Genomic DNA, 54,808 nt, shown 5'->3' with positions numbered 1-54,808 from the left:
GCCGGCCGCACCGTCAAGCGTTTCGGCGGTATCGAGCCCAATCCGGCCTACGAGACGCTGATGGAAGCCGTCGCGCTGATCCGTGCCGAAAAGCTGGACTTCCTGCTCGCCGTCGGTGGCGGCTCGGTGATCGACGGCACCAAGTTCGTCGCCGCCGCCGTCAATTACAGCGCCAGCAACGACCCCTGGCACATCCTCGAAACCTTCGGTGCCCACATCACCGAAGCGCTGCCGATGGGCGCCGTGCTGACGCTGCCAGCCACCGGTTCCGAGATGAACAACTTCTCGGTGGTCAGCCGCAAGTCCTTGCATGCCAAGCTGCCCTTCGCCAGCGCCCATTCCTTCCCGCGCTTCTCGGTCCTCGATCCGACCAAGACCTACACACTGCCGACCCGCCAGATCGCCAACGGTGCGGTGGACGCCTTCGTGCACGTGGTCGAGCAATACCTCACCTACCCGGCCAACGCGCCGGTGCAGGACCGCTACGCCGAAGGCCTGCTGCAGACCCTCGTCGAAGTCGGCCCGCAGGCGCTGGCCACACCGCAGGACTACGACGTGCGTGCCAACCTGATGTGGGCCGCCACGCAAGCCCTCAACGGCCTGATCGGCGCCGGCGTGCCGCAGGACTGGGCCACCCACATGATCGGCCACGAGATCACCGCGATGTTCGGCCTCGACCACGCCCAGACCCTCGCCGCCGTGCTGCCGGCCATGCTCGACCTGCGCCGCGAGGCCAAGCGTGACAAGCTGCTGCAATACGCCGCCCGCGTATGGAACATCCAGTCCGGCAGCGACAACGAACGCATCGACGCGGCCATCGCCCACACCCGCGCCTTCTTCGAATCCCTCGGAGTGAAAACCCACCTCGGCGACTACGGCATCGGCGCCGACGCCGTACCACGCCTCGTCGCCCAACTGGAAGCCCACGGCATGACCGCTCTTGGCGAACGCCAGGATGTGGATCTGGCCCTCAGCCGCCGCGTTCTCGAAGCCGCCCTCTGATTTCCCCTCAAGCAAGTCCCTCGACCACAAGGAACCCGACCATGACGACCCTCTTCGACCCCGTCCGCATCGGCGCCATCGAACTCGCCAACCGCATCGTGATGGCGCCGCTGACCCGCAACCGCGCCACCGGCGGCGTACCCAACGAGCTGATGGTGGAGTACTACCGCCAGCGCGCCAGCGCCGGCCTGATCATCACCGAGGCCAGCCCGATCAGCCCGATGGCCCACGGCTACCTCGACACCCCGGGCATCTACACGCCGGAACAAGTCGCCGGCTGGCGCAAGGTGACCGACGCGGTGCACGCCGCCGGCGGCCGCATCGTGGTCCAGCTGTGGCACGTGGGCCGCATCTCCCACACCTCCCTGCTGCCCGATGGCGCCTCGCCGGTGTCGTCCACCGCCCGCCGCGCCGAGACAGTGACCTTCACCCGCGAAGGCTTCGTACCCACGTCTACGCCGCGTGCGCTGCGTGACGACGAACTGCCCGGTATCGTCGCGGACTACCGCCACGCTGCCCGCTGCGCCATCGAAGCCGGTTTCGACGGCGTCGAGATCCACGCCGCCAACACCTACCTGCTCGACCAGTTCCTGCGCGACAGCGTGAACGACCGCAGCGGCCCTTACGGCGGCAGCATCCCCAACCGGGCGCGCCTGCTGCTCGAAGTGGTGGAAGCGATCACCGCGGAAATCGGCGCTGCCCGCACCGGCATCCGCCTCAGCCCGCTGATGACCTTCGGCGGCAGCTCGCCGGTGGACAGCAACCCGCAAGCCCTCTACGACTACGTGATCGGCCAACTGGCACCGCTGGGGCTGGCCTTCCTGCACATCATCGAGGGCGAGACCGGCGGCGCACGTGCGCCCGAAGGCGCCCCGGCCTTCGACTACGCAGCCCTGCGCCGCGCCTTTGGCGGCCCGTGGATGGTCAATAACGGCTTCAACCGCGGCAGTGCCTTCGAGGCAGTAAGCAACGGCGAAGCAGACCTGATCGCCTACGGCCGCGCCTTCATCAGCAACCCCGACCTGGTCCGCCGCCTGAAGGAAGACGCGCCGCTCAACGAACTGCGCGCCGACAAGCTGTACGGAGGCGGTGCCGAGGGCTACACCGACTATCCGGTGCTGGCCGGCTGATCCGCTCGATCCCGCTGCACGCTGGTCTGGTAACGGCCTGCGTGCAGCGGGCAAAACGCTCGAAGTCTTGAACGGAGCGCTTGCGGAATGCGCTCAGGATGTCGGTCCAGCCCGGATAGATCCCCGCAAAGTGGGTCCGTTGTCGCCGGAAGTCTCCGGCACGTACAATCGGCGCTCACTTTTTTCAGTTTTGGAAGTTACCGCATGAAGACCCTCATCACCCTCCTCGCCGCCACGTCGCTGCTGTCCGCCTGTGCCGTCTACACGCCCGCCGGCTCGGTGATCGTCGATCCCGGCTCACGTCCAGCCGGTAACGGCAATGGCAATGGCGGCTTCTGCCCGCCGGGCCAGGCCAAGAAGGGCAATTGCTGACAAGGTCGCAGCGCCGCGGCAACACGATGCCGCGGCACCTCAGCCCGCGGACACTCAATTCTTCAGGCTGTTCAACAGTTTGGCCTGATCCTTGAAGCCGCCCTGCACCTGGTTCAGGGAGTATTCCAGCCGTACCACGTTCTCGGCGAATTTGGCCCGTTCGGAGTCCATCTCAACGGTGTTGCCGTCCACGGCCCCCTGACCGGGCACCTGGTATTTGAGGGCCAGTGCCTGGGCCATGCGTTCGGTGCGTCCGGGCAGATGCCCACCCGTTGTGGACGTCATCTTGAGCTGTGCCGTCGGCGGCGTCAGCGCCGCCTGCAACGCGTCCTTCAGGTCCACGTCGCGGGCCTTGAAGTTGGGCGTATCGGCGTTGGCGATGTTGGAGGCGATCACCTGCTGGCGCTCCGACAAGACGTTGAGCACCCGCTCGTCGTAATCGTCGTCGGTGCTGCCCGGCGGCGGCAGGGCCATGTGGCGGGAATCCGTGCGCAGGCCATTGACCGTCGTCCGCTTGATGTTCTGGGACACCAACTCGGCGAAGGACGAACCCGCCTCGTCGCTGCCGGCCATCTCCCGCCCGGTGAGCGGAGTGGCATCGGGACGCAGCAATGCCAAGGGCGCATTCAGATCAGGGATGGAAGCCATGGCGCAACCTTAGCATCCCTTGTCCATCGCCAATAGCCGATGGTGGTGTGTTTTTTGCCCGCTTACCCGGGCGACTCGCCTGCGGCCCGCAGGCAATCGCTGAGCGCTCGCGCGCAAGGCGTAGTGCGCCGGCACCGACGCATCCGGCCTTGCCCGCAACGGCACGGCGCTCGGGCGCGAGCCCACGCGCCTCGGCGCCACGCCGGGTTTGCTTGAGCGCAAGCGCTTCCGGCATGAAGGCAAGCGACCGTCCCTTGTCCCCACGCCACCAGGCCTTGCCCGCAAGGGTTTAGAACACGTCTTAGAACACGTGATTGACACCGAGCATGTAGCCACTCGGGTCGTAACGCGGCTTGGCCACCGTGCCGACCAGGTTGCCACCGTCAGTGAGGCTGTAGGTGCCGTTGGTCTTGTTAAGGACCTTACCCCACGTGCCGTACAGCGTGGTCGAATCCTGCAGCTTGTAGGCATAGCCCAGGCCCAGCAGGTTGGCGTCGCGGTTCTTGATCGACTTGTCGTCGAGCTGGCTGTAGCTCACGAGCATCTTGCCGCGCCACACCGGGATACCCGCGCTGACGCTCCAGCCTTCGGCCTTGGACAGCGTGCCCGTCACGTTCTCGTAGTTGCCGCCACTGATCCGGCCAGCCACATAGTTGCCATACAGCGTCGCAAAGCCCAGGTTGTAGCTGCCGCCGACCTGCCAGCCGCGCCGCTTCGCCAAACCCGTTTCCTGCGGGCCGCTGGCCGGGGCCACGTAGCTGCCGTTGTCGAGGTTCCACGCGGTGAAGGTCGCGTTCACCGGGCCGCCCGCGTAGTACAGCGCCAGATCGCCGCCACGGCCGGCCTTGTCGGTGGTGACCGTCGTCGCCCCGGCCGCCGTCGGGGTGACCATGTTCACGTTGTTCTCGCTGCCGCTCGTCAGCGTTAGCTGGCCAGAGAAGCCAGCCATTTTCGGTGAGGCATACACCAGCGAGTTATTGAGCCGCGTCGGCATGCCACCGATCACCGGCAGGAACCCCGCCGAGGAGCCGAAGAAACCGGCGCCCATCGCCGCCGACATCACCGACGAGGTATAGGAGCCGGCGTACTGACGGCCAGCCGTCAGCGTACCGAAGCGGGTCGAGAGCCCCGCGTAGATCTGCCGCGAAAAGATCTGGCTGCCGTTGCTGGTCTGGCCACCGCTGGACACCGCGGTGTTGTTGATGCCCGGCGTAATCGCGCCGGTACCGACGGAACCCGTGTCGAAGAGGATGCCGGCCTCCATCAGATAGACGGCGTTCACTTCGTCGCCCAGTTCCTTCTCACCCTTGAAGCCGAGGCGGGAGGACGTCATGCCGCCCGAGCCGATCGTCGATTTCTGGCCGAAACCGCTGTTCACCGTCGAGGCGCTGACGTCGGCCACACCGTAGATCGTCAGCGTGCCGGACGGGCCGGTCGGTACCCCCATCTGCAGGCCAGCGCCGCGGGCCGGACCGCCGGTCTGGATCTCGGTCTTCTTCTGTTCCTCCTGGTTCTTCATCAGTTGCTGGATCAGCTGGCGCTGTTCGGCCAGTTCGCGCCTGAGCGCGTCGATCTCGCTCTCGGCGAAAGCCGGTGCGGCGGCGCCAGTGCCGAAGGCGGCCAGCAACAGCAGGCTCAGCGGGCGGCGGGCGATGGAACCCGGGGCGATGGATGATTTCTTCATGGTGTACTCCTCCCTTACATGGATCGATGTCCGTGTTTCTTATGGCTTTGGCGCCCGTCCAGGCGGACGGGCAAGGTGTGTCGGATGGGTGGCGATGACGTTTTCAGGGCGCAGCAGTCCTCCTCTCCAGTGACGGAGAAAAATGGGGTTCAACGGGATTTAAGCGGGAGCGGGCTGGGCTGGCGACGGGCGCGGCGGCAGCCCCGTCGCCAGCCCAGGCCCTCAGCGTTCGTCGAAACTCACCAGCAGGTGCCCGCTGGTGACGCGGGACTGGCAGGTCAGCACGAAGCCGGCCGCCATCTCGGACGGGTCGAGCGTGAAGTTCTTGTCCATCGCCACCTGCCCTTCCACCACCTTGGCCCGGCAGGTGCAGCACACGCCGGCCTTGCAGGAAAAGGGCAGGTCGAGGCCGGCGTGCAGCGCCACGTCGAGCACATGCTCGTCGGGGCCGATCATCAGCTCATGGCGCTTGCCGTCGAGCACGACGGACAGCGGAATGGTCCTCTCGACGGCGCAGGCCTGGGCGGTCTTGCTACGCGTGCCCACCGGATGGGCGCCGGGTGGCAGGCCGACGGTGAAGCGCTCGGTGCGCACCCGGTCGGCGGGCACGCCGGCCTCGACCAGCGCCGCCTCGGTGGCACCGATCATCTCGTCCGGCCCGCAGATGAAGACTTCATCCATCGACGCCACCGGCAGCAGCGCGGCGATGATGGCGCGCACCTTGTCGCCATCGATGCGCCCTTGCAGCAGGTCCACCTCCTGGGCCTGGCGGGACAGCACGTGGATCAGCGTGAGGCGGTCCCGGTAGCGGTCCTTGAGGTCCTGCAGGGCCTCGTTGAACATCACCGAGGACATGCGCCGGTTGCCATATACCAGCGTGAACTTGCTGTCCGGCTGCTCCTCCAGCGTGGACGCGGCGATGGACAGGATGGGCGTGATGCCTGAACCGGCGGCGAAGCCCACCCGGTGGATGGCGCGCTTCTTCTTCACCGTGAAGCGGCCGTCCGGCGGCATCACCTGCAGGGTGTCGCCAACCTTCAGCGCCTGGGCCGCCCAGTTGGAGAACAGGCCGCCCTCCACCGGCCGGATGCCCACCTCCAGCTCGCCGCGGCGGGCGAGCCGGCTGCGCGGGCTGCTGATGGAGTAATTGCGGCGCACGTCCTGCCCGTCGATGGTGGCGCGCAGGGTCAGGAACTGGCCGGGCTCGAAGGCGAAATCGGCCTTCGTGTCGTCGGGGATCGCAAAGGTGATCGCCACCGCGCCGGCCGCCTCGGGGCTGACGCGCTTGACGGCGAGTTCGTGGAAACGGAGTGCTGTCATGATTTATGGGCCTTAGTAAGGCTTGAAGTAATCGAAGGGCTCCTGGCAATCGAGGCACTTGTAGAGCGCCTTGCAGGCCGTGGAGCCGAACTGGGACGACACGACGGTGTGGGTCGAGCCGCAGAGCGGACAGGCCACCTCGTCCGGCGGCGGGCGCCGGCGCACGAACTGCACGACGCTCTCAGCCGGCCGCGTGCCGCCCGGCGGGGCGATGCCGTAGGCGCGCAGCTTTTCCTTCGCCGCGTCGCTCATCCAGTCGGTGGTCCAGGCCGGGGCCAGGCGGGTGACGACGCGGGCCGGGATGCCGGCCTGCGCCAGGCAGGCCTTCACGTCGTCCTCGATCTGCCCCATGGCCGGGCAGCCGGTGTAGGTGGGCGTGATGACCACCTCGACGCCGTCTACCGTTTCCGCCACCTCCCGCAGGATGCCCAGCTCGCGCAGGGACACCACCGGGATCTCCGGGTCGGTCAGCGGGGCCAGCGTCGCCCAGGTCCGCTCCACCAGCGTGCTCATCGCCCTGCCCTCACCAGGTGGCGCCCGGATGGGCGCGGGCCAGGCCCTGCATCTCGCCGAGCAGGTAGCCCAGGTGCTCCGAGTGGCGGCCGAGCTTGCCTTCCGGCACGTAGCCGCGCACCGCGGGGCGGCTCAGCGTGGCTTCCGCCAGGGTCTCGTCCACCAGCGCGTCCCAGGTCGCCCGCAGCCCGGCCACATCCACGCCGGTGCCGCTGGCGACGGCTTCCGTTTCAGCCGGGCTCGGCAGCCAGAACTCCTCCGTGTAGCGGAACAGGTGGTCCACCGCGGCCTGGGCGCGGGCGTGGGATTTGTCGGTGCCGTCGCCGAGGCGCACCACCCAGTCGGCCGCGTGGTGCAGGTGGTAGCGCGCTTCCTTCAGCGACTTGGCGGCGATGGCGGCCAGATCGGTGTCGGCGGAGCGCGTCAGGGCGTCCCACACCAGCACCATCAGCGCGCCGTAGAAGAAGTTGCGCACGATGGTGACGGCGTAGTCCCGGTCCGACGCCGCGTAGCCGACCAGCGGCCCGTGGTGCGGCAGTTCCAGCAGCGTGTAGTTGCGGAAAGCGGTCTCGTCGCGGAAGTAGGCCAGGCTGTCCTCGCTGGCGCCACCGCCCATTCGCGCGGCGGCCAGCTGGTACAGCAGGCGGGCCTGGCCGATGTGGTCCAGGCTCACGTTGGCCAGCGCGATGTCCTCTTCGAGGATCGGCCCGTGACCGCACCATTCGGCGTTGCGCTGGCCGAGCACCACGGCGTTGTCCGCCAGGTGCAGCAGATAAGCTACCCCCACGCTTCCCGCTGCGTTGGGTGCGCTGCCCCCCAAGGGGGCGCTCGCTTGGGTCGCGTTCATCACATGTGCCCCACTTCGTCCGGGATCGCGTAGAAGGTCGGATGACGGTAGATCTTGTCGGCGGCCGGGTCGAACAGCTCGCCCTTGTCGTCCGGGTTGCTGGCGGTGATCGCCGCGGACGGCACCACCCAGATGCTCACGCCCTCCTGGCGGCGGGTGTAGACGTCGCGGGCCATGTGCAGCGCCTGGGCTGCGTCGGCCGCGTGCAGGCTGCCGCAGTGCTTGTGCTCAAGGCCCTGCTTGCTGCGGACGAAGACTTCCCACAGGGGCCATTCCTTGAGTTCCGGGGTGTTCATGCTGCCTCCTTGTTCGTGCGTTGTTGTTGTTTGCGGGCGTGAGCCAGGGCCGCGTCGCGCACCCACTGGCCGTCCTGGTGGGCCTTCACGCGGGTTGCCAGGCGCTCCCGGTTGCACGGGCCGTCGCCTTCCACGGTGGCCCAGAATTCGGCCCAGTCGATCTGGCCGTAGTCATGGTGCTGGCGGGCCTCGTTCCACTTGAGATCGGGGTCCGGCAGGGTGACGCCGAGCACCTCGGCCTGAGGCACGGTGGCATCCACGAACTTCTGGCGCAGCTCGTCGTTACCGATGCGCTTGATGCCCCAGCGCAGGCCCTGGGCGCTGTGGGGACTATCGGCGTCCGGCGGCCCGAACATGGCGAGGCACTTCCACCACCAGCGGTTCACTGCGTCCTGGACCATCGCCTTCTGCGCGTCGGAGCCCTTCATCATCACCAGCAGCGCTTCGTAGCCCTGGCGCTGGTGGAAGGACTCCTCCTTGCACACGCGCACCATGGCCCGTGCGTAAGGGCCGTAGGAGCAGCGGCACAGGGGGATCTGGTTCATGATCGCGGCGCCATCCACCAGCCAGCCGATCACGCCCACGTCGGCCCAGCTGAGGGTCGGGTAGTTGAAGATCGAGCTGTACTTGGCCTTGCCGCTGTGCAGTGCGTCCAGCATCTGGTCGCGGCTGGTGCCCAGCGTCTCGGCGGCCGAGTAGAGGTACAGCCCATGGCCGCCCTCGTCCTGTACCTTGGCGATCAGGATGGCCTTGCGCTTCAAGCTCGGCGCGCGGGAAATCCAGTTGCCTTCCGGCAGCATGCCGACGATCTCGCTATGGGCGTGCTGGCTGATCTGGCGCACCAGGGTCTTGCGGTAGGCCTCGGGCATCCAGTCCTGGGGTTCGATGCGGCCGTCGGCCTCGATGCGCGCCTCGAAGGCGGCATCCTGTGCGTCGGGGATCCGCGAGACGCCCGCCGGCTTGGCGGCAGCGTCGGGTATGTCCATTGCCTGGGTATACATCTGTTCTCTCCTTTACACGGGCCGGTCGGCGCGAGGCTCGCCAGCCCTGGTCTTCAGGGCTTGCCGGGTCCGGCCATCCAGGCCGGGGGACGTTTCTGCAGGAAGGCCGCAAAGCCTTCCCGCGCCTCCTCGCTCATGCGCTGGCGGGCGATGCGCTGCGCGGTCTCCTCGGCCGTCGCGGCGTCGAGGGGGCGGCCGGCCACCGCCGCGATCAGGGCCTTGGCAGCCCCTTGCGCCTGCGGTCCGCCGGCCAGCAGCGCATCCACCAGGCGGCCGACCGCGTCATCGAGCCGCTCGGCTGGGGCCACCTCGTGCACCAGGCCGATGGCCTTGGCGTCGGCGGCCGGAATCCGCTCGGCGGTCTGGAAGTAGCGCAACGCCTGGCGCGGCCCGATGGCCCGCAGCACGTAGGGGCTGATGACCGCCGGGATGATTCCGAACTTCACCTCAGATGTGGAGAACACCGCGTCGTCCGCCGCCACCGCCATGTCGCAGGCCGCCGCCAGGCCGGTGCCGCCCCCCAGTGCAGCCCCTTGCACGCGGGCGATGGTCGGCTTGGACAGCCCGGCCAGCGTCTGTAGCATGGCGGCGAAGCGGCGCGCGTCGCTCAGGTTGTCGCCCTCGCTGCGGGCCGCGGCGCGCTGCATCCAGTTGAGGTCCGCCCCGGCCGAGAAGTGACGCCCGCGGCCGGCCAGCACCACCACACGGACGCCGGCATCGGCCTCCACTTCGGCACACGCCGTGGCGAGTTCGTCGATCAACTGCTCGTCGAAGGCGTTGAACACCTCCGGCCGATTCATCCACAGCGTCGCCACCGGACCCTGGCGCTCGATCTGGAGATGGGTATAGGTGCCATTCATTTGACTACCCTCCTGTCGCTGCGCTCAGTTACTCAGCGTCCAGTCGCCGTTGCGCACTTCGAGCATGCGGAACGAGGACAGGTCGAGGCCCATGTGGTCGCTGGCGGACATGCTGACCTTGCCGCTGGTGCCCACGTAGCCGCGGGTCGCCTCGAGGGCGTCGCGGACCTTGGCCTTGTCGGTGGCGCCAGCGCGCTTGATGGCCTCGACGGCGAGCATCAGGCCGTCGTAGGCATAGCCGCCGAAGGTGGACACGTCCTGTTTGTAACGCTCCCGGAAGGCCTTGTCGTAGGCCACGACCACCGGCTTCTGCGGATCGGCGGCGGGCAGTTTGTCCGGCACCAGCTGGGCCGGCGACGGCAGGCGGACGCCCTCTGCGGCCGGGCCGGCGAGCTTCAGGAACTCATCCGAGGCGACGCCGTGGGACTGGTACAGCGGCAACGCGATGCCGAGCTGGCGGTAGTTGCGGGTCACGATGGCCGGCCCCTGCCCCAGGCCGAACACGAAGATCGCCTGCACGCCGGGCGCCGACTTCAGCTTGGTGAGCTGCGGGCTCATGTCCGTGTCCTTCGGCCCGTAGGTCTCGCTGGCCACCAGGCTGATGCCGTAGCGGCCGGCCACCAGCTCGGCTTCCTTCTTGCCCGACTGGCCGAAGCCGCTGGTCTCGGACAACAGCGCAACCCGCGTGAGGCCACGCTTCTTCATGTCCTCGAAGACTTTCTCGGCGGCCATGCGGTCGGTGTGCGGGGTCTTGAAGACGAACTTCTTCACCGGCTCGACGATGACCACCGCGCCGGCCAGGGAGATGAAGGGCGTACCGGACTTCTCGGCCAGCGGCACCATCGCCATCGTCGCGCCCGTGGTGGTGCCACCGATCAGCAGGTCCACCTTGTCGTCGTCCAGCAGGCGCTTGGCGAAGCCGTTGGCCTTGTTGGCGTCGCTGCCGTCGTCGTAATGGACCAGCTGCAGCGGCCGCCCGAGCACGCCACCCTTCTTGTTGATGTCCTCCACGTACAGCTGCAGCGTCTTCAGTTCCGGGTCGCCGAGGAAGGCGGCCGGGCCGGTGACCGACAACACCGAGCCGATGCGGATCGGCTCAGCGGCCTGGGCGGCCAGGCTCGCCAGCGCCACGGCCGCGCCGGCGGCGAATTTCCTGAGAATCTTATTCATTGGGTGTCTCCTCCTTGTCCTGCTTATGGTTGTCAGATGCGTTCGATGACCATCGCGATGCCCTGCCCGACGCCGATGCACATGGTGCAAAGGGCGTAGTGGCCACCGCGGCGCTGCAGTTCGTAGAGGGCGGTGGTGACCAGCCGGGCGCCGCTCATGCCCAGCGGGTGGCCCATCGCGATGGCGCCGCCGTTGGGATTCACCCGCGCCTCGTCGTCCGCCAGCCCGAGTTCGCGCAGCACCGCCAGGGACTGGGCGGCGAAGGCCTCGTTGAGTTCGATGACGTCCATCTGGTCGAGGCTCAGGCCGGTCCAGGCCAGCACCTTGCGCACCGCCGGCACCGGCCCGATGCCCATGATTCGCGGCGCCACGCCGGCGGTGGCCATGCCGACCACCCGTGCCCGCGGCGTCAGCCCATGGCGGGCCGCTGCCGCGCCGGAAGCCAGCAGCAGCGCGCAGGCGCCGTCATTGACGCCGGACGCGTTGCCGGCGGTGACGCTCAGCTCGGGTCCATTGACGCCCTTCAGGCGGGCCAGCGATTCCAGCGTGGTGTCGGGGCGCGGATGCTCGTCGGCGGCGAACAGCAGCGGCTCGCCTTTCTTGCGCGGGATCTCCACCGGCACCAGCTCGTCGGCGAGGCGCCCCGCCTCGTGGGCGGCGGCCCAGCGCAGTTGGGAGCGCAGCGCGAAGGCGTCCTGGTCGGCGCGGGCGATACCGAAGTCGGCCGCCACGTTGTCGGCGGTCTGGGGCATCGAGTGGGTGCCGTGCAGCTGGTCCATCAGCGGATTGACGAAGCGCCAGCCGATGGTGGTGTCGTAGATCGCGGCCTGGCGGGAAAAGGCCGCGTCGGCCTTGCCCATCACGAAGGGCGCGCGGGACATGCTCTCCACGCCACCGGCGATCATCAGGCTGGTTTCGCCGGCCTTGATGGAGCGCGCCGCCAGGCCGACCGCGTCGAGGCCGGAGCCGCACAGGCGGTTGACCGTCGTACCCGGCACGTCGATGGGCAACCCGGCCAGCAGGCCGGACATGCGCGCCACGTTGCGGTTGTCCTCGCCGGCCTGGTTGGCGCAGCCGTAGACGATGTCGTCCACCGCCGCCCAGTCCACGCCCGGGTTGCGGCGCATCAGGGCCTTGAGCGGCACGGCGCCGAGGTCGTCGGGCCGCACCGCCGCCAGCGTGCCGCCGTAGCGGCCGATCGGCGTGCGGATCGCGTCGCAGATGAGTGCTTCAGACATTCTTCATTCCTTCAAAAACGTTCGATTGAGCGTGTGCAGAAATCGTCGCGAGCAGGCCCGAGGTCGCAATGAGGAGCGGAGCTGTACTGGAGTACAGCGAGCACCGGAGTTGCGAGATCGGGTCGCGCAGTAGATTTATGCGCATGCTCACAGCTGCTTCGGGCGCTGGTCGATGACGCGGCGGGCCTTGCCGGTCTGGGTGCGCGGGATGGTGTCGAAGTCCATCACCTGCACGCGGGTCGAGATGCCGATGATGGTCTTGATGTGCTGGGCCACGCTGCGGCTGATCTCCTCGATGGCGCCGCGGCCGACCTTGCCAGTGAGCTCGCGCTGCAGCTCGCAGCGCACCTCGACGTTGTCCAGGTGGCCGTCGCGGGTCAGCACGATCTGGTAATTGCCGGTCAGGCGCGGCTCGCGCAGGATCTGCTCCTCGATCTGGGTCGGGAAGACATTCACGCCGCGCACGATCAACATGTCGTCGGAGCGCCCGACGATCTTGTCCATGCGCCGGAAGGCGCGGGACGTCGGCTTGAGCAGACGGGTCAGGTCGCGGGTGCGGTAGCGGATGACCGGGAAACCCTCCTTGGTCAGCGAGGTAAACACCAGTTCGCCCTGCTCGCCGTCCGGCAGCACCTCGCCGGTTTCCGGATCGATGATCTCCGGGTAGAAGTGGTCTTCCCAGATCACCGGGCCGTCCTTGCTCTCGATGCACTCGCAGGCCACGCCGGGGCCCATCACTTCGGTCAGGCCGTAGATGTCCACCGCGTCGAGCCCCAGCTTGCGCTCGATCTCGGCGCGCATGCCCTGCCCCCACGGTTCGGCGCCGAAGATGCCGACCTTGAGGGAGATCTCCTCCGGCGGAATGCCCAGGCGCTCGAACTCCTCGGCGATCACCAACGAATAGGACGGGGTGACCATGATGATGTCCGGCCGGAAGTCGAGGATCTGCTGGACCTGCTTTTCGGTCTGGCCACCGGACATTGGCACCACGGTGCAGCCAAGGAGCTCGACGCCGTAGTGGGCACCGAGGCCGCCGGTGAACATGCCGTAGCCGTAAGCCACATGGACCATGTCGCCGGGCCGGCCCCCGGCCGCGCGGATGGAGCGGGCGACCAGATTGGCCCAGTTGTTCAGGTCGTTCCCGGTGTAGCCGACCACCACCGGCTTGCCGGTGGTGCCGCTGGAAGCGTGCAGGCGACGGATCTGCTTTACGGGCACCGCGAACAGCCCGAAGGGATAGTTGTCGCGCAGGTCCGACTTGGTCATGAAGGGGAAGCGGCCGAGGTCGGCCAGGGACTTCAGATCGTCCGGGTGGACGCCCTTGTCGAGGCACTTGCGGCGGTACGGCTCCACGTTGTCGTAGGTGTGGCGCACGGACCACTTGAGGCGCTCCAGCTGGAGCGCGGCGATCTCGTCGCGGCTGGCGGTCTCGATCGGGTCGAGGTCGCCGGGTTGGGGCAACTTGGCGGTCACGGGATGTCTCTCCTCATTCTCTGTTGTCGACCACTTCGCCGGAGATCCGGTAGCTCTTGCCCCGGAACAGGGCGAGCGTCCGGCCTTCGCCGTCCCGCACGGTGACGTCGTAGACGCCGGTGCGGCCGGAAGCGGACTGTTCGACGGCCTCGGCCTGCAGCGTGTCGCCTTCCCGCCCGGGGGCGAGAAAGTCGATATGGCACGCGGAGGCGACCGTGTTCTTGTTGTAACTGTTGCAGGCGTAAGCAAAAGCGCTGTCCGCCAGCGTGAAGATCAGGCCGCCGTGGCAGATGCGGTGACCGTTGAGCATGTCCTCGCGGACCGGCATGGAGATCCGCGCGTAGCCGGGACGGATCGCCTCGATGCGCATGCCGAGAGCCTGGGTGGCCCGGTCGCGGGACCACATGCTGTCGGCGACGGCCTCGGCCAGCGCCTGGGCGGCGTCGGGGTGGTGTTCAGTCATGGATCTTCCTTCCGGCCAGCACCCGCTGCTGGATCAGCGGCGAGACCCGGTAACGGTCTTCGCCGTAGAACTGGGCCAGATTGGCGAGTACCGCGCAGATCGCCGGCAAGCCGACCAGGTCGGCCCAGGCCAGCGGCCCACGGGGGTAATTGACGCCGAGGCGCATCGCCGCATCGGCGCCGGCCGCGTCGCAGACGCCCTGGTTCACCGCGTCCGCCGCTTCGTTGGCGAGCATCGCGACGGTGCGCATCACCGCCAGCCCCGGCACGTCGCCGAAGCGCGAGACGGCGAAGCCCGCCGCCTGCAGCAGGCCAATGGCCGCGCCGACAGCCGGTGTCCAGCAATTGACGGCGGCGCCCACGGCGATGCGCGGCGCGTTGCGGTAATCCAGCGCGAGGTCGATCAGCACCAGGTTGGCGATGCCCGTTTCCGCCGCCCGCCGCGTCGCGGTGCGGCCGTCGGTGACGAAGACCACCGCCTCGCCGACCGCCGCGATGCGCTCGTCACCGGCCGCGCCCCAGGTGTAGCCCACACCGCGCTCGTGGAGCCGGTCGGCCAGCGCCAGCGCCGCCGGGGATTCGCCGTACAGGGTGATCGCGCTCGGCAGGGTCTGGGCGACGGCCTCCTTCGGCTGCGGCCGTTCGGCGCCTTCCCGGTAGTCGTAGAAACCGCGGCCCGTCTTGCGCCCGAGGAAACCGGCGTCCACCAGCTCCTGCTGGATCAGCGACGGCGTGAAGCGCGGGTCGTTGTAGAAGGCCGACCACACGGAGCGGGTCACCGCGAAGTTCACGTCGTGGCCGATCATGTCCATCAGCTCGAAGGGACCCATGCGGAAGCCGCCGGCATCCCGCAGCAGCGCGTCGAGGGTGGCGCAATCCGCGCCGCCTTCGCCGAGGATGCGCAAGGCTTCGGCGTAGTACGGCCGGGCGACCCGATTGACGATGAAGCCGGGGGTCGAGCGGGCATGCACCGGCGTCTTGCCCCAGGCCGCGGCGGTGGCGAACAGGGTTTCGGCGACGGCGGCATCGGTGGCCAGGCCGGAGACGATTTCCACCAGCGCCATCAGCGGCGCCGGGTTGAAGAAATGCAGGCCGGCCAGGCGCTCCGGCCGCTGCAGCGCGGCGCCGATGGCGGTCACCGAGATGGATGAGGTGTTGGTGCCGAACAGGCAGTCCGCTGCGACGATGTCTTCCAGGCTGCGGAACAGGCCCTGCTTGGCGCCCAGGTCCTCGACGATGGCCTCGATCACCAGTGCGGCGTCGGCCAGTTCAGCCACGGCTTCCACGGCAATCAGGCGCTCGCCGGCGGTGCGGGCCGCGTCGGCATCCATGCGGCCCTTGTCGGCGAGCCGCGCGAACTGGGCGCGGATCGCCGCTACGGCCTGGGCCGCTGCGCCGGGCCGGTTGTCCGCCAGCTTGACGACATGCCCGGCGGCGGCGGCCACCTGGGCGATGCCGGCGCCCATCGCACCGGAACCGACCACGGCGACGACGGCAGAGGGGTTCAAGGCAGCACTCACGCTCATTCCCCCGTGAACTTCGGTGCGCGCTTTTCCATGAAGGCGGCGACGCCTTCGGCGTAGTCCGCGCTCCAGCCCAGTTCGCGCATGAAGCCGCCCTCGAAGGAGAGCTGCTGCTCCAGCGTGTGGCCGGGCGCCGCGTGCAGTGCCTGGCGAGTGCGCACCAGGGCCTTGGTGGGCATTGCGGCGAGCTGGCTGGCGAGGCCGTCCACGCGGGCGGCAAACTCGGCATCGTCGTAGGCGGCCCAGATCAGGCCCCAGTCGGCGGCCTTGTCGGCGGGCAGCTTTTCGGCCAGCAGCGCCAGGCCCATCGCCCGCGCCATGCCGACCCGCTGGGGCAGGAACCAGGTGCCGCCGGTGTCGGGCACCAGGCCGATCTTGCTGAAGGCCTGCAGGAAGGACGCCGAGCGGGCCGCCACCACCAGGTCGCAGGCCAGCGCCACGCTGGCGCCGGCACCGGCAGCGATGCCGTTCACCGCGGCGATGGTCGGCACGCGCAGGTTCTGCAGGCGCAGCACCAGCGGCTTGTAGTTCCGCTCGACGACATTGCCGATGTCGGGCATCGCGCCATCGGACGTCTTCGCCATGTCCGGGTCGGCCAGATCCTGGCCGGCGCAGAAGGCGCGCCCGGCACCGGTCAGGACCAGCACGCGCACGCCCTTGTCGGCCTGCAGCGTGTCGAGGGCATGCCGCAGTTCGGCGTGCATCTCGCCGGTGAAGCTGTTGAGCTTGTCCGGGCGGTTGAGGGTCAGGCGAGCAACGCCCTCCTCCACCGTATAGAGGATGTTCCGGTATTCCATGACGGGGCTCCTTCAGGCGTGGTAGCGGCGCTGCACCACGCGGAAGCGGTTGGCGACGAAGGCCGAGTCGGCGTAGGCCGCGTTGGCCGCCGGGTTGCCGCCGGTGCCGTGGTAGTCGGAGAAGGCCGCCGACTGATTGACGAACACGCCGCCGCTCAGGTTGATGGACAGGGCGACCTTGCTGCGCCACGTGGCTTTGGTCATCGCATCGAGCACGTCCTGACGCGTCGAATAGACACCGACCGTCAGCGCGCCGTGGGTGGCGACGACCCGCTCAGACAACGCGATGGCCGCTGCCGTATCGGCGGTCTTGACGATGAAGCTGATTGGGCCGAAGCGCTCTTCCATATAGAGCCGCTCGTCGGCCGCATCGCAGGCCAGCAGCACCGGGGTGCGCACGCGGGCCGCCGGGAAGTCCGGGTTCTCCAGCGTCTTCGAGGCCAGCACCACCTGCCCCAGCTCGCCGCTGTCGGCCAGCGCGATGCGTTCGAGGGTGTCGTTCGACTGGATCGCGCCGAGCACCGCATGGGCGACTTCCGGCTTGGACAGGAAACGCTCAACGGCGCGGGCCAGGTCGGCGCACACCTCGTCGTAGCTCTTGTGGCCTTCGTCGGTGTCGATGCCGCCGGCCGGGACGAAGATCGCCTGGGAGGTGGTGCACATCTGCCCGGAGTACAGGGACAGCGTGAAGGCCAGGTTGCCGAGCGTCGCCTTGTAAGCGTCCGTCGAGTCGATGACGATGTTGTTCACCCCGGCGAGCTCCGCATACACCTGGGCCTGGCGGCAGTTGTCGATGAGCCATTGGCCGAACACGTTGCTGCCAGTGAAATCCACCGACTTGATCGCCGGATGGGTGGCCAGCGCCTGGGTGGTGGCGCGCTTGTCGGTCACGCACAGGCTGACCAGATCGGGATCGAGACCGTTCTCGGCCAGCACGGCGCGGATCGTCCGCACGGTGATGGCGGCCGGCAGGATCGCGTTGCTGTGCGGCTTGACGATCACCGCGTTGCCGGTGGCCAGCGCGGCGAAGAGGCCCGGATAGGTGTTCCAGGTCGGGAAGGTGCCACAGCCGATCACCAGCGCCACGCCGCGCCCGACGATCTCGAAGTGTTTCTTCATCACCAGCGGCGGGTTCTTGCCCTGGGGCTTTTCCCAGCAGGCCTCGGCGGGGACGAAACTCTGTTCGCGCCAGGCGTAGGCAAGCGCCTCGAGGCCGCGGTCCTGCGCATGGGGCGCGCCGGCCTGGAAGGCCATCATCCAGCCCTGCCCGGTGGTCTGCATGACCGCGTGGGCGATCTCGAAGCTCTGCTTGTTGAGGCGGTCGAGGATTTCGAGGCAGATGCCGGTGCGGCCCTGGGCGCCGACCGCCTGCCATTCGGTCATGGCCGTCTGTGCGGCTTCGATCAGCGCATCCGGCGTGCACACCGGGTAACTCGTGCCCAGCTCGACGCCGTAGGGCGAGGTCTCACCACCATGCCAACCGATCTGGCCGGGCTGCCCCAGCTCGAAGTGCTGCCCCTTGTGGGCCTCGAAAGCGAGGCGGCCGTCTTCAGGCGCGGTTTCGCCGTACAGCTTGGGACTGGGCATTTCCGGGTAGGCCGACCAGTAGCCCCGGGTGGCGATGGCCGCCAGGGCGCCATCGAGCGTGCTGCGATGCTTCTCGAACAGGGGGTGCGTCATCTTGTGTCTCCGTCGGGTTTGTTCTCCTGATTTAAACGTTACAAATCTAACTGATTTAAGTCAATGCTTGGTATCGAATTTTCCTGCTAGAAAGATTCTGAGTTACGTTTAAAGAAACTAATTTCTTTTTTATTTTTTATTAAAAACATATAGTTAATAAATTTCTCGGGCAATCGAAGCTGGCGGCGTTCGCAACAAAGCGATTCAACCTACGCAGAGATAGAGATTTATTTGATAAGTTTTTTGTAGCCGTCAAGGTTTTTATGTATCACCATCAACCCCGCACATCAGGTGCTCCTGCCGACCAGGCGCAAACACCAATCAAACAGGAGCGGCACGATGCTCAGTCATAGTGAACTCGCGCTGGGCGCAGCGCTGGAGCGGGTCTACAGCGAAGGTTTCTTCGCGCAGCAACAGCCGGCGACGGTGGACTCTGCTCTCTGCTAGTCCCCTGAGCTCCACGGCCCTCTCCCGCCCGGCGGGCCGCGCTACCCAGACCGGGAGGGAGTCGCTACACTCCCCGCCTTCACCGCCGATCCGCAGCCCCGTCCCGTGCTCCCCCCGATCCAGCAACGCCTCGAAGACTTCCGCCAGCAGGGCCGCGTGCAGGCTGGCTCCCTGATCATCTCCGTGTTTGGCGATGCGGTGCTACCGCGGGGAGGCCGGATCTGGCTGGGCAGCCTGATCCGCCTGCTCGAACCCATCGAGCTCAACGAGCGGCTGATCCGCACCTCGGTGTTCCGGCTTGCCAAGGAAGAATGGTTGCGCACCGAACCTTCAGGCCGGCGCACCGACTACCTGCTGACACCGTCCGGGCAGCGACGCTTCGAAGAAGCCTCGCGCCACATCTACGCCTCCAACGCGCCCCTGTGGGACCGCCGCTGGCGCCTGATCCTGACGGTCGGCGAGCTGACACCGAAGGAGCGCGACCACCTGCGCCGCGCGCTGTTCTGGCAGGGCTTCGGTGCCCTCGGCGGCGACTGCTTCGTGCACCCCGGCGCGGATCTGCCCACCGCCTTCGACGCGCTGATCGCCGAGGGCCTGGGCGACGTGCTCGGCAAGCTCAAGCCGCTGGTGGCGGCCGACGCCCAACTGGGTGGCTCGGCCAACGATCACGAAATGGTGCACGGCGCCTGGAACCTGCAGGAACTGGCCGACATGTACGCCGGCTTCGTCGCCCGCTACCAGCCGGTGCTCGGCCAGTTGCGCGATGGCCAGGACGCGGTGGACGACGAAAGCGCCTTCCTGCTGCGCGTGCTGCTGATCCACGACTACCGGCGCCTGCTGCTGCGCGACCCGGAACTGCCCGACGTGCTGCTGCCCACCGGCTGGCCGGGGCAACAGGCGCGCATGCTGTGCCGGGAAATCTACCGCCGCCTGCTGGCACCGTCCGAGCGCCACCTGGACCGGCATTTCCAACTGGCCGACGGCCACACGCCGGAAGCCTCGCCCACCTTGCTCGAACGCTTCCGCGAGGCCGACCCGCTGGCTTGAGCCTCGCCGCCCGTCAGGCGTCCTTCTGCCGCAGGGCCACCAGCGGCACCACGTCCGGAATGTGGATTCGCGGGCGGTCCGGCTCTACGGCGATCAGCGGCGCGGTCTCCACCAGCGTCGCCAGGCAGCGGCGGGTCAGGTCCTGGTAGGTGGCGGTGCCTTCGCTCTTCCAGCGGATCTCTTCGTCCGTCAGCGCCCGCACGACCTTGGCCGGCATGCCGGCCACCAGCGTCCGCGGCGGAATCTCCATGCCGGCCTTGACGAAGGCCGAGGCCGCGACGATGGCTTCGTCGCCGATCACCGCGTTGTCCATGATCACCGCGTTCATGCCCACCAGCGCATTGCGCCCGACCCGGCAGCCGTGCAGCACCGCGCCGTGGCCAATGTGGCCGTCCTCCTCGACCACTGTGTCGGTGCCGGGAAAGCCGTGCATCACGCAGGTATCCTGCAGATTGGCGCCGCGCTCCAGGATCAGCCGGCCGAAGTCGCCGCGCAGGCTGGCGCACGGACCGACGTAGCAGCCGGGGCCGACGATCACGTCGCCGATCAGCACTGCGGAAGGATGCACATAGGCGCTCGGATCGACCACCGGCACGATGCCGTCGATGGCATACACTTTCAGGGAAGTCATCGCTGTTCTCCTTTTTGGGTTGTTGTGTTACATCTTCATCGATATTTTCGTATTTATGTAACCATTTTGACGAGCAGACCATGAGCGAAGACCTGGAAGGGAAACACGGCGTGCAGTCCCTGGAGGTGGGCATGAGCATCCTCAGGGCCATGACCACCGGCAAACGCTCGATGATGCTGAAGGACATTGCCGCAGCGGCCGGCATGCCGCCGTCCAAGGCCCACCGCTACCTGGTCAGCCTGATCCGCAGCGGCCTCGTCGAGCAGGACCCGCAGACTTCCCGCTACGACCTCGGCCCCTTCGCGCTGAGTCTCGGACTCGTCGCCCTCGACCGCATCGACCGTATCCGCCTGGGTCTCAACGCAATCACCGACCTGCGCGACGCGGTCAACGAGACCACCGCCCTCGCGGTATGGAGCGACAACGGGCCGGTGGTGGTGCGCTGGGAGCGGCCGCGCCGGCCGATCACCGTCAATGTGGTCACCGGTACCACGCTTGGCCTGCTCAGCTCCGCGGTCGGCCAGGTGTTTTGCGCGTGGCTGCCGGAGCGTCAAGTCGAACCGCTGATCCAGCGGGAGATTGAAACCGGCCGCAGCCAGGCCGGCATCGCCAGTATGGACGACGCGCGCCAGCTGCTCGCCGACGTCCGCGCCCGCGGCCTGTCCGTGATCTCCGGCAACTACATCCTGCGCGGTGTCGAAGCCGTCGCGGCGCCGGTCTTCAACTTCAAGAACGAGATCACGCTGGCCATCGTCCTCGTCGCCGTCGAAGGCTCGATGGACCTCAGCGAGCGCAGCCCCACCCTCGCCGCGCTGCGCGACGCCGCCCACGCCCTGTCCCAGCGCCTCGGCGCCACCCTCTGATCCTCTCTCCCTAAAGCAGACCTGCCGCTTCGTCCGGCAGCGCTTTCGCTCGCCTTCTCGAAAATTGGATACATAAATTTTCGTTGACGTTATTTTTTGTATCACTTCTAATAAACAGAACAAATTACAAAATACAGAACACCGTCAGCGCCCGCGCTGGCGCCATCCAAGGAGGAGACCCCGATGCACGTCCGACACTTCGCAGTTCGACCGGGAGGCCGCCGCTGATGCTTGCCCAGTTCCTGCAGTTCCTTTTTTCCGGCATCACCGTCGGTGCCACCTACGCGCTGGCGGCCCTCGGCTTCACGCTGATCTACAACGCCAGCAACGTCATCAACTTCGCCCAGGGCGAGTTCATCATGCTGGGCGGCATGCTCGCGGTGTTCTTCGCCCAATCCGGCCTGCCGCTGCCGGCGGCCATGCTGCTGGCGATCCTGGTGCCTGCTGGCGTCGGCGTGCTGATCGAGAAGCTGGCCATCGAGCCGGTGAAAGGCGCCGAAACGGTGAGCCTGATCATCATCACCATCGGCGCCTCGCTGGTGATCCGCGGGCTGGCGGCGGTCGGCTTCGGCAAGGGCACCTTCAGCCTGCCGGCCTTCTCCGGCGAGACGCCCATCGACGTGCTCGGCGCCACGCTGATGCCCCAGAGCCTGTGGGTGCTGGGCGTTACCGCCGCCGCGGTCGGCGCGCTGTGGTACTTCTTCAACTACAGCCTGGCCGGCAAGGCCATGCTGGCCACCGCCTGCAACCGCATGGCGGCGCAACTGGTCGGCATCGACACCAACGGCGTGCTGTTCCTCAGCTTCGCGCTGTCGGCGGGCATGGGCGCCCTCGGCGGCATCCTCATCGCGCCGCTGACCCTCACCGCCTACGACGTGGGCGTGATGCTGGGCCTCAAGGGCTTCGTCGCGGCGGTGCTGGGCGGCCTCGGCAACGGCCTCGGCGCAGTGGTGGGCGGGCTGCTGGTCGGCCTCATCGAGGCCCTCGGCGCCGGCTACATCTCGTCCGCCTACAAGGACGCGATCCCCTTCGTGCTGATCCTGCTGATCCTCTTCTTCATGCCCCGCGGCCTGTTCGGCGCGCGCCTCACCGAGCGGGTGTAAGCCATGCGAACCTCCCCCTACATCGGCCTGCACATCGTCATCGCGATCCTCGCGCTGCTGCCCTTCGTGCTGCCCAACAGCTTCTACCTCGACCTGGCAATCCGCATGGCGATCAACGCGGTGATCGTCCTCGGCCTCAACCTGCTGATCGGCTTCGCCGGGCAGATCAGCCTTGGCCACGCCGGCTTTCTGGGCATCGGCGCCTACGCGTCGGCGGTGCTGCCGACCCACTTCAACCTGCATCCGCTGCTCGCCATGGGGGTTGGCGCCGCGCTGGCCGGCCTGCTGGCCGCGCTGGTGGCGCGCCCGATCTTCCGCCTGAAGGGCAACTACCTGGCGATGGCGACCCTCGGCCTGGGCATCATCCTCAACATCGCGCTGCGCAACGAGGCGACGTGGACGGGCGGCCCCGACGGCATGCCGGTGCCGGCCCTCGGCGTGGCCGGCTTCGAGCTGAGCGGCGACCGCCAGTGGTACTGGGTCGTCGCCGCGCTGCTGGCAGTCAGCGTGTGGGCCTCCCTCAACCTCATCGACTCGCCCTTCGGCCGCGCGCTGCGCGCCCTCCACGGCTCCGAGGTGGCGGCCCGCGTGGTCGGGGTGGACGTGGCCCGCTACAAGCTCGCCATCTTCGTGATGTCGGCGGTCTTCGCCAGCCTGATGGGCAGCGTGACCGCCCATTACATCGGCTTCGTGACGCCCGGTGTGGCCGACTTCTTCCACTCCATCGAGCTGGTGACGATGGTGGTCATCGGCGGCATGGCCTCGGTGTATGGCTCCCTGATCGGTGCCGTGCTGCTCACCGCCCTGCCCCAGGCGCTGGCCACCTTCGAAGGCTGGGAGACGGTGGTCTTCGGCGCGATCCTGATGCTGAGCATGATCTTCCTGCCCCGCGGCCTGGTCCCGACCCTGGCCGCCCGTTTCGGGAGGGGCGCGTGATGCCGCTGCTCGAAGTCTCCGCCCTGTCCATCCACTTCGGCGGCGTGAAGGCCGTGCAGGACGTCAGCTTCAACATCGACGCCGGCGTGGTGTACGCGGTTATCGGCCCCAACGGCGCCGGCAAGACGACCCTGTTCAACCTGATCACCGGCGTGTACCGGCCGACCCACGGCGACATCCGCCTGGACGGCGAGACCATCGCCGGCCGCTCGCCGGAAGCCCTGGCCCGGCGCGGCGTGGCGCGCACCTTCCAGAACCTGCAGGTGTGCATGAACATGAGCGCCCTCGAAAACGTGATGGTCGGCGCCCACCTGCGCCTCGACCGCAACCTGCTCAAGGCCGCGCTGCGCTTTCCGAGTCTCGCCCGGCGGGACACCGAGCTGCGCGAGGAAGCCGCCGAGCTGATGCGCTTCGTCGGCCTTGCCGACTACCTGTCGGCCCGCGCCGACTCCATGCCCTACGGCGCCCTCAAGCGCCTGGAGATCGCCCGCGCGCTGGCCATGCGGCCGCGCCTGCTGTTCCTCGACGAACCGGCCGCCGGCCTCAACCCCAGCGAAACCCTGGAGGTAGACGCGCTGGTGCGGCGCATCGCCGACTCCGGCGTGACCGTCGTCCTGGTCGAGCACGACATGAAGATGGTCATGAACCTGTCCGACCGCATCCTGGTGCTCGACTACGGCCGCAAGCTGGCCGAAGGCAACGCCGCCGAAGTCCGCCGCAACCCGGACGTGATCGCCGCCTACCTGGGCGCCCACGCCTGACCCCCGGAGCATCGCCCGATGGAAATCGCCCTGTCCCGCAGTGCCAACCCCATGGCCCCGTCCACTCCACTTCCGATCCCGTCGGGTCCGCTTGCCGCAAGCAATGCAGCGCCCCTGCTCCGCGTCGAAGGGCTGACCAGCGCCTACGGCCGCATCCAGGCCCTCAAGGGCATCAGCCTTGAACTGCGGCGCGGCGAAACCGTGGCCCTGGTCGGTGCGAATGGCGCCGGCAAGACCACCTTCCTGCGCGCCCTCTCCGGTGTGCAGCCGATCAGCGGCGGCCGCATCCTCTTCGATGGGGAGGACATCTCCGGGCTGCGCGCCGACAAGCGCATGCGCCGCGGCATCTGCCAGTCGCCGGAAGGCCGCCAGGTCTTCGGCCCGCTGTCCATCGAAGACAACCTGCGCCTCGGCGCCTACACCCAGCCGCGCCAGCAGGTGCCCGACGACCTGGAGCGCGTCTATAGCCTGTTCCCGGTGCTCGCCGAAAAGCGCCGCCTGCCCGCCGGCACCCTGTCCGGCGGACAGCAGCAGATGCTGGCCATCGGCCGCGCGCTGATGGGCCGGCCGCGCCTGCTGCTGCTCGACGAACCGTCGATGGGCCTCGCGCCGCTGCTGGTGGAAGAGGTCTTCGCCGTGGTGAAGGCCCTCAAGGCCGAAGGCATGAGCATCGTGCTCGCCGAACAGAACGCCTTCGCCGCCCTGGCCCTGGCCGACCGGGGCTATGTGCTGGAAACCGGCAGCATTGCACTCGAAGGCAGCGGCGCCGAGCTGATCGGCAATGAGCAGGTGCGCAGCGCGTACCTGGGGATGTAGCGGCAGGCCGATCACACACGCTTTGGCAATCAAGAAAGAACGTCCTGCGGCCCTGACTTCTCCGAGGCGTCCGGACCAGCGCTGTTCATAGCACCGGTCCGGACTGCACTGCCTGCTTAGAACACGTGGTTCACACCAACCATGTAGCCGCTCGGGTCGTAACCCGGCTTGGCCACCGTGCCGACCAGGTTGCCACCGTCAGTGAGGCTGTAGGTGCCGTTGGTCTTGTTGAGGACCTTGCCCCAGGTGCCGTACAGCGTGGTCGAATCCTGCAGCTTGTAGGCATAGCCCAGGCCCAGCAGGTTGGCGTCGCGGTTCTTGATCGACTTGTCGTCGAGCTGGCTGTAGCTCACCAGCGCCTTGCCGCGCCACACCGGGATGCCGGCGCTGACGCTCCAGCCTTCGGCCTTGGACAAGGTCGCGGTCACGTTCTCGTAGTTGCCACCGCTGATCCGGCCAGCCACATAGTTGCCATACAGGGTCGCAAAGCCCAGGTTGTAGCTGCCGCCCACCTGCCAGCCGCGCCGCTTGGCGAGGCCCGTTTCCTGCAGGCCCGTCGCCGGGGCGACGTAGCTGGCGTTGTCCACGTTCCACGCCGTCACCGTGGCGTTGAGCGGGCCGGCGCTGTAGTACAGCGCCAGATCACCGCCGCGACCGGCCTTGTCGGTGGTCACGGTCGTCGAACCGGCAGCGACCGGCGTCACCATGTTCACGTTGTTCTCGCTGCCGCTGCTCAGGGTCAGTTGGCCGGAGAAGCCGGCGACCTTGGGCGAGGCGTAGACGAGGGAATTGTTCAGGCGCGTCGGCATGCCGCCGATCACCGGCAGCAGGCCGGCGGAGGAGCCGAAGAAGCCGGCGCCCATCGCGGCGGACATCACCGACGAAGTGTAGGAACCGGCGTACTGGCGACCGGCGGTGAGCGTGCCGAAGCGGGTCGAGAGCCCCGCATAGATCTGGCGCGAGAAGATCTGGCTGCCGTTGCTGGTCTGCCCGCCGCTGGACACGGCGGTGTTGTTGATGCCCGGCGCAATCGCGCCGGTACCGACGGAACCCGTGTCGAAGAGGATGCCGGCTTCCATCAGGTACACCGCCTTCACGTCATCGCCGAGTTCCTTTTCCCCCTTGAAGCCCAGGCGGGAGGACGTCATGCCGCCCGAGCCGATCGTCGATTTCTGGCCATAGCCGCTGTTCACCGTCGAGGCGCTGACGTCGGCCACACCGTAGATCGTCAGCGTGCCGGACGGGCCGGTCGGTACCCCCATCTGCAGGCCAGCGCCGCGGGCCGGACCGCCGGTCTGGATCTCGGTCTTCTTCTGTTCTTCCTGGTTCTTCAGCAGCTGCTGGATCAGCTGGCGCTGTTCGGCCAGTTCGCGCTTGAGCGCGTCGATCTCGCTCTCGGCGAAAGCCGGCGCGGCGGCGAACAGGCTGGCGATCAGGCAGGCCAGGCCGCTGCGGCGCAGGTTTGTGGACGTCGTGGTCATGGGTGCTCCTCCATCATGTGGATGCTTGTTATGGGTGTTGCAGGAAATGGACTACGTGCAGGCGGCGTTCAGCAGTCCCGGAAGACGGGCTGGCGCTTCTCGGAGAAGGCCGCCATGCCCTCCTTCTGGTCGGCCAGCGCGAAGGTGGCGTGCAGGGTGCGGCGCTCGAAGAGCAGCCCTTCGTTGAGCGGGCTTTCGAAGGCGCGGCTGACCGCCTCTTTCATCATCATCAGCACTGGCAGGGAATAACCGGCGATCACGCGGGCGGTCTCCAGCGCCTCGTCGAGCAGGCGTTCGGCGGGCAGCACGCGGGACACCAGGCCGCAGCGCTCGGCCTCCTGGGCGTCCATCATGCGGCCGCTCAGGCACAGGTCCATGGCCTTGGCCTTGCCCACCGCCCGCGGCAAGCGCTGGGTGCCACCGGCGCCCGGGATGGTGCCGATCTTGATCTCGGGCAGCGCGAAGCGCGCGGTTTCCGCGGCCAGCACGATGTCGCACATCATCGCCAGCTCGCAGCCGCCGCCCAGGGCCAGGCCCGATACGGCGGCGATGACCGGCTTGCGGAAGGTCTTCAGGCGCTCCCAGTTGCGGGTAATGAAGTTGCCCTTGTAGGCGTCCATGTAATCCATCGCGCGGATCGCCGTGATGTCGGCCCCGGCCGCAAAGGCCTTCTCGGAGCCGGTCAGCACGACGCAGCGGATCTCCTCGTTGGCCTCGAAGAGGTCCAGCGCGGCGCCGAGGGCATCCATCACCTCGTCGTTGAGGGCGTTGTAAACCTGCGGCCGGCACAGGCGGATCAGGCCGACATGGCCGAACACCTCGGCCAGAATGACGTCACTCATGGGGTTCTCCGCTCCGGGTCAGTCGGCGTCGCCAAAGGCCTTGGCGACGTTGCGCAGCTTGAACTTCTGCAGCTTGCCGCTGGGCGTGCGCGGCAGGTCCTCGACGATCTCGAGGCGCTCCGGGAAGTACTGCCTGGCCATCTGCTGGCGCGCGAGATAGGCCGTCATCTCGGCGAAGTCGAAATGCGCGCCGGGCTTCACCGACACAAAGGCGCACACCCGCTCGCCGAGGCGCTTGTCCGGATAGCCGACGATGGCCACCGCGGCAATCGCCGGGTGCTTGTAGAGCAGGTTCTCGATCTCCACGACCGGGATGTTCTCGCCGCCGCGGATCACCACGTCCTTGGTGCGCCCGGTGATGCGGATGTAGCCGTCCGCGTCGATGGTCGCCACATCGCCGGTGTCGAACCAGCCATCGGCGGACACGCTGTTGAGCTGCGGCCGCTTCAGGTAGCCGCCGAACAGGGACGCGCCGCGCACCAGCAGCGAGCCGCACTCGCCGGCCGGCAGCGTCTGCCCGTTGGCGTCCACCACCTTGAGCTCCATGCCCGGTAACGGCCGGCCGTCGGAGATACCCGACATCTCCAGCGCCCGCGCCGGCTCGGTGACGGTCACCGCGCCGTTCTCGGTCATGCCCCACGCGGAACACAGGCGCATGCCAAGCAGCGCCTGGGCGCGCTCGATCAGCACCGGCGGAATCGGCGCGCCGGCGCAGCAGAACTTGTTGAAGGCCTGCGTCGTGGAGTCGCCCGCATCCACCGCGTTGCACAAGTCGGCGACAAAGGGCGTGGACGCCATGCTGAAGGTGACACCTTCGTCACGGACGATCTGCAGCGCCCGCCGTGCGTCCCAGATGTCCTGCAGCACGGTCGTCGAGTTGAGGATGATCGGCAGCATCGCCAGGTAGCCGTAGCCGGTCAGGTGGGCCATCGGCGAAGCGCCCAGCACGATGTCCTCCGGCCCCAGCTCCATGCGTTCGATGTAGGCGTGCAGGTTGGAGAACAGGGTGTTGGAGGTGTGCATCACCCCCTTCGGCTCGCCAGTGGTGCCGGAGGTGTACATCAGCAGCAGCACGTCGTCCGGTTCGAGACCGGGGCCCTGCAACGGCGGCGTATCGTCGCGCAGCAGCAGCGCATCGAAGTTGTCATGCCCGTCGCCACCAATCACCACGAGCTGCCGGCTGCCGGTCAGGCTACGGGCCATCGCCTCGTAGTCGAAGCCACGGAACAGCTTGGGCACGACGAAGACCTTGGACTCGCCAAAGCCGAGCATGAAGTTGAGCTCGTGCTGACGGAAGATCGGCATCAGCGGATTGGCCACCGCGCCAATGCGCACGCAAGCCAGGGACAGCGCGATGAACTCCCAGCAATTGGGCAGCTGGAAACTCACCACGTCCTGCCGCCCGACGCCAAGCCGGACCAGCCCGCGGGCAATGCGGTCGACGCGCGCGTCGAGCTCCCGGTAGCTGAGCCGCTGCGGCGCACCCCGCTCCGCCGCGTAGGCAACCACCGCGGCCTTGTCCGGGCAGTCCCGCAGCGCGCGCTGCAGGTACACATCCACGGTCTCGTCCCGCCACAACCCGGCGGCTTTCATCGGCTCCATCCTGGGAGCCAGCAGTACCGGGTCGAATTTCATCGGCGTCCTCCCCGGATCGCCTGCGGCTTTCCTTGCTGCACCAGGCCGACGGCACTTGATGCGCCCTTGATCCTCTCCTGCATGTCTCGCTCCTTGAGTGGTGTGTCGCTGTTGTGATCTTTTGCGGAACTGCGTGCTACGCGATGGCGTGAAACGTATCGATACGGCGAATTTAAGTCAACATGTTTACTTTTTACAAGTTATCCATCGGATTCCGATTTCATGCGCCGCACAATTGAAACCCATTGAATCGGCTTAATTTAGGGATTTTTCATGCTTTGCTATTGCACATCGAAATTCAATCCAAAAATTCAATCTGCCATTTGTGTAAATATATTGACAGATTGAGCAGCAGATTTTTAGAATCCGTCCAGACCCACAACAAAGGACGGAGAAAATGGACTTCAGCCTCAGCGAAGAACAGAAGGCGCTGGTCGAGTCGGCCAGCCGGTTCGCCCGCAATCGCCTGGCGCCGGATTACCGGGCACGGGAAAAAGCCGAATGTGTCGAGCGGGAGCTCGTCGTGGAGATGGGAGAGCTGGGCTTCCTCGGCCCCGAGCTACCGGAGCAGTTCGGCGGGCTCGGCGTGGATTGCGTAACCAGCGGCCTGCTGCTGGAGCAGATCGCCTACGGCGACTTCAATGTGTCCTACGTCAATCTGCTCACGTCCCTGTGCGGGCAGATCGTGTCGTCCCACGCCAAGCCGGCTGTGGCGAAGGAATGGATGGACCAGGTCGTCACCGGCAAGAAGCTCATTGCCATCGCGCTCACCGAGCCCAGCGCCGGCTCCGACGCCGCCCGCCTCAAGCTTAAGGCGGTGCGCGACGGCAAGGACTTCATCCTCAGCGGCGAGAAGACCTCGATCTCGATGGCCACCCAGGCCGACGTGGCGGTGGTCTTCGCCCGCACCGGCAGCGAGGCCGACAAGGCGCGGGGAATCAGCGCCTTCCTGGTGCCGATGGACCTGCCCGGCGTATCCCGCACCGCTTTCGACGACATCGGCACCCGCCCGGTCGGACGCGGCTCGATCTTCTTCGACGGCGTGCGCGTGTCGGAAGACATGATGCTCGGCGACGAAGGCCAGGGTTTCATCCAGGTGATGCAGGGCTTCGACTACAGCCGCGCGCTGATCGGCCTGCAGTGCATGGGCGTGGCCCGCGCCTCGCTCGACGAGGCCTGGCGCTACAGCCAGGAGCGGGAAGCCTTCGGCAAGCCGATCGGCGAGTTCCAGGGCGTCAGCTTCCCCCTCGCCGAGGCGGAAACCTACTACGAAGCCTGCCGCAACCTGTGCCTGCGCACCCTGTGGCTGAAGGACCAGCACTTGCCCCATACCGCCGAAGCGGCCATGTGCAAGTGGTGGGCGCCGAAGCTGGCCTGCGAAATCATCCACCAGTGCCTGCTCACCCACGGCCACGGCGGCTACGGCGCCGACTACCACTTCGGCCAGCGCTACCGGGACGTGCTCGGCCTGCAGATCGGCGACGGCACCGCGAACATCATGAAAATGATCATCGCGCGCCAGAAGACCGCCCAGTACGCGATCTGACCCCCAATGGCCTCAGAGCTGGGACATGTTGCGCTGCAGGAGGTTGATGTAATGGATGAAAGCCAGGCGGTCGTCGAAGGAGAAGCCCTTCAGGGCCTCGTCGTAGAAGGTGTGGATGGGATCCGCGAGGGACTTCCACAGCTCGGTGCCCTTGGCGCTCAGGCGCACCTTGCGCTCACGCCGGTCTTCGGCGCCGGTGATGCGCTCAATGAGGCCATCGCGCTCGAGCCGGTTGAGCAGGCCGGTGAGGTTCTGGCGGCTCACCAGCAGATAGCGGGACAACTCATTGACGCTCATCCCTTCCGCCGCCTGCGGACGCGACAGCGCGCCCAGCACCGACCACTGCTGCGTCGTCACGCCGAAGTCGTCAAGGGCTTGCGTGCCCTTGGTGTGCAGCGTGTTGGCAGCCTGAAAAAGCCGGAAAAACAAGCGGTTGTTGATCTCAATGCCGGCAAGGCTTTTTTCGGTGGTGAGGTCGGTCATCGATGCAGGACGGTGCGGTGGATGCCGCATTGAAGCGCAAAGCAGCACGCAAGCGCAACGGGGACGACCCCAAACCATAAATACCCAAGATACACATTCGACAAAGGAGAACAGCATGCGAGGCATCAAAGGGAAAGTCACCATCGTCACCGGCGGCGCGGGCGGTATCGGCGCAGCGATCTGCCGGCGCTTCGCGGAAGAAGGCGCGCTGGTGGCGGTATTCGACATCAACAAGGACGCCGCTGAGACGCTGGTTGCCGACATCCGCGCCAAGGGCGGCAGCGCGGCGGCCTTCGGTGTGGACCTGACCAGCCAGGAATCGGTGGTCGCCGCGGTCAAGGCCGCGGAACAGCAGCTCGGCCCGACCCACATCCTGGTGAACAACGCCGGCTGGGACCACGCCGCGCCCTTCCTGAAGACCGACAAGGCCCTGTGGGACAAGATCGTCGCCGTCAATCTGTACGGCCCGCTCTACATGCACCACGCGGTGCTGCCGGGGATGTACGAACGCGGCGCCGGCAAGGTGGTGAACGTGGCCTCCGACGCGGCCCGCGTCGGCTCCTCCGGCGAAGCGGTGTACGCCTACTGCAAGGGCGGCCTGCTGTCCTACTCCAAGACCATGGCCCGCGAGCTGGCCCGCAAGCAGATCAACGTCAACGTGGTGTGCCCCGGCCCCACCGACACCGCGCTGTTCCGCGACTTCGCCGGCGAAGGCGAACAGGGCGAGAAGCTCAAGGGCGCCCTGGCCAAAGCCATCCCCTTCGGCCGCCTCGGCCAGCCGGAAGACCTGCCCGGCGCAGTGCTGTTCCTCGCCAGCGAGGAAGCCTCTTTCATCACCGGCCAGGTCATCAGCGTGTCCGGCGGCCTGACCATGGCCGGCTGAGCGCCCCAAAACCCCACACGAACACCCAAGGATCAAGGAGACACAACATGGAATACCGCGACATCCTCTATACCAAGGCCGACGGCATCGCGACCATCACCATCAACCGGCCGAAGCAGTTCAATGCCTTCACCGCCAACACCTGCGAGGAGATGATCCACGCCTTCAAGGACGCCGACTACGACCGCAGCATCGGCGTGGTGGTGCTCACCGGCGCCGGCGAGAAGGCCTTCTGCACGGGTGGCGACCAGGGCACCCAGGACGGCGGCTACGGTGGCCGCGGCACTATCGGCCTGCCCATCGAGGAAGTGCAGAGCGCCATCCGCGACTGCAACAAGCCGGTCATCGCCCGCGTCAATGGCTACGCCATCGGCGGCGGCAACGTGCTGGTCACCATCTGCGACCTGGCCATCGCCTCCGACAACGCCCAGCTCGGCCAGGCCGGCCCGCGCGTCGGCTCCGTCGATCCCGGCTTCGGCACCGCCCTCCTCGCCCGCGTGGTCGGCGAGAAGAAGGCCCGCGAGATCTGGTACCTGTGCCGCCGCTACACCGCCCAGGAAGCCCTGCAGATGGGCCTGGTCAACGCCGTGGTGCCCCAGGACCAGCTCGACGCCGAAGTGAAGAAATGGTGCGACGAGATCGTCGAGAAGAGCCCGACCGCCATCGCGCTGGCCAAGAAGTCCTTCAACGTGGATACCGAGATGATCCGCGGCATGGGCGGCCTGGCCATGCACGCCCTCAAGCTGTACTACGAGACCCCGGAATCCGCCGAGGGCGGCAATGCCTTCCGCGAGAAGCGCAAACCCGAGTTCCGCAAGTACGTGCGCTGAGCTTCGTGCGCGGGGGCGTCCTTCGCCCCCGCCGCGAGCGCACTTCCCAGCTCCCAACCGGACACGCATCATGATCAGAGACCAGGAAACCCTCAATCTGCTGCTCGACACCATTTCCCGCTTCGTGCGGGAACGGTTGATCCCCCACGAGGCCATCGTCGCCGACACCGACCGGATTCCCGATGAACTGATCCAGGAGATGCGCGAACTGGGCCTGTTCGGCCTGTCCATCCCCGAGGAACACGGCGGCATGGGCCTGACGATGGAAGAAGAAGTGCTGGCCACCTTCGAGATCGGCTACACCTCGCCGTGCTTCCGCTCACTGTTCGCCACCAACAACGGCATCGGCGGCCAAGGCATCATCATCGACGGCAGCGACGCCCAGAAGGCTCACTACCTGCCCAGGCTGGCCACCGGCGAGATCATCGGCTCCTTCGCGCTGACCGAGCCCGACAGCGGCTCCGACGCGGCCAGCCTGCGCACCACCGCTGTCCGCGACGGCGACTTCTACGTGCTCAATGGCACCAAGCGCTACATCACCAACGCCCCCGAAGCCGGCATCTTCACGGTGATGGCGCGCACCGACCCCGCCAAGAAGGGCGCCGACGGCATCTCCGCCTTCATCGTCGAAGCGGGCACGCCGGGCCTGTCCCTCGGTCCAATCGACAGGAAGATGGGCCAGAAAGGCGCCCACATCTGCGACGTGATCTTCGAGGACTGCCGCATTCCCGCCGCCAACCTGATCGGCGGCAAGGAAGGCGTCGGCTTCAAGACCGCCATGAAGGTGCTCGACAAGGGACGCATCAACATCGCCGCGGTGTCGGTCGGCGTGGCCCGCCGCATGCTGGACGACGCGCTGCGCTACGCCTGCGAGCGCAAGCAGTTCGGCAAGCCGATCGCCGAATTCCAGCTGGTCCAGGCCATGCTGGCCGACAGCAAGGCCGAGCTGTACGCCGCCCAGTGCATGGTGGTGGATGCCGCCCGCCGCCGCGACCAGGGCCTCGACGTGGGCACCGAAGCGGCCTGCGCCAAGATGTTCGCCTCCGAGATGTGCGGCCGTGTCGCCGACCGGGCGGTGCAGGTTTTCGGCGGCGCCGGCTACCTGGCCGAATACGGCATCGAGCGCTTCTACCGGGACGTGCGCCTGTTCCGCATCTTCGAGGGCACGACGCAGATCCAGCAACTGGTGATCGCCCGCAACATGATCCGCGAACACACCTGAGGCGTACCGGCGGCGCCCTGCCCCTTTATCCTTCACGAATAATTCGCTAAATAAACAAACTCGAAACGCCGCACACAAGGAAGAGACGATGATGAACTTCAAATGGGACGACCCCCTTCTCCTCGATCAGCAACTCACCGACGAGGAGCGCATGATCCGCGACACCGCCCAGGCCTACGCCCAGGAGAAGCTGGCCCCGCGCGTCCTCGAGGCCTTCCGCAACGAGCACACCGACCTGGCGATCTTCCGCGAGATGGGCGAACTGGGCCTGCTCGGCCCGACGATCCCCGAGGAATACGGCGGCGCCGGCCTCAACTACGTGAGCTACGGCCTGATCGCCCGCGAGGTGGAACGGGTGGATTCCGGCTACCGCTCGATGATGAGTGTGCAGTCGTCCCTGGTGATGGTGCCGATCAACGAATTCGGCAACGAAGCCACCAAGCGCAAGTACCTGCCCAAGCTCGCCACCGGCGAATGGATCGGCTGCTTCGGCCTCACCGAGCCGAACCATGGCTCCGACCCCGGCTCGATGATCACCCGTGCCCGCAAGGTGGACGGCGGCTACAGCCTCAGCGGCAGCAAGATGTGGATCACCAACAGCCCGGTGGCCGACGTGTTCGTGGTGTGGGCCAAGGACGACGCCGGGAAGATCCGCGGCTTCGTGCTGGAGAAGGGCTGGAAGGGCCTGTCCGCCCCGGCCATCCACGGCAAGGTCGGCCTGCGCGCGTCGATCACCGGCGAGATCGTCATGGACGAAGTGTTCTGCCCCGAGGAGAACGCCTTCCCCGAGGTGCGCGGCCTCAAGGGTCCCTTCACCTGCCTCAACTCGGCCCGCTACGGCATCGCCTGGGGCGCTCTCGGCGCGGCGGAAGACTGCTGGCATCGGGCCCGCCAATACACGCTGGACCGCAAGCAGTTCGGCCGCCCGCTGGCCGCCAACCAGCTGATCCAGAAGAAGCTGGCCGACATGCAGACCGAGATCACCCTTGGCCTGCAGGGCTGCCTGCGCCTGGGCCGCATGAAGGATGAGCACATCGACGCGGTGGAGATCACCTCCATCATGAAGCGCAACTCCTGCGGCAAGGCACTCGACATCGCCCGCATGGCCCGCGACATGATGGGCGGCAACGGCATCTCCGACGAGTTTGGCGTGGCCCGCCACCTGGTGAACCTGGAAGTGGTGAATACCTACGAAGGCACCCACGACATCCACGCGCTGATCCTCGGTCGCGCCATCACCGGCATCGCCGCCTTCGCCAACTGAGGGCGCTTACCCGACCCAGCAAGGGACAAGGAAACCTGTGGCAGCGCGGGTTTCCTTGAGGGTTGCAGCGCAAATCGTCCGCACCATCTCCACTTGGCCTGCGTCGGCTGACGGCGGGGTGCCGCCCCGCACCCCGCTATTTTTTGGAGTTGTCCGATGTCCTTCGACACCGCAAGTTGCTTCGACCAGATCGCCACGGCACGCAAATCCATCCGCGCCTTCCTGCCCACGCCGGTGGCGCGGGAGAGCATCGAGGCCATCCTCAAGGTCGCGGCTCGCGCGCCGTCCGGCAACAACATCCAGCCCTGGCACCTCCACGTCGTCACCGGCGGCCTGCGCCAGCAACTGGTGGATGAAGTGTGTGCCGCCTTCGACGCCGCCGACGCCAGCCACCAGGCCGAATACCACTACTACCCGACCCAGTTCTCCGAGCCCCACCAGAGCCGCCGCCGCAAGCTCGGTGGCGAACTGTACCGCCTGCTGGACATTCCCCGCGGCGACAAGGCGCGCATGCACGCCCAGACGCGCCGCAACTTCACGTTCTTCGACGCGCCGGTCGCCCTGATCCTGACCATCGACCGCCGCCTCGCCCAGGGCAGCTGGATCGACTGCGGCATGCTGCTGCAGAACATCCTGCTCGCCGCCACCGCCCGCGGCCTCGCCACCTGCGCCCAGGCGGCATGGATCGACTACCACCGCATCATCGCGCGCCTGCTGGAGTTCGATGACAACGAGCAACTCGTCTGCGGCATCGCGCTGGGTTACGCCGATCCCGAAGCGCCCGAAAACGGGCTGGAAAGCGAGCGGGCGCCGCTGGAGGAGTTCGTGCGCTTCCACAGCTGAACCTGCGGCGGCCTGCTTCCCGCCCGCAGCATCTCTCCCTCCCGTCGTTGAAGGTCGACGGAACTTCGGCCGGTGGGCCCTCGACAGCTCACCGGTCTTCTTTTTTCAATGCTAGGGATTGCGCCTGCCTTCGCTCTTATTCCGCGTCCGGCTGGGCTGCCGGCGCGGCGCGCTGGAATGCCTCCAGCGCCATGCACCTGTCGAAGATCCGCATCACCGTCGGCACATGGTCGAGCCGGCAGGTAAAGCGCCGGGCATTGAACACCTGCGGCACCAGACAGCAATCGGCGAGGGTCGGCGCATCGCCGTGGCAGAAGGCCCCGGTCCGCGGATCGGCGAGCAGGCTTTCCACGGTGGCCAGCCCCTTCTCGACCCAGTGGCAGTACCACGCGTTCCTGGCCGGCTCGTCCACGTCGAGGGCATCCCGGAGGTAGCCGAGCACGCCGAGATTGTTGAGCGGGTGGATTTCGCAGGCGATGGTCTGCGCGATGGCGCGGATGCGCGCGCGGTCGGCGGCGCTCCCCGGCAGCAGCGGCGGCTCCGGATGAAGCTCGTCCAGGTACTCGATGATCGCCAGGGATTGCGTCAGCACATGGCCGTCGTCGACCAGCGCCGGCACCAGCCCCGCCGGATTCGTCGCCAGGTAGCCCGCGCTGCGCTGCACGCCCTTGGCCAGATGCACCGGCACGGTGTCGTAATCCAGCCTCTTGAGATTGAGGGCGATCCGCACCCGGCAGGACGCGGAACTGCGGAAATAACTGTAGAGCTGTCGCATGGCACTCCTCCTCAGGCCGCAGCCGACAGCACCCGGCCCACGACCTCTCCAAAGCCGATCCGCGCAGCGCCCGGTTTCTCGCACCAGGCGCGCATCAACACCGCATCCCCATCCTCGAGGAAGGTCCGCGCTTCTCCATTGGGCAGCACGAGCGCCTGCTTGCCGCCGACTGTCAGCTCGAGCAGCGAGCCCGCCTCCTCGGGAGCCGGCCCGGACTGGGTTCCGCTGCCCAGCAGGTCGCCCGGTCGCAGGTTGCAGCCGTTGACCGTGTGGTGGGCGACCATCTGTGCAATCGTCCAGTAGGCGTGCCTGAAGCTGGTCCGCGACAACGCTGCGGGCGGCTCACCCGCCTCGCGCATGCGGGCCGTTTCAATCAGCACCTGAAGCTGGATGTCGAACGCGCCCCTTGCACGGTTTGCCGGCGACGCCAGGTAAGGCAGCGGCTGGGGATCATCGTCCGGACGCAGCCAATTCACGCGGTACGGCGCCAGCGCTTCCAGCGTGACGATCCACGGCGAGATCGTCGTCGCGAAACTCTTCGACAGGAACGGCCCCAGGGGCTGGTATTCCCAGGCCTGCAGGTCACGCGCCGACCAGTCGTTGAGCAGGCACAAGCCGAATACGTGCCCGTCGGCCTCGTCGATGGGGATGGGTTGTCCGATCTCGTTGCCGCTGCCGATGAAGACGCCGAGTTCCAGCTCGTAGTCCAGACGCCGGCTCGGCCCAAAGATCGGGCTGGTCGCCCCTGCCGGCAGCGTCTGGCCGAGGGGACGGGCGAATACCTGCCCGGACACGCCGATGGACGAACTGCGTCCGTGGTAGCCGATGGGCACCCACTTGTAGTTGGGCAAGAGCGGGTTGTCGGGGCGGAACAGTCGGCCGACGCGGGTCGCGTGGTGGATCGACGTGTAGAAATCGGTGTAGTCGCCGATGGTCGCCGGTAGCTTGTATTCGGCCTCGGCCTGCGCCATCAGGCAGTCCCGGAGTGCCGGCTCGCCCTCCGAGCCGGCGCGTAGAAGGCGGGACAGCGCCAGACGCAGCGCTGACCACATGGCCGCATCCAGGGCCATCAAGGGGTTGAGGCTGGCTTCGGTACAGGCCTTGGCCGCTTCCGCCGCCTCCCCGGCGAAGACGCCATGAGCGTCTGCAGCGGGCAGATCGAGAATGCGCTCGCCGATGGCGATGCCGATGCGCCACGCCTCGGCCGACCCGGCTCGCCGATACACCGCAAAAGGCAGGTTCTGGATGGGGAAGTCGCCACCGGCAGAATTGGCCGACGTCACCCAGCTCTGCAGCGCCGGGTCATGGGTTTCGTTCAGCAGGCTCATCGTCTGGATTCCCGGTGGCGATCAACAACGGATTCCGCGTTACGTGCGGCCTTACTGCGTCCCGTGACACATGGCAGGATGTACCGGAATCAGGGCTCGGTCGCGCTGGCCCCGCTGCCGGCATGCAGCCAAGCGGCATGCCGGGGCGCCCGCTTCGTGACTGCCCACTCGTCGAGCATGACCTGCTTCACGTCGTCCAGCTTCTGCAACATCTCGGGCTTCGCCGTATTCGCCGCCAGCTCCAGGCGATGGCCGTTGGGGTCGAAGAAGTAGATGGATTTGAAAAGGGTGTGGTCGATGGGGCCCAGCACATCGATCCCCTCGGACTCCAGCCTGGCCTTGGCGGCCAGCAGGGTGTCCACCGAATCCACTTCCAGCGCCAGATGCTGGACCCAGGCCGGGGTGTTGGGGTCCCGCCCCATGGGCGGCTGGGTCGGCAGCTCGAAGAAAGCCAGGATGTTGCCCTGCCCCGCATCCAGGAAAACGTGCATGTAGGGGTCGGGCTGCTTGGTGGAGGGCACTTCGTTCTCGGCGATGGCCAGCACGAACTTCATGCCCAGGTGCTTTCCGTACCACTCCACCGTCTGCCTGGCGTCGATGCAGCGGTAGGCCACATGGTGAATGCGCTTGATCAGCATTTCATCTACTCCGCAGTCAGGGCGCCACGCCGGATCTGGTCGCGCTCCAGGGATTCGAACAAGGCCTTGAAGTTGCCTTCGCCAAAGCCTTCGTCGTGCTTGCGCTGGATGAACTCGAAGAACACCGGCCCCAGCAGGGTCTCGGAAAAGATCTGCAGCAGCAGGCGCGGCTCTGCGCCAGCAGTGGAGCCGTCGAGCAGGATGCCGCGCGCCTGCAGTTCCGGCACGGGCTCGCCGTGGCCGGGCAAGCGCTCCTCCAGCATCGCGTAATAGATGTCGTTGGGTGCGCCCATCAGCGGGATGCCGGCCATCTGCAGCGCGTCGACGCTGGCGATGAGATCGTCGGTGAGGAGCGCCACGTGCTGGATGCCCTCGCCGTTGAACTTCATCAGGAACTCCTCGATCTGCCCGGCGCCCTTGCCCGCCTCCTCGTTGAGGGGAATGCGGATCAGGCCGTCCGGCGCCGTCATGGCGCGGGATGTGAGGCCGGTGTATTCCCCCTTGATGTCGAAGTAGCGGATCTCGCGGAAGTTGAAGAGCCGCTCGTAGAAGCCGGCCCAGAACGCCATGCGACCACGGTAAACGTTATGGGTGAGGTGATCGATGTGGGTGAAGCCGTGGCCCTTGGGGTGACGCTCGACGCCGGGCAGGAACTCGAAATCGATGTCGTAGATGGACTTGCCGTCATCGAAGCGGTCGATCAGGTAGAGCGGTGCGCCGCCGATGCCCTTGATGGCCGGCAGGCGCAGCTCCATCGGCCCGGTGGGGATGTCGATCGGCTGGGCGCCCAGCTCCAGCGCCCGCCTGTAGGCCCGGTGGGAATCCCGTACGCGGAAGGCCAGCCCGCAGGCCGACGGCCCATGCTCGGCGGCGAAGTAGCTGGCGATGCTGCCGGGTTCGCGGTTGACGATGAAATTGATATCACCCTGGCGGTACAGCACCACGTCCTTGGAGCGGTGCTGCGCGACGAGGGTGAAGCCCATTTTCTCGAACAGGGGCTCCAGCACCTGGGGCGTGGGCGACGCGAACTCCACGAACTCGAAGCCCATCAGGCCCATCGGGTTGTCGAACAGATCCGGCATGAGCGCCTCCTCCCCGGTTTTGGGCAGGCTGAACATGATCACGCCGACTGCCCTTCACGCTCTAGACAGCAGCCCTCGGTAGAAGCTCCCCGATTTTCTCAATGCCCCTGACGGGCACCCAGCAAGGGAATGAAGCTCAGTACCTGAGCGACGAGCAGCAGCCCTAAGGCGAGCTGCATCGCCAGCGCCGCCTCGAAGCCGCCGGCGCGCAGGCTGTCGAACAGGCCGCCCAGCCCCCACTGCACCGCGAAGGCGCCGGCAAAAGCCAGCAGGTTGATGCTCGCCGTCGCCCGCCCGGACAGCTGCAGCGGAAACAGCCCGGCCACCACGCCGTACATCTGCGCACTGGTCGCCGCAGTGACGCCCAGCGCCGCCCACAAGGGCAGCGTCGGACCGATGCGGGCGATGATCAGCGCCTCCACCCCCATCGTCAGGAACAGCCCGACCTGCATCAGGCGCAGCGGCGTCACGCCCCGGCGCGCCAGGCGGGCCATCAGCGCACCGATGGAGAGCTGCCCCGCCAGCATGCCGATGTTGAGCCAGAACAGGTGGTCGGCGGCGTGGGCACGGGTGTAGCCGTTGGCGTGCATCAGGTAGGGCACGGCCCACAGGCCCTGCAGCGCCATGAAGCCGCCGGTGAAGAAGGCGGACTGCCCGGCATAGCGCCAGAAAGCCGGCGTCTTCAGCACGCGGATCACGCCTTTCAGGGCCAGTTGCAGGCCGCCGCTGGCATGGGCCGGCTGTTCCGGCACGCGGAAGAAGATCACCGCCGCCCCTACGGCCGCCAGTGCCGCCACCGCCCAGAAGGCGCCGCGCCAGCCGATGTAGGGCAGCACGGCGTGCAGCGGCACCGACACCGTCACCGCGCCGAGGGCCCCGCTCGACATGATGAAGCCAGTCATCGATGCCAGCAGCTCCCGCGGAAACCACTGCGTGAAGGCTTTCAGCCCGCCCATCAAGCAGGCCGACACGCCAAGGCCGATCAGCCCGCGCCCGCTGGCCAGCGTCGGCAGATCCTGCCCCGTGGCGAACACCGCCGCCCCCAGCGCGGTGAGCAGCAGCAGGCCCGCCTCGACGCGGCGCGGCCCGTAGCGGTCAAGGGCGATGCCGACCGGGATCTGGGCCAGCCCGAAGGCCAGGAAGTAGGTGCTGGTGAGCAGGCCCAGGTCCGCCGCGCTGAGGCCCAGCTCCCGCGTCAGGTCCGGCGAGATCACCGCGTTGACGGTACGCATCATGTAGGACAGGAAGTAGCCCAGCGCGAAGGGCAGGAAGACCCGCCCGACCAGGAAGGCCCGCGACGGCGCCGGCATGGCGGACGCGGCCTCGGCCGTCATCGTTCCACTCCACGCGGAACTGCATCCTGGCCTTCGCCGGCGGGCTGCGCGAGCAGCACGGCCGCCATGCTCAGGCCCGCCCCAGGTCGGCTTTCACCTTGTTGGCCAGCGCCACCAGGCGCGGGCCGATATCCGCCTCCAGTTGCTCCCGCGGCAGCAGGAAAGCCGGGCCGCCGCAGTTGAAGGCCATCGCCCGCTCCCCTTCCACGCCGAGCAGCGGCACGCCCACCGCGTGCACATCCTTCTGCCACTCGCCCGCCGACACGCAGAAGCCCCGCTCCTCGTAGGAGCGGAAGGCTTCCTCGATTCCGGCCTTGATGCGCGGCCAGTTCTCCTCGTCCTTCTGGCGAATGTGGTCCATCAGGTAATCCCGCTCGGATTGGGGCAGGCCGCACAGCAGCGCACGCCCCATCGCGGTGGTGGCCAGCGGGATGCGCGAACCCACGTCGAGGCGCAGCGTGACGTTGGCAGTACTGCGGCAGGTCTCGATGTACACCATGTTGAGGCGGTCCCGCGCACCGATGGACACCGAGGCCTGGGAATACTCGGCCAATTCCTCCATCGCCGGGCGGGCGATCTGGCGCACATCCATGTTGGACAGGAGCGCATAGCCCAGGGCCAGTACGCCGGAGGCCAACTGGTAGGTGCCGCGGCGCTCGGAATAGGCCAGGTAGCCGAGCTTGGTCAGCGTGTGCGTCAGGCGCGACACGGTGGCCTTCGGAATCCCCGCCCGCCGGGCCAGTTCCGCATTGGTCAGGTAGGGCTCGCCGGGCCGGAAGCAGCGCAGCAGCTCCAGTCCCCGTGCCAGCGCATTGACGAACTGGCGGTCCTTGCTCTCTTCGTCGTCATCGAACTTCTGGGCGTCGTCCATCACCTTCTGCCGGCTTACAAGAATGAAGCCGAGGTTCGCACAGCGGAACATCCTCGTCAATTTTTCGGAACACAAATCCGCACAGCAGAACAAATCCCGTTTACAGCCCCCAAGAAACTCGCTAAGGTTTGCCTATGTTCCATTTTTAAATACATCGTTCTGCACAGCGGAACAAATACAAATCGGGGATAGGCATGAACGAAGTTGTCGTCGAACGCCCGGCGCCCCATGTGGCCGTGATCCGCATGAACCGCCCGGAAGCCCGCAACGCCCTCAACCAGGCCGTGCGCTGCGGCCTGGCCGAACACTTCGCTGCCCTGGGCGCCGATCCGGACATCCGCGCCATCGTCCTCACCGGCGGCAACACCGTCTTTGCCGCCGGCGCCGACCTGCGCGACCTGGCCGATCGGGGCGCCATCGAGATCCTGCTGCGCAACAACCACCTGCTGTGGCAGGCCATCGCCGACTGCCCGAAGCCGGTGATCGCCGCGGTCAATGGCCTCGCCTGGGGCGGCGGCTGCGAGCTGGCCATGCACGCCGACCTGATCGTTGCCGGCGAAAGCGCGTCCTTCTGCCAGCCGGAAGTGAAGGTCGGCGTGATGCCGGGCGCCGGCGGCACCCAGCGCCTGACCCGCGCGGTCGGCAAGTTCAAGGCCATGAAGATGGTGCTCACCGGCCTGCCGGTGTCCGCCCGCGAGGCCGACGCGATGGGCCTGGTCAGCGAGGTGGTGGCCGACGCCGACGTGCAGGCCCGGGCGCTGGAGCTGGCCGTACTGATCGCCCGCCGCCCGCCGCTGGCTGTCACGCAGATCAAGGAGGTGCTGCTGACCGGCGCCGACGCCGCCCTCGACACCGGCCTGATGCTCGAACGCAAGGCCTTCCAGCTGCTCTTCGCCAGCCGCGACCAGAAGGAAGGTATGCATGCCTTCCTCGACAAGCGCGAACCGGAATTCACGGGGGAATGACACGATGAACACCACCACCGAAAGCCTCGTCATCGGCATCGTCGGCACCGGCCTGATGGGCCGCGGCATCGCCCAGATCGCCGCCCAGGCCGGCATTGCCGTCCGCCTGTTCGACAACCGGGCCGGCGCAGCCACCGAAGCCCGCGACGCCATCGCCGCAACCCTGGGCAAGCTGGCCGACAAGGGCAAGCTCGACGCGGCCGCGCTGGACGCCGCTATCGGCCGACTGCACGTGGCCGATGCCCTCACCGGGCTGGCCGACTGCCGGGTGGTCGTCGAGGCCATCGTCGAGAACCTCGACGCCAAGCGCAGCCTGTTTCGCGCGCTGGAGGATGTCGTCGGCGACGACTGCCTGCTCGCCACCAACACCTCGTCCCTGTCGGTAACGGCCATCGCCAGCGCCTGCCGGCTGCCCGGCCGGGTCGGCGGCTTCCACTTCTTCAGCCCGGTACCGCTGATGAAGGTGGTCGAGGTGATCGACTCGGAACTCGGCGAGGCCTGGGTCGGCGACACGCTCACCGCCCTCGCCCGGCGCGTCGGCCACCGGCCGATCCGCACCCGCGACACGCCGGGCTTCGTCGTCAATCACGCCGGCCGCGCCTACGGCACCGAAGCCTTGCGCATCCTCGGCGAGGGCATCGCCGAGCCGGCCGCCATCGACCGCATCCTGCGCGCCGCCGGCTTCCGCATGGGGCCCTTCGAGCTGTTCGACATGATCGGGCTGGACGTCTCCCAGCCGGTGATGGAGTCCATCTACGACCAGTATTTCCAGGAGCCGCGCTACCGCCCGTCGCCGATCACCCGCCAGCGCCTCGCCGCCGGCCTGCTCGGGCGCAAGAGCGGCCGGGGGTTCTACGCCTACGAGGACGGCAAGGCCGTGCTGCCGCCCATACCCGCCACTCCGGCGGCCAACGCCACGCCGATCTGGGTCAGCGCCCGCAATCCGCTGCGGCGGGAACAGGTCGTGGCGCTGCTGCGCGCAAGCGGCGGCGTCATCGACGCCGGCGAACGGCCTGCCGCCGCTTCGACCTGCATCGTGCTGCCGGTGGGCCGCGATGCGACCACGGCGGTGCTCGACGAGCAGCTCGATCCCCGCCGCAGCGTGGCCCTCGATCCGATCCTGCTCGACCGCCAGCTCACGCTGATGACGACGCCGATCACCGAGCCGGCCAGCCGCGACGCGGTGTGGGGCGCCCTCGGCGGCGCCGGCCTGCCGCTGACGGTAATCCACGACAGCGCCGGCTTCGTTGCCCAGCGGGTGCTGGCGATGATCGTCAACATCGGCTGCGACATCGCCCAGCAACGCATCGCCACGCCGGCCGACATCGACGACGCGGTGACCCTCGGCCTCGGCTACCCGCAGGGCCCGCTGGCCCTCGGCGACAGCCTCGGGGCCGATACCGTGCTGCGCATCCTCAACGGCTTGCACGACTTCTACCAGGACCCCCGCTATCGCCCCAGCCCGTGGCTGCTGCGCCGGGCACGCCTCGGCGTGTCCCTGCTGACGCCCGAAGCCTGAAACCGCCCATTTCTAATTGAGGACGACATCCATGCTCGACGCCTATATCTACGCCGGCCTGCGCTCCCCGATCACCCGCCACGCCGGCAAGCTCGCCAACGTGCGCCCGGACGACCTCGCCGCCACGGTGATCCGCGAACTGCTGGCCCGCAGCAGCTTCAAACCGGAGGACATCGAGGACGTGGTCCTCGGCTGCACCTGCCAGTCCGGCGAGGACAGTCGCAACGTGGGGCGCCACGCCGCCCTGCTCGCCGGCCTGCCCGCCAGTGTGCCCGGCCAGGCGGTCAATCGCCTGTGCGGCAGCGGCCTCGCCGCGGTGCTCGACACGGCCCGCGCCGTCAGCTGCGGCGAAGGCCAGCTCTACGTGGCCGGCGGCGTGGAGAGCATGACCCGCGCGCCCTTCGTCGTCGCCAAGTCGGAGTCCGCCTTCGGCCGCGACTTCAAGGTCTTCGACACCACCATCGGCGCCCGCTTCCCCAACCCGAGGCTGATCGAGGCCTACGGCAACGACTCCATGCCCGAAACGGCGGACAACCTGGCCACGGAGTTCGGCATCGGCCGTGAGGAATCCGACCGTTTCGCGGCCGCCTCCCAGGCCCGCTACGCAGCCGCCAAGGCGGACGGCTTCTATGAAGGCGAGATCCTGCCCATCGCGGTGCCGACCGGCCGCAAGTCGCCACCGGCGATGGTCTTCGAGGACGAGCATCCGCGCCCCGAAAGCACCTACGACAGCCTGTCCGGCCTCAAGCCCCTGTTCGCCGGTGGCGTGGTAACGGCCGGCAACGCCTCCGGCATCAACGATGGCGCCGCCGCGCTGCTGATCGGCAACGCGGCCGTCGGCGACAAGGCTGGCACCCAACCGCTGGCGCGCATCCTGGCCGGCGCGGTCAGCGGCGTGGAGCCGCGCATCATGGGCATCGGCCCGGCCCAAGCGATTCCGAAGGCGCTGGAGCGCGCCAGCCTGAGCCTCGCCGACGTGGATCTCATCGAGATCAACGAGGCCTTCGCCACCCAGGTGCTGGCCTGCCTCAAGCTGCTCGGCCTATCCGCCATTGATCCGCGGGTCAATCCCAACGGCGGCGCCATCGCCATCGGCCATCCCCTCGGCGCCTCCGGCGCGCGCCTGGCCTACAGCGCCGCGCGGGAGCTGCACCGGCGTGGCGGACGCTATGCGGTAGTCAGCCTGTGCATCGGCGTCGGCCAAGGCATCGCGGTGGTACTGGAACGGGTCTGAAGCCAGCCCCACCGCATATACACCCGCTGGCGAAAAGCGTAAGCTGCCGCCGCCGTCCGCAACCGGGCGGCAACCATTCGTCTTCAGGGCGGGGTGGAAGTCCCCACCGGCGGTAGGGCGGCCGACAGGTCGCCGAGCCCGCGAGCGCCCGCAGCAATGCGGGGTCAGCAGATCCGGTTCAATGCCGGAGCCGACGGTTACAGTCCGGATGAAAGAAGGCGCATCCCTTGTGGCCCGGTCCTGTGGACCGGCGCCACCGATCGTCCCCGGCCGTCCGCCGGGTGCGCGCCTTGGCGCGTGCCCGCTGGTGCTGCCGGTACGTCGTTGCGCACCCCTGAAACGTTTCTTGCGACCTTTTCTGTCAGGAGCGTTTCAATGTCCTCAGCTACACCTTTGCGCCCGTTTGCGGGCCTGCCCGCCTCTGCCGTTCCCGCCTCCGTCGCCGCGGCTGTCACTGCCGTTCAAGACGCCCTCGACGCCGCCCGCGAAGGGCGCGCCATCGCCCTCTTCGACGACCACGACCGGGAGGACGAGTGCGACCTGGTCATCCCGGCCGAGGTCATGGACGAGGCCATGATGGCCGTGTTCATCCGGGAATGCAGCGGCATCGTCTGCCTGTGTCTCGACGACGCCCGCGTCCGCCAGCTCGACCTGCCGCCGATGGTGAGCAGCAATGAAAGCCGTTTCCGCACCGCCTTCACGGTCAGCATCGAGGCCCGCCATGGTGTCACCACCGGCGTGTCCGCCGCCGACCGCCTGACGACGATCCGCGCCGCCATCGCTGCCGACGCGCATCCGGAAGACGTCGTCCGGCCCGGACACGTGTTTCCGCTGCGGGCCCATCCGCAAGGCGTGCTGGGCCGCCGCGGCCACACCGAAGGCTCGGTGGACCTGGCGCGGCTGGCAGGCTTCCAGCCCGCCGCAGTGCTGTGCGAACTGATGAACCCTGACGGCACGATGATGCGCGGCAAGGACGCGCGGGCCTTTGCCGAGGCCCGTGGCTATCCGATCCTGAGCATCGCCCAGCTCGTCCAGTACCGCCGCTTCGCCGAGGGCCTCGCGCCACTGGCCGACTGACACAGCCAGCGGGTCCGGCAGCTGCCGGGCCCGGAACTCAGGCTCCTTGCCCGTGCCATCGAAGGACGGGGCAAGGAGCGACACGAACCAGGCTTAGCGCTTGCCGCCCGGCGGCGTTTCAGCAGAAGAATCCTGGGCGCGGAGACTCCGCGCCTTCCGGTAGGCCGGCAGCTCCCCAAGCTTCATCCCGGTCGGTGGCGGCCGGTGCTTGCCCTGCCCCACGCGCTGGGAGCGGTAGATGCCCGTGTGCCCCGAGAAGAGATAACTCACCACGCAGGCGATCGCCGCGAACACGCCGATCTCGGCACCGAAGATCTCCATGGCCATCAGCGTCGAGGCAATCGGCGTATTGGCGGCGCCCGCAAAGACCGCGACGAAGCCGATGCCGGCCAGCAGCGCGAAGGGCATGTCGAGCAAGGGCGCCAGCGCATTGCCGAGCGTCGCGCCGATGTAGAACAGCGGCGTCACCTCGCCGCCCTTGAAGCCACTGCCCAGCGACGCGATCGTGAAGCCCATCTTGGCGATGAAATCGAGCGGCGACAGGGGATGCTGGAAGGCCTCGACGATCACCGGGATACCCAGGCCGAGGTAGCGATCCGCACTCAACCACCAGGCGACGGCGGCGATGAGCGCACCGCCGAGCAGCGGCCGAAGCGGGGCGTAGGCAATGCGCGCCTTCATCCATCCGCCCAGCGCGTGAGTCGAGTCGGCAAACAGCTTGCCGGCCAGGCCGAAAACCGCGCCGGCCAGGATCATCGCCACCAAGCCCCAGGCCGAGAAGGCCGGGATATGGGGAATGGCGTAGTGGGTGTGCTGGATCCCCCACAGCAGGCCCACCTGCTCGGCGACGATGGCCGACACCGTGCAGGCCAGGATCGCGTCGTAATGCAGGCGGCCGATGGCCAGCACTTCCAGCCCGAAAATGGCGCCGGCGAGCGGCGTGCCGAACACCGACGAGAAGCCGGCGCTGATGCCGGCCATCAGGATGATGCGCCGGTCCTCATGCCGGAGCCGGAACAGCTGCGTGAGCTGATCGGCGAGGGCCCCGCCCATCTGCACCGCCGTCCCTTCCCGCCCCACCGAGGCGCCGAACAGGTGGGACACCACGGTTCCCCCCAGCACCAGCGGCGCCATGCGGAACGGAATGACCTTCTTCGGGTCGTGGATCTCGTCGATCAGCAAGTTGTTGCCCGCCTCGACGCGCTGCCCGAAACGCAGGTAGAGCCAGCCCACCGCAAACCCGGCCAGGGGCAGGAAGCCGATCAGCCACGGGTAGCGGATGCGCGTGGCGGTGGCCCATTCCAGCGCGTACAGGAAGAAGGCCGAAGCCGTGCCGGCCAGGGCAGCAACGGCGCTGGCCAGCAGGATCCATTTCCCGAGATAGGGAATCAGATCGATCTGTTCGAGTTGCTTGAGTCGTTTCATGCTTGTCCGGACAGTGGTTGGGGAGCTGGACAAGCGAACGGGCGTAAAAAATGCCCGCACCGCCCGGCTTGACCAGGAATCGATGCAGGCATCATCAGCCCCGAGGGCGGTTAAGGGAGGAATGCCATCTCCACTGGCCGGATTCTAACCGAGGCGCGGGCGGATCCGGAAGAGCGCTGGCGGACGAGGCGCCTTCCCGCCCTGAACAGGGCCGGAAGGTGCCCTCAACTCAACGCCCGTAGCGGACCGTGAGCGTCGCCTTGGCGATCATGTTGGCGTGGATCATGAAGCCCGCCAGCGCAGCCGTCGCATTGTCCGGCAGATCGATGTGCGAGGTCTTGAGTGCGTAGACAGTGAAAACATAACGGTGCGGCTGGTCGCCCGGTGGCGGGCAGGCGCCGCCGTATCCCGGCGTGCCGAAGTCGGTCCGCAGCGTAGCGGCCTGGCTGGGGAGCCGGTGCGTCGCCACATCCCCTGCCCCTTCGGCCAGGCCGGTGGCCTCGGCGGGGATGTTGATGACGACCCAGTGCCACCAGCCGGAGCCCGTCGGCGCATCGGGGTCATAGACAGTCACCGCAATACTCTTCGTTCCCGGCGGCAGGCCGCTCCAGGCCAGCGCTGGCGACACGTTGCGGCCGGTACAGCCGAAGCCGTTGAAGACCTGTTCGGCGGGCAGCCAGCCATCGGCTTCGAGCACCGGGCTGGTGAGGCGGAATTCATCCGCGCTCGCCACAGCCGGCACCACCACGAGCATTGCGGATGCAAGAATGGATTTCATGGACATTTCGTGACTCCTCGTTTGGTCGACGAGGCGATTCTCGATGTCCCACGGCCTTTACCGTTAGCCCGATCCCTCCAAGGCTTGTGCGCCGCCCGTCACGCCGAGCGGAGATAGGACGGCAGGAATCCGTAGCGGGACTTGAAGGCCGCCGAGAAGCGGCTGTGGGAATCGTAGCCGCAGCGCTGGGCAACCTCGCCGACCGGCAGCTTCGTGGTCTGGAGCAACAGCATTCCAGTCTCCAGCCGGATCTCGCGGATCACGCCGCCGATCGTCAGGTCATGCTCGGCCAGGCGCCGGTGCAGCGTGCTGGCGCTGGTGTGGCAGGCTTGGGCCGTCGTCTCCGCCGTCCAGTCCGCGTGCGGCCGGTTGGCGATGAGGCGCCGCACCCGGTCGGGCCAGCTCAAGGCCTCACGGGGCTCCAGCACGCAGCCCTGCTCCGCCAGCATCAGCAGCACCTCCGCAACCCGATGCTGGCGCAGGCGCTCCGACACGTCCGGCGCTTCAATGGCGCGGGTGGCCCGCCCGATGGCCTCGGCCAGCGGCCCGTCGGGCGTGGTCACGAAGCAGCCATCCGGCCGCCGCCCGTCGAAGTTACCCGCATGGGCACGCTGGAAATCCCGGATCGCCGTGTCGCCGAACTGCAGCACCAGCGCCTCGTAGCGGCCATCCGGCACGGGATCGTTCACCACGTCCCACTCGGACCCGCGCACCAGCACCACCGCCGTGCCCGCCTTGAGGGTGATGGGCAAGCCACCGCCGTGGAGCGTCTTGATGCCGCTGCGCACGAGGATGAGCACGTCCTCGCGAATCGCGACCGTCGCGACGCGGTGCCGCACGCGGCTGGAGATAAAGCAGCTGGCGGGAAAACTATGTTCTTCCATGGGTCAGCGAGTGGCCGTACCGCCGTCCTCCAGGGCCACGGCCGGCTCATGGCACACCACGCAGAGCTTGTTCCCGTCCGGGTCCCGGAAATAGGCCCCGTAGTAGTTGGCGTGGTACTCGGGCCGCAAGCCCGGCGCGCCCTCATCGGCCCCGCCGTGTTCAAGCGCCAGCGCGTAGGCCCGGTCGACCACCGCCCGGCTCGTCGCCAGCAGCGCCACCATCTGGCCGTTCCCGGCGCTGGCGGCTGCCTGGTCGTACGGCCGGCCGATCACGAATAGCGGCCGGACGCCCGGCGCCGGCTCCCAGCCGGCCCACGGCCGCTGGGGATCGCAGAAGCGCTCGTGGAGCCCGAGTGCGTCCATGAGCGGCCGGTAGAAGGCCAGCGCCTGCTCGAAGTGATTGGTGCCCAGAAAGACATGTGACAACACGGGAGCGCCTCCATCAGTCGCAAAGCGGCGCGCCGGCGAACCCAGGACAGGGTCAGCAACACGCCGTGGCATCCATAGTGAATGAGTACGGACGCGCGGTGTTGCTCAGGCCCTGTCAAAGCTTGCGCATTTTCTTTCAAATGTCGGGAGCAAAACCGTCCGACCTTCCCAAAAGCCCTTGCAGCGCCGGCCTCCTCAACGAACCAGCTGCGCCAGCCCCGCCTTGCCCACCGGCGCCTCAGCCAGCCACGGAATCAGCGCACAGCGACTTGCCAGTTCGTCAGCCACCCGCCGCACAAAGGGCACTTCGTAGCGGCCACGCTGGCACAGCAACGGATCGGCGGTACCACTGGCCAGCAGGGACTGGTTGATGACCCAGGCGTAGGGCGTGATGCCGGCCCGGGCCAGGTCGCCCTGCAGGCGCTCGGCCTCGTGCACGGGCGTGGCTTCGGGCAGGGTGACGATCAGCACATGGGTGTAGGCCGGGTCGCGCAGCCGCGGCAGCAGCTGGCGCACCGACTCCGGCATGTCGCCCTGGGTGCGCATGACTTCCCGGTGGTAGGCCTCGGCGGCATCGAGCAGCAGGATGGTGTGGCCAGTCGGCGCGGTGTCGAGCACCACGAAGCCGTCCTTGCCTTCATCCACGGTGCGGGCGAAGGCGCGGAAGACCGCAATCTCCTCGGTGCAGGGCGAACGCAGGTCTTCCTCCAGCATTGCCAGTCCACCGGCGTCGAGGCTCTTGCCGGCCTTGGCGAGGACCTCCGCGGTGTAGTCGGCCACTTCCCGGCGCGGGTCGATACGCGTGACGGTCAGACCCGGGATGGCGCCGTCCAGCGTGGCCGCCACGTGGGCCGCCGGGTCGGTGGTGGACAGCACGACCTTGCCGCCCCGCTGCGCGAGAGCCACGGCAATCGCCGCGGCGACCGAGGTCTTGCCGACGCCGCCCTTGCCCATGGTCATCACCACGCCGTGGCCGGAACAGGCCATCTCGTCCACCAGGCCGGCCAGGCCCGGCGGCAGCTTGGTGGACGGCATGTTGCTCGATGTGGCGGGGGCTGCGGTTTCCGGATGAGCCATCACGCGCAGCGCGTCGAGTCCGACCGTGCCTTTCGGCAGGAAGGGAATGGTGCAGCCGGGCAGTCTGGAAAGTTCGGCCGGCATCTGGGCCAGGGCATCGGCGGCCCGTCGCGACATGGCAGTGGCAATCGCATCGTCGGTCTGCCCTACCGCGAACAGTCCGTTGATGGCCAACATCTGGTTGCGGATGCCCAGCTCCGCCAGTTCGCCCCGCGTGCGCTCGGCCTCCCGCAGCGATGCGACTTCCGGCCGGCTGACCAGGACGACCGTGGTTTCAGCCGGGTTCGACAGGCGCGCCACCGTGGCCGCATACAAGGCCTTCTGCTTCTCCAGGCCGGCCAGCGGACCAAGACAGGACGCGCCGCCGGTGGACGACGAGATGAACTCGTCCCACGCCGAAGGGAGCGTCAGCAGGCGCAGCGTGTGGCCGGTCGGCGCGGTATCGAAGATGACGTGCTCGAAGTCGGCCGTCGCCGCCGGATCGCCGAGCAGCTTGGAGAACTCGTCGAAGGCAGCGATCTCCACCGTACACGCGCCGGAGAACTGCTCCTCCATGCTCTGGATGGCCGCCGCCGGCAGGATGCCGCGGTACGGTGCGACCATCCGCTCCCGGTAGGCATAGGCCGCCGCCTCCGGGTCGATGTTGAGGGCGCACAGGCCCGGCGTGCCAGGAATGGCGGTCGGTGCCTGGCCCAATGCCACACCCAGCACCTCGTCCAGATTGGACGCCGGGTCGGTGCTCACGATCAGCACCCGCTTGCCGGCCTCGGCCAGGGCCAGGCCGGTGGCGCAGGACAGGGACGTCTTGCCGACGCCGCCCTTGCCGGTGAAGAACAGGTAACGTGTGTCGGTACGCGGGAGGGCCATGGTCCGTCTCCTCGGGTCAGCAGCAGCCAGACTTCGGGTCGCAGCAGCCACCGGCGGCGCTGATCAAGATGCGCGGTTTCTCTTCCGTCTTCAGCACGATGCCGAGCTTCTGCACCAGTTGCTGGCGCGACGGATACATGCCGGTGGACACGATGTGGCCATCCACTGTCACGATAGGCAGGCGGTCCATGCCGGCTTCCATTTCCTTGAGCACCGCCGGATTGGTGGCGAAGGCCTGGGGTTCCTGGCCGAGGTTGTGGCGGGCGACTTCCACGCCATGTTCCTCCACCCACTTCAGGTCGGCGGCGAACTGGGCCAGCACCGGGTCCACATCCACGCCACACACGCCGGTCGAGCAGCACATGGCCGGGTCGAACACTTCGAGCTTTTTCATGATGATCTCCTCGGAAAATCAGCGGGCCTCATACCAGCCCTTTGACGCATTGACGACCTTCACCACCAGCAACATGACCGGCACCTCGATGAGGACGCCGACGACGGTGGCCAGCGCCGCGCCGGATTCGAAACCGAACAGGCTGATGGCCGCAGCAACGGCGAGTTCGAAGAAGTTGGATGCCCCGATCAGCGCCGACGGACAGGCCACATTATGCTTCTCTCCGACGGTACGGTTGAGCCAATAGGCCAGCGCCGAATTGAAGAACACCTGGATGAGGATGGGCACCGCCAGCAGCGCGATGACCAGCGGCTGCTCCAGGATGGCCTTGCCCTGGAAGGCGAACAGCAACACCAGCGTGGCGAGCAGCGCCGAGATGGACCACGGCCCGATCTTCGCCATCGCCGCATCGAAAGCGGCCTGCCCCGTGGCCAGCAAGGCCTTGCGCCACAGCTGGGCCAGCGCCACCGGAATCACGATATAGAGCACCACCGAAGTGAGCAACGTGGCCCATGGCACCGTAATGGCCGAAATGCCGAGCAGCAGGCCGACCATCGGTGCGAAGGCGAACACCATGATGGCGTCGTTCAGCGCGACCTGCGACAGGGTGAACAACGGGTCTCCGTCCGACAGCTTGCTCCACACGAAAACCATCGCAGTACATGGCGCCGCAGCCAGCAGGATGAGGCCGGCCACGTAGCTGTCGAGCTGGTCCGCCGGCAGCATCGGCGCGAACAGGTTGCGGACGAACAGCCAGCCTAGCAGCGCCATAGAGAAGGGTTTGACCAGCCAGTTCACGAACAGGGTCACACCGATGCCACGCACGTGCTGCTTCACCTCGTGCAGTGCGCCGAAATCCACCTTCACCAGCATCGGGATGATCATCACCCAGATCAGCAGGCCCACCGGCAGATTCACCTGGGCGACTTCGAGGCGGCCGATCGCCCGGAAAAGCCCCGGCGCAAGCTGGCCGAGCGCGATGCCGACGACGATGCACAGGAAGACCCATACCGTCAGATAGCGCTCGAAGAAGCCCATCGGCGCGCCTGCGGCGGCCTTGGCGGTCATTTCACATTGGGCGGACATGGCTTACAGCTCCAGTGCGCTGTGGACTGCCGGCACCAGGGTGGCGCGGATCTCGTCGCGGACGCGGACGAAGCTCTCCAGTGGCTCGCCGTGCGGGTCGTGGAAAGGCATATGCATGCGCGGCACCGGGCGCGGGAAGATCGGGCAGCTCTCCTTGGCGTTGTCGCAGACGGTCACCACCAGATCGATGCGCTCGTCCATCACCGCATCGATGGTCTTGGGGTAGAGACCATCGGTAGGCAGGCCGGCATCCTTCAGTGCGGCGATGGCGCCATCCGCCACCTTGGGCTGCGGCAGCGTACCGGCCGACAGGGCGCGGACCTGGCCGGCCAGTTCGTGATTGAGGATGGCTTCGGCCATCTGGGAGCGACAGGAGTTGCCGGTGCATAGCACCAGCACGGTCTTGAGTTGGGACATGGTCATTGTTCCGGCTGGTCGGCTTGTTCGTCGGGCTTGCAACACGTTGCGGTTGAATCGGCCGAAACGCCGTTAGCAGGATTTCTGCGTTTGGCGATGGTGTCGCAGACGGCGGTCTTGGGCAGGCAGGCCTGGCCCTGGCAGCAGTTGTGGGTCAGGAAGGCGATGAGTTCGTCCATCGTCGCGAACTCCGCGGAGTAGCGGATGAAGCGACTCTCCTTCTGCCCGCGGATGAGCCCGACCCGGCTGAGATGGGCCAGGTGGAAGGACAGAGTCGGCGCAGGAAGGCCCAGCTGCTCTCCGATTGCACTGGCGAAAACCCCGTCCGGCCCGGCCTCCACCAACAGACGGAAGATACTCAGGCGGGACTCGTGGCCCAGGGCGGCAAGCAGTTCAGCGGCATCGAGCGTTTTCATATTTCCATTATTATCGAAACGTCGAAATTTAACTGTGAAGATTTTGTTGCAGAACGCGTGATACCGATCAGCCGGCGCACGCTCCAGTTCGGCGATCTGTCACGGTTTGGTCATCGTCCAGTTCCGAATATGAAATGTGCACTCCGTACTGTGCGTGTCTTTGAGAAATACGATAAAAATACCGGAGACGATCATCATGACCAACCTTTCCCAGTCGGCGCACAGCCTGGCTCCATTTGACGACACGCCCCGCCACCCCGGCCGCCCGCTGCTGGAGGACGTGCAGGCGCACCAGCTGCAACTCCGCGCCCTCCTCGCCGTCACGCTGGACGAGCAAGGCGGCGTGCTCAGGGCGCAGTCGCAGGAGATGCGCGACGGCTTCCTGCTGACCTGCTCCGTGATGGGCGAAGAAGTCCGCCAGCTCGCCCAGGTGCTGCATGTGCGCCTGAGCGCAGGTCAGGCGGCCTGAGCCGCCTCCAGACGCATCAGCACGAGCGCCGCCAGCACCAGGGGCACGAAAGACAGCCGCAGCACCGCGTCCCATCCGTACGCCGTCAACAGCG

The 54,808-nt window shown here is 67.4% G+C and carries 56 protein-coding genes and 2 riboswitches (2 of these 58 only partly in view); of the genes, 20 read left to right on the top strand and 36 right to left on the bottom strand.

Annotated elements, in window-relative coordinates; translation table 11 throughout:
- The 3 genes from yqhD to AC3QL2_RS22470 form a co-directional block, all read left to right on the top strand.
- On the top strand, positions 1-1,002 hold the 3' portion of the coding sequence (gene yqhD, locus AC3QL2_RS22480) for an alcohol dehydrogenase (RefSeq protein WP_493232543.1). It extends 162 nt beyond the left edge of the window; 1,002 of the gene's 1,164 nt are visible here — the last part of the coding sequence; the start codon falls outside the window, past its left edge; it ends in the stop codon at positions 1,000-1,002.
- Positions 1,003-1,043: 41 nt separating this feature from the next.
- A complete protein-coding gene (locus tag AC3QL2_RS22475) occupies positions 1,044-2,132 on the top strand; it encodes an alkene reductase (protein ID WP_493232542.1) in 1,089 nt (362 codons plus the stop codon).
- 204 nt (positions 2,133-2,336) lie between these two features.
- Positions 2,337-2,504, top strand: a complete 168-nt coding sequence (locus AC3QL2_RS22470) for a hypothetical protein (RefSeq protein WP_493232541.1) — start codon at positions 2,337-2,339, stop codon at positions 2,502-2,504.
- Positions 2,505-2,558: 54 nt separating this feature from the next.
- Here AC3QL2_RS22470 and flgB read toward each other — a convergent pair whose 3' ends face one another.
- From flgB to paaN, 15 genes are all read right to left on the bottom strand, one after another.
- Positions 2,559-3,152, bottom strand: a complete 594-nt coding sequence (gene flgB / locus AC3QL2_RS22465) for a flagellar basal body rod protein FlgB (protein WP_493232540.1) — start codon at positions 3,150-3,152, stop codon at positions 2,559-2,561.
- A 301-nt stretch (positions 3,153-3,453) separates the two neighbouring features.
- The gene (locus AC3QL2_RS22460) at positions 3,454-4,836 is read right to left on the bottom strand and encodes a porin (RefSeq protein ID WP_493232539.1); all 1,383 of its coding nucleotides are present in this window, start codon (positions 4,834-4,836) and stop codon (positions 3,454-3,456) included.
- Between the two features lie 222 nt (positions 4,837-5,058).
- Positions 5,059-6,156, bottom strand: coding sequence for a 1,2-phenylacetyl-CoA epoxidase subunit PaaE (paaE, locus tag AC3QL2_RS22455; protein WP_493232538.1), 1,098 nt, complete (start codon positions 6,154-6,156; stop codon positions 5,059-5,061).
- A 12-nt stretch (positions 6,157-6,168) separates the two neighbouring features.
- Positions 6,169-6,669, bottom strand: a complete 501-nt coding sequence (paaD, locus tag AC3QL2_RS22450) for a 1,2-phenylacetyl-CoA epoxidase subunit PaaD (RefSeq protein ID WP_493232537.1) — start codon at positions 6,667-6,669, stop codon at positions 6,169-6,171.
- A 10-nt stretch (positions 6,670-6,679) separates the two neighbouring features.
- Entirely contained in the window at positions 6,680-7,516 is an 837-nt protein-coding gene (gene paaC / locus AC3QL2_RS22445) for a 1,2-phenylacetyl-CoA epoxidase subunit PaaC (RefSeq protein ID WP_493232536.1), read from the bottom strand.
- On the bottom strand, positions 7,516-7,812 hold the full coding sequence (paaB, locus tag AC3QL2_RS22440; protein ID WP_493232535.1) for a 1,2-phenylacetyl-CoA epoxidase subunit PaaB: 297 nt from the start codon (positions 7,810-7,812) through the stop codon (positions 7,516-7,518). Before paaB ends, paaC begins: the two co-directional genes overlap by 1 nt.
- On the bottom strand, positions 7,809-8,813 hold the full coding sequence (paaA, locus tag AC3QL2_RS22435) for a 1,2-phenylacetyl-CoA epoxidase subunit PaaA (RefSeq protein ID WP_493232534.1): 1,005 nt from the start codon (positions 8,811-8,813) through the stop codon (positions 7,809-7,811). The genes paaB and paaA overlap by 4 nt, the downstream gene beginning before the upstream one ends.
- Positions 8,814-8,866: 53 nt before the next feature.
- Positions 8,867-9,673: an enoyl-CoA hydratase-related protein gene (locus AC3QL2_RS22430; protein WP_493232533.1), complete on the bottom strand. Its 807-nt coding sequence runs from the start codon at positions 9,671-9,673 to the stop codon at positions 8,867-8,869.
- 24 nt (positions 9,674-9,697) lie between these two features.
- Complete coding sequence (locus tag AC3QL2_RS22425; protein ID WP_493232532.1) at positions 9,698-10,843, bottom strand: ABC transporter substrate-binding protein; 1,146 nt, start codon at positions 10,841-10,843, stop codon at positions 9,698-9,700.
- A 32-nt stretch (positions 10,844-10,875) separates the two neighbouring features.
- The gene (gene pcaF / locus AC3QL2_RS22420; protein WP_493232531.1) at positions 10,876-12,081 is read right to left on the bottom strand and encodes a 3-oxoadipyl-CoA thiolase; all 1,206 of its coding nucleotides are present in this window, start codon (positions 12,079-12,081) and stop codon (positions 10,876-10,878) included.
- Positions 12,082-12,228: 147 nt separating this feature from the next.
- Positions 12,229-13,554, bottom strand: a complete 1,326-nt coding sequence (paaK, locus tag AC3QL2_RS22415; RefSeq protein ID WP_493232530.1) for a phenylacetate--CoA ligase PaaK — start codon at positions 13,552-13,554, stop codon at positions 12,229-12,231.
- A gap of 13 nt (positions 13,555-13,567) precedes the next feature.
- A complete protein-coding gene (gene paaI / locus AC3QL2_RS22410; RefSeq protein ID WP_493232529.1) occupies positions 13,568-14,017 on the bottom strand; it encodes a hydroxyphenylacetyl-CoA thioesterase PaaI in 450 nt (149 codons plus the stop codon).
- Entirely contained in the window at positions 14,010-15,542 is a 1,533-nt protein-coding gene (paaH, locus tag AC3QL2_RS22405) for a 3-hydroxyacyl-CoA dehydrogenase PaaH (RefSeq protein ID WP_493232528.1), read from the bottom strand. The genes paaI and paaH overlap by 8 nt, the downstream gene beginning before the upstream one ends.
- Positions 15,539-16,336, bottom strand: a complete 798-nt coding sequence (gene paaG / locus AC3QL2_RS22400) for a 2-(1,2-epoxy-1,2-dihydrophenyl)acetyl-CoA isomerase PaaG (RefSeq protein ID WP_493232527.1) — start codon at positions 16,334-16,336, stop codon at positions 15,539-15,541. The genes paaH and paaG overlap by 4 nt, the downstream gene beginning before the upstream one ends.
- Positions 16,337-16,348: 12 nt before the next feature.
- Positions 16,349-18,016 (bottom strand): phenylacetic acid degradation protein PaaN, encoded by a 1,668-nt coding sequence (paaN, locus tag AC3QL2_RS22395; RefSeq protein WP_493232526.1) that lies wholly within the window; start codon positions 18,014-18,016, stop codon positions 16,349-16,351.
- Between the two features lie 552 nt (positions 18,017-18,568).
- On the opposite strand from paaN, the gene paaX reads away from it, so the two are divergent.
- Positions 18,569-19,510 carry a phenylacetic acid degradation operon negative regulatory protein PaaX gene (gene paaX, locus AC3QL2_RS22390; RefSeq protein ID WP_493232525.1) on the top strand — a complete coding sequence of 314 codons (942 nt, stop codon included), beginning with the start codon at positions 18,569-18,571 and terminating at the stop codon, positions 19,508-19,510.
- Between the two features lie 13 nt (positions 19,511-19,523).
- Here the strand turns inward: paaX and paaY are convergent, their stop codons facing one another.
- Positions 19,524-20,141, bottom strand: a complete 618-nt coding sequence (gene paaY / locus AC3QL2_RS22385) for a phenylacetic acid degradation protein PaaY (RefSeq protein WP_493232524.1) — start codon at positions 20,139-20,141, stop codon at positions 19,524-19,526.
- An 80-nt stretch (positions 20,142-20,221) separates the two neighbouring features.
- Here paaY and AC3QL2_RS22380 point away from each other — a divergent pair, with 80 nt between their 5' ends.
- The 5 genes from AC3QL2_RS22380 (at position 20,222) to AC3QL2_RS22360 (ending at position 24,620) form a co-directional block, all read left to right on the top strand.
- A complete protein-coding gene (locus AC3QL2_RS22380) occupies positions 20,222-21,004 on the top strand; it encodes an IclR family transcriptional regulator (RefSeq protein ID WP_493232523.1) in 783 nt (260 codons plus the stop codon).
- 227 nt (positions 21,005-21,231) lie between these two features.
- Entirely contained in the window at positions 21,232-22,107 is an 876-nt protein-coding gene (locus AC3QL2_RS22375) for a branched-chain amino acid ABC transporter permease (RefSeq protein ID WP_493232522.1), read from the top strand.
- A gap of 3 nt (positions 22,108-22,110) precedes the next feature.
- Entirely contained in the window at positions 22,111-23,043 is a 933-nt protein-coding gene (locus tag AC3QL2_RS22370; protein ID WP_493232521.1) for a branched-chain amino acid ABC transporter permease, read from the top strand.
- Positions 23,043-23,804, top strand: coding sequence for an ABC transporter ATP-binding protein (locus tag AC3QL2_RS22365; RefSeq protein ID WP_493232724.1), 762 nt, complete (start codon positions 23,043-23,045; stop codon positions 23,802-23,804). Before AC3QL2_RS22370 ends, AC3QL2_RS22365 begins: the two co-directional genes overlap by 1 nt.
- Before the next feature lie 18 nt (positions 23,805-23,822).
- Positions 23,823-24,620, top strand: a complete 798-nt coding sequence (locus AC3QL2_RS22360; RefSeq protein ID WP_493232520.1) for an ABC transporter ATP-binding protein — start codon at positions 23,823-23,825, stop codon at positions 24,618-24,620.
- Between the two features lie 116 nt (positions 24,621-24,736).
- On the opposite strand, the gene AC3QL2_RS22355 is transcribed toward AC3QL2_RS22360, so the two are convergent.
- The 3 genes from AC3QL2_RS22355 to aliA form a co-directional block, all read right to left on the bottom strand.
- Positions 24,737-26,101, bottom strand: coding sequence for a porin (locus tag AC3QL2_RS22355; protein ID WP_493232519.1), 1,365 nt, complete (start codon positions 26,099-26,101; stop codon positions 24,737-24,739).
- 68 nt (positions 26,102-26,169) lie between these two features.
- The gene (locus tag AC3QL2_RS22350) at positions 26,170-26,943 is read right to left on the bottom strand and encodes an enoyl-CoA hydratase (RefSeq protein ID WP_493232518.1); all 774 of its coding nucleotides are present in this window, start codon (positions 26,941-26,943) and stop codon (positions 26,170-26,172) included.
- Positions 26,944-26,961: 18 nt separating this feature from the next.
- Positions 26,962-28,578 (bottom strand): cyclohexanecarboxylate-CoA ligase, encoded by a 1,617-nt coding sequence (aliA, locus tag AC3QL2_RS22345; RefSeq protein ID WP_493232517.1) that lies wholly within the window; start codon positions 28,576-28,578, stop codon positions 26,962-26,964.
- 397 nt (positions 28,579-28,975) lie between these two features.
- On the opposite strand from aliA, the gene aliB reads away from it, so the two are divergent.
- Positions 28,976-30,124 (top strand): cyclohexanecarboxyl-CoA dehydrogenase, encoded by a 1,149-nt coding sequence (aliB, locus tag AC3QL2_RS22340; protein WP_493232516.1) that lies wholly within the window; start codon positions 28,976-28,978, stop codon positions 30,122-30,124.
- Positions 30,125-30,136: 12 nt separating this feature from the next.
- Here the strand turns inward: aliB and AC3QL2_RS22335 are convergent, their stop codons facing one another.
- On the bottom strand, positions 30,137-30,607 hold the full coding sequence (locus tag AC3QL2_RS22335; RefSeq protein ID WP_493232515.1) for a MarR family winged helix-turn-helix transcriptional regulator: 471 nt from the start codon (positions 30,605-30,607) through the stop codon (positions 30,137-30,139).
- 115 nt (positions 30,608-30,722) lie between these two features.
- Between AC3QL2_RS22335 and badH the strand changes: the two genes are divergently transcribed.
- The 5 genes from badH to AC3QL2_RS22310 all read left to right on the top strand — a co-directional run bounded on the left by badH (position 30,723) and on the right by AC3QL2_RS22310 (position 35,649).
- A complete protein-coding gene (gene badH / locus AC3QL2_RS22330) occupies positions 30,723-31,490 on the top strand; it encodes a 2-hydroxycyclohexanecarboxyl-CoA dehydrogenase (RefSeq protein ID WP_493232514.1) in 768 nt (255 codons plus the stop codon).
- 47 nt (positions 31,491-31,537) lie between these two features.
- Complete coding sequence (gene badI / locus AC3QL2_RS22325; RefSeq protein WP_079435991.1) at positions 31,538-32,320, top strand: 2-ketocyclohexanecarboxyl-CoA hydrolase; 783 nt, start codon at positions 31,538-31,540, stop codon at positions 32,318-32,320.
- 70 nt (positions 32,321-32,390) lie between these two features.
- Positions 32,391-33,542, top strand: a complete 1,152-nt coding sequence (locus AC3QL2_RS22320) for an acyl-CoA dehydrogenase family protein (RefSeq protein ID WP_493232513.1) — start codon at positions 32,391-32,393, stop codon at positions 33,540-33,542.
- A gap of 88 nt (positions 33,543-33,630) precedes the next feature.
- Entirely contained in the window at positions 33,631-34,806 is a 1,176-nt protein-coding gene (locus tag AC3QL2_RS22315) for an acyl-CoA dehydrogenase (RefSeq protein ID WP_493232512.1), read from the top strand.
- A gap of 156 nt (positions 34,807-34,962) precedes the next feature.
- A complete protein-coding gene (locus AC3QL2_RS22310) occupies positions 34,963-35,649 on the top strand; it encodes a nitroreductase (protein ID WP_493232511.1) in 687 nt (228 codons plus the stop codon).
- Between the two features lie 136 nt (positions 35,650-35,785).
- Here AC3QL2_RS22310 and maiA read toward each other — a convergent pair whose 3' ends face one another.
- The 6 genes from maiA to AC3QL2_RS22280 all read right to left on the bottom strand — a co-directional run bounded on the left by maiA (position 35,786) and on the right by AC3QL2_RS22280 (position 41,677).
- Entirely contained in the window at positions 35,786-36,424 is a 639-nt protein-coding gene (maiA, locus tag AC3QL2_RS22305; RefSeq protein WP_493232510.1) for a maleylacetoacetate isomerase, read from the bottom strand.
- An 11-nt stretch (positions 36,425-36,435) separates the two neighbouring features.
- Positions 36,436-37,752, bottom strand: a complete 1,317-nt coding sequence (fahA, locus tag AC3QL2_RS22300; RefSeq protein ID WP_493232509.1) for a fumarylacetoacetase — start codon at positions 37,750-37,752, stop codon at positions 36,436-36,438.
- 89 nt (positions 37,753-37,841) lie between these two features.
- Entirely contained in the window at positions 37,842-38,390 is a 549-nt protein-coding gene (locus AC3QL2_RS22295) for a VOC family protein (protein WP_493232508.1), read from the bottom strand.
- A 5-nt stretch (positions 38,391-38,395) separates the two neighbouring features.
- Entirely contained in the window at positions 38,396-39,472 is a 1,077-nt protein-coding gene (hppD, locus tag AC3QL2_RS22290; protein ID WP_493232507.1) for a 4-hydroxyphenylpyruvate dioxygenase, read from the bottom strand.
- A gap of 98 nt (positions 39,473-39,570) precedes the next feature.
- On the bottom strand, positions 39,571-40,806 hold the full coding sequence (locus AC3QL2_RS22285; protein ID WP_493232506.1) for an MFS transporter: 1,236 nt from the start codon (positions 40,804-40,806) through the stop codon (positions 39,571-39,573).
- A gap of 70 nt (positions 40,807-40,876) precedes the next feature.
- Complete coding sequence (locus AC3QL2_RS22280; RefSeq protein WP_493232505.1) at positions 40,877-41,677, bottom strand: IclR family transcriptional regulator; 801 nt, start codon at positions 41,675-41,677, stop codon at positions 40,877-40,879.
- Positions 41,678-41,871: 194 nt separating this feature from the next.
- Between AC3QL2_RS22280 and AC3QL2_RS22275 the strand changes: the two genes are divergently transcribed.
- From AC3QL2_RS22275 to ribB, 4 genes are all read left to right on the top strand, one after another.
- Entirely contained in the window at positions 41,872-42,642 is a 771-nt protein-coding gene (locus tag AC3QL2_RS22275; protein ID WP_493232504.1) for an enoyl-CoA hydratase, read from the top strand.
- Positions 42,643-42,646: 4 nt separating this feature from the next.
- A complete protein-coding gene (locus tag AC3QL2_RS22270) occupies positions 42,647-44,161 on the top strand; it encodes a 3-hydroxyacyl-CoA dehydrogenase (protein WP_493232503.1) in 1,515 nt (504 codons plus the stop codon).
- A gap of 31 nt (positions 44,162-44,192) precedes the next feature.
- A complete protein-coding gene (locus tag AC3QL2_RS22265) occupies positions 44,193-45,395 on the top strand; it encodes a 3-oxoadipyl-CoA thiolase (protein ID WP_493232502.1) in 1,203 nt (400 codons plus the stop codon).
- A 75-nt stretch (positions 45,396-45,470) separates the two neighbouring features.
- A riboswitch (FMN riboswitch) is annotated at positions 45,471-45,619 on the top strand.
- A 151-nt stretch (positions 45,620-45,770) separates the two neighbouring features.
- Complete coding sequence (gene ribB, locus AC3QL2_RS22260; protein ID WP_493232501.1) at positions 45,771-46,472, top strand: 3,4-dihydroxy-2-butanone-4-phosphate synthase; 702 nt, start codon at positions 45,771-45,773, stop codon at positions 46,470-46,472.
- A 93-nt stretch (positions 46,473-46,565) separates the two neighbouring features.
- Here the strand turns inward: ribB and AC3QL2_RS22255 are convergent, their stop codons facing one another.
- The 9 genes from AC3QL2_RS22255 to AC3QL2_RS22215 all read right to left on the bottom strand — a co-directional run bounded on the left by AC3QL2_RS22255 (position 46,566) and on the right by AC3QL2_RS22215 (position 54,245).
- Positions 46,566-47,897, bottom strand: coding sequence for a voltage-gated chloride channel family protein (locus AC3QL2_RS22255; RefSeq protein ID WP_493232500.1), 1,332 nt, complete (start codon positions 47,895-47,897; stop codon positions 46,566-46,568).
- Between the two features lie 78 nt (positions 47,898-47,975).
- Positions 47,976-48,038, bottom strand: a riboswitch (Fluoride riboswitch).
- Between the two features lie 88 nt (positions 48,039-48,126).
- Positions 48,127-48,675: a YbhB/YbcL family Raf kinase inhibitor-like protein gene (locus tag AC3QL2_RS22250; RefSeq protein ID WP_493232499.1), complete on the bottom strand. Its 549-nt coding sequence runs from the start codon at positions 48,673-48,675 to the stop codon at positions 48,127-48,129.
- A 98-nt stretch (positions 48,676-48,773) separates the two neighbouring features.
- On the bottom strand, positions 48,774-49,559 hold the full coding sequence (locus AC3QL2_RS22245; RefSeq protein WP_493232498.1) for a helix-turn-helix transcriptional regulator: 786 nt from the start codon (positions 49,557-49,559) through the stop codon (positions 48,774-48,776).
- Between the two features lie 3 nt (positions 49,560-49,562).
- Positions 49,563-49,988, bottom strand: a complete 426-nt coding sequence (locus tag AC3QL2_RS22240) for a VOC family protein (protein WP_493232497.1) — start codon at positions 49,986-49,988, stop codon at positions 49,563-49,565.
- 195 nt (positions 49,989-50,183) lie between these two features.
- The gene (gene arsA, locus AC3QL2_RS22235) at positions 50,184-51,932 is read right to left on the bottom strand and encodes an arsenical pump-driving ATPase (RefSeq protein WP_493232496.1); all 1,749 of its coding nucleotides are present in this window, start codon (positions 51,930-51,932) and stop codon (positions 50,184-50,186) included.
- Between the two features lie 16 nt (positions 51,933-51,948).
- Positions 51,949-52,326 (bottom strand): arsenite efflux transporter metallochaperone ArsD, encoded by a 378-nt coding sequence (arsD, locus tag AC3QL2_RS22230; protein ID WP_493232495.1) that lies wholly within the window; start codon positions 52,324-52,326, stop codon positions 51,949-51,951.
- Between the two features lie 18 nt (positions 52,327-52,344).
- The gene (gene arsB, locus AC3QL2_RS22225; RefSeq protein WP_493232494.1) at positions 52,345-53,412 is read right to left on the bottom strand and encodes an ACR3 family arsenite efflux transporter; all 1,068 of its coding nucleotides are present in this window, start codon (positions 53,410-53,412) and stop codon (positions 52,345-52,347) included.
- 3 nt (positions 53,413-53,415) lie between these two features.
- Complete coding sequence (locus AC3QL2_RS22220) at positions 53,416-53,829, bottom strand: arsenate reductase ArsC (protein WP_493232493.1); 414 nt, start codon at positions 53,827-53,829, stop codon at positions 53,416-53,418.
- 2 nt (positions 53,830-53,831) lie between these two features.
- Entirely contained in the window at positions 53,832-54,245 is a 414-nt protein-coding gene (locus AC3QL2_RS22215) for an ArsR/SmtB family transcription factor (RefSeq protein ID WP_493232492.1), read from the bottom strand.
- A 196-nt stretch (positions 54,246-54,441) separates the two neighbouring features.
- Here AC3QL2_RS22215 and AC3QL2_RS22210 point away from each other — a divergent pair, with 196 nt between their 5' ends.
- Positions 54,442-54,714 (top strand): hypothetical protein, encoded by a 273-nt coding sequence (locus AC3QL2_RS22210; RefSeq protein WP_493232491.1) that lies wholly within the window; start codon positions 54,442-54,444, stop codon positions 54,712-54,714.
- On the opposite strand, the gene AC3QL2_RS22205 is transcribed toward AC3QL2_RS22210, so the two are convergent.
- A protein-coding gene (locus AC3QL2_RS22205; protein ID WP_493232490.1) for an MFS transporter crosses the window boundary here: on the bottom strand, positions 54,702-54,808 show its 3' portion. It continues 1,111 nt past the right edge of the window; only the last 107 of its 1,218 coding nucleotides appear in the window; its start codon lies off the right edge, out of view; the stop codon is at positions 54,702-54,704. The genes AC3QL2_RS22210 and AC3QL2_RS22205 overlap by 13 nt on opposite strands.

The organism is Zoogloea sp. GW822-FHT05C07 (assembly GCF_058800215.1).
Note: the sequence above shows the minus strand (reverse complement) of the source record. Positions and strands in the feature narration are given on the sequence as shown.

Excerpts from the sequence above, each read along its gene's own strand:
- AC3QL2_RS22475 (WP_493232542.1), top strand. The coding sequence starts at position 1,044 with ATGACGACCCTCTTCGACCCCGTCCGCATCGGCGCCATCGAACTCGCC.
- AC3QL2_RS22470 (WP_493232541.1), top strand. The coding sequence starts at position 2,337 with ATGAAGACCCTCATCACCCTCCTCGCCGCCACGTCGCTGCTGTCCGCC.
- flgB (WP_493232540.1), bottom strand. The coding sequence starts at position 3,152 with ATGGCTTCCATCCCTGATCTGAATGCGCCCTTGGCATTGCTGCGTCCC.
- AC3QL2_RS22460 (WP_493232539.1), bottom strand. The coding sequence starts at position 4,836 with ATGAAGAAATCATCCATCGCCCCGGGTTCCATCGCCCGCCGCCCGCTG.
- paaE (WP_493232538.1), bottom strand. The coding sequence starts at position 6,156 with ATGACAGCACTCCGTTTCCACGAACTCGCCGTCAAGCGCGTCAGCCCC.
- paaD (WP_493232537.1), bottom strand. The coding sequence starts at position 6,669 with ATGAGCACGCTGGTGGAGCGGACCTGGGCGACGCTGGCCCCGCTGACC.
- paaC (WP_493232536.1), bottom strand. The coding sequence starts at position 7,516 with ATGAACGCGACCCAAGCGAGCGCCCCCTTGGGGGGCAGCGCACCCAAC.
- paaB (WP_493232535.1), bottom strand. The coding sequence starts at position 7,812 with ATGAACACCCCGGAACTCAAGGAATGGCCCCTGTGGGAAGTCTTCGTC.
- paaA (WP_493232534.1), bottom strand. The coding sequence starts at position 8,813 with ATGTATACCCAGGCAATGGACATACCCGACGCTGCCGCCAAGCCGGCG.
- AC3QL2_RS22430 (WP_493232533.1), bottom strand. The coding sequence starts at position 9,673 with ATGAATGGCACCTATACCCATCTCCAGATCGAGCGCCAGGGTCCGGTG.
- AC3QL2_RS22425 (WP_493232532.1), bottom strand. The coding sequence starts at position 10,843 with ATGAATAAGATTCTCAGGAAATTCGCCGCCGGCGCGGCCGTGGCGCTG.
- pcaF (WP_493232531.1), bottom strand. The coding sequence starts at position 12,081 with ATGTCTGAAGCACTCATCTGCGACGCGATCCGCACGCCGATCGGCCGC.
- paaI (WP_493232529.1), bottom strand. The coding sequence starts at position 14,017 with ATGACTGAACACCACCCCGACGCCGCCCAGGCGCTGGCCGAGGCCGTC.
- paaH (WP_493232528.1), bottom strand. The coding sequence starts at position 15,542 with ATGAGCGTGAGTGCTGCCTTGAACCCCTCTGCCGTCGTCGCCGTGGTC.
- paaG (WP_493232527.1), bottom strand. The coding sequence starts at position 16,336 with ATGGAATACCGGAACATCCTCTATACGGTGGAGGAGGGCGTTGCTCGC.
- paaN (WP_493232526.1), bottom strand. The coding sequence starts at position 18,016 with ATGACGCACCCCCTGTTCGAGAAGCATCGCAGCACGCTCGATGGCGCC.
- paaY (WP_493232524.1), bottom strand. The coding sequence starts at position 20,141 with ATGACTTCCCTGAAAGTGTATGCCATCGACGGCATCGTGCCGGTGGTC.
- AC3QL2_RS22380 (WP_493232523.1), top strand. The coding sequence starts at position 20,222 with ATGAGCGAAGACCTGGAAGGGAAACACGGCGTGCAGTCCCTGGAGGTG.
- AC3QL2_RS22375 (WP_493232522.1), top strand. The coding sequence starts at position 21,232 with ATGCTTGCCCAGTTCCTGCAGTTCCTTTTTTCCGGCATCACCGTCGGT.
- AC3QL2_RS22370 (WP_493232521.1), top strand. The coding sequence starts at position 22,111 with ATGCGAACCTCCCCCTACATCGGCCTGCACATCGTCATCGCGATCCTC.
- AC3QL2_RS22365 (WP_493232724.1), top strand. The coding sequence starts at position 23,043 with ATGCCGCTGCTCGAAGTCTCCGCCCTGTCCATCCACTTCGGCGGCGTG.
- AC3QL2_RS22360 (WP_493232520.1), top strand. The coding sequence starts at position 23,823 with ATGGAAATCGCCCTGTCCCGCAGTGCCAACCCCATGGCCCCGTCCACT.
- AC3QL2_RS22355 (WP_493232519.1), bottom strand. The coding sequence starts at position 26,101 with ATGACCACGACGTCCACAAACCTGCGCCGCAGCGGCCTGGCCTGCCTG.
- AC3QL2_RS22350 (WP_493232518.1), bottom strand. The coding sequence starts at position 26,943 with ATGAGTGACGTCATTCTGGCCGAGGTGTTCGGCCATGTCGGCCTGATC.
- aliA (WP_493232517.1), bottom strand. The coding sequence starts at position 28,578 with ATGAAATTCGACCCGGTACTGCTGGCTCCCAGGATGGAGCCGATGAAA.
- aliB (WP_493232516.1), top strand. The coding sequence starts at position 28,976 with ATGGACTTCAGCCTCAGCGAAGAACAGAAGGCGCTGGTCGAGTCGGCC.
- AC3QL2_RS22335 (WP_493232515.1), bottom strand. The coding sequence starts at position 30,607 with ATGACCGACCTCACCACCGAAAAAAGCCTTGCCGGCATTGAGATCAAC.
- badH (WP_493232514.1), top strand. The coding sequence starts at position 30,723 with ATGCGAGGCATCAAAGGGAAAGTCACCATCGTCACCGGCGGCGCGGGC.
- badI (WP_079435991.1), top strand. The coding sequence starts at position 31,538 with ATGGAATACCGCGACATCCTCTATACCAAGGCCGACGGCATCGCGACC.
- AC3QL2_RS22320 (WP_493232513.1), top strand. The coding sequence starts at position 32,391 with ATGATCAGAGACCAGGAAACCCTCAATCTGCTGCTCGACACCATTTCC.
- AC3QL2_RS22315 (WP_493232512.1), top strand. The coding sequence starts at position 33,631 with ATGATGAACTTCAAATGGGACGACCCCCTTCTCCTCGATCAGCAACTC.
- AC3QL2_RS22310 (WP_493232511.1), top strand. The coding sequence starts at position 34,963 with ATGTCCTTCGACACCGCAAGTTGCTTCGACCAGATCGCCACGGCACGC.
- maiA (WP_493232510.1), bottom strand. The coding sequence starts at position 36,424 with ATGCGACAGCTCTACAGTTATTTCCGCAGTTCCGCGTCCTGCCGGGTG.
- fahA (WP_493232509.1), bottom strand. The coding sequence starts at position 37,752 with ATGAGCCTGCTGAACGAAACCCATGACCCGGCGCTGCAGAGCTGGGTG.
- AC3QL2_RS22295 (WP_493232508.1), bottom strand. The coding sequence starts at position 38,390 with ATGCTGATCAAGCGCATTCACCATGTGGCCTACCGCTGCATCGACGCC.
- hppD (WP_493232507.1), bottom strand. The coding sequence starts at position 39,472 with ATGCCGGATCTGTTCGACAACCCGATGGGCCTGATGGGCTTCGAGTTC.
- AC3QL2_RS22285 (WP_493232506.1), bottom strand. The coding sequence starts at position 40,806 with ATGACGGCCGAGGCCGCGTCCGCCATGCCGGCGCCGTCGCGGGCCTTC.
- AC3QL2_RS22280 (WP_493232505.1), bottom strand. The coding sequence starts at position 41,677 with ATGGACGACGCCCAGAAGTTCGATGACGACGAAGAGAGCAAGGACCGC.
- AC3QL2_RS22275 (WP_493232504.1), top strand. The coding sequence starts at position 41,872 with ATGAACGAAGTTGTCGTCGAACGCCCGGCGCCCCATGTGGCCGTGATC.
- AC3QL2_RS22270 (WP_493232503.1), top strand. The coding sequence starts at position 42,647 with ATGAACACCACCACCGAAAGCCTCGTCATCGGCATCGTCGGCACCGGC.
- AC3QL2_RS22265 (WP_493232502.1), top strand. The coding sequence starts at position 44,193 with ATGCTCGACGCCTATATCTACGCCGGCCTGCGCTCCCCGATCACCCGC.
- ribB (WP_493232501.1), top strand. The coding sequence starts at position 45,771 with ATGTCCTCAGCTACACCTTTGCGCCCGTTTGCGGGCCTGCCCGCCTCT.
- AC3QL2_RS22255 (WP_493232500.1), bottom strand. The coding sequence starts at position 47,897 with ATGAAACGACTCAAGCAACTCGAACAGATCGATCTGATTCCCTATCTC.
- AC3QL2_RS22250 (WP_493232499.1), bottom strand. The coding sequence starts at position 48,675 with ATGAAATCCATTCTTGCATCCGCAATGCTCGTGGTGGTGCCGGCTGTG.
- AC3QL2_RS22245 (WP_493232498.1), bottom strand. The coding sequence starts at position 49,559 with ATGGAAGAACATAGTTTTCCCGCCAGCTGCTTTATCTCCAGCCGCGTG.
- arsA (WP_493232496.1), bottom strand. The coding sequence starts at position 51,932 with ATGGCCCTCCCGCGTACCGACACACGTTACCTGTTCTTCACCGGCAAG.
- arsD (WP_493232495.1), bottom strand. The coding sequence starts at position 52,326 with ATGAAAAAGCTCGAAGTGTTCGACCCGGCCATGTGCTGCTCGACCGGC.
- arsB (WP_493232494.1), bottom strand. The coding sequence starts at position 53,412 with ATGTCCGCCCAATGTGAAATGACCGCCAAGGCCGCCGCAGGCGCGCCG.
- AC3QL2_RS22220 (WP_493232493.1), bottom strand. The coding sequence starts at position 53,829 with ATGTCCCAACTCAAGACCGTGCTGGTGCTATGCACCGGCAACTCCTGT.
- AC3QL2_RS22215 (WP_493232492.1), bottom strand. The coding sequence starts at position 54,245 with ATGAAAACGCTCGATGCCGCTGAACTGCTTGCCGCCCTGGGCCACGAG.
- AC3QL2_RS22210 (WP_493232491.1), top strand. The coding sequence starts at position 54,442 with ATGACCAACCTTTCCCAGTCGGCGCACAGCCTGGCTCCATTTGACGAC.